Genomic DNA, 45,587 nt, shown 5'->3' on the forward strand with positions numbered 1-45,587 from the left:
GCGGTGGCTCCTCGGAGCCGCCGCCGGCGCCGTCTCCGGGGTTGCGCTCGGCATGCTGCTGGCCGCGCCGGAGCTGTCGGCGTGGATACGCGCACTGTCGCTGGGAGTGGGGTCGACCGTGCTCGGCGTCGCCGCACTCGCTGTGATGATGCGCAGCATGCCGCGCCCCGATGTGTCCACCGGCGACGTGTGGCGCGCGATCACCGTCCTCGGCGGGGTGTGGCTACTGCTCGAAACCGTTCAGCTCGTCCTCGAAGCCGCCGCGACGGTCGACGTCCCCGTGGCCCGGCTCAGCGCCGGACTCTTCGCCGAATACCTCGGCACAGCCGGGTCGGGCCGGGTCGCGGCCGCCGCGTGGGTGTGCGTCGCCGCGCTCACCGTCGCGGCAGCGCTCGCCTACCGGCGCGAGGCGTCGTGGTCGACCGTGCCGGTGCTCGTCGCGGCGGCCCTCGCTCTCGTCGCGCGACCCGTCACGGGGCACATGTCGCAGCAGGCGTTCGGGTCGCTGCTCGACGCGGCGCACGTCCTCGCGGCCGCCCTCTGGCTGGGAGTGCTCACCGCACTCGCCCTGCTGGTCCGGGGTCGAGGGGCCTGGGCTCGGCTGTTGCCGCGCTATTCGGAGCTCGCGACGAAGTGCGTCGTGGTGCTCGGGGCGACCGGTGTCGTCAACGCGGTCGTGCGCCTCGGGTCGGTGGCCGCGCTCGTCGACTCCGGTTACGGCCGCCTCGTGCTCGCGAAGATCGTGCTTCTCGTCGCACTACTCGGGCTCGCGTGGATCTGGCGACGAACATGGGTGCCCGCGGCGGGTACCCACCGGACCACCGCGGATGTCTCCCTGCGCAATGCCGTGATCGAGGTGTCCGTGATGTCGGTGGCGTTCGGGTTGGCAGCGGCACTCGCCACCACCGCGTAGAGGACGGTCAGAGCAACCCGGCCGCGCGCTGCAGATCGCGCACGAGAGACTCGAACGCCTCCTCTCGGTCCACCCGGGCCCGCAGTGCCGCCGACGGATGGATGGTGGCGAGCACCGCCGGATCGACCCTGCCGAGCAGGTCGCTGCCGCGCAGCTCGTCATCGAGTTGCATCACCTCACCGCGATGCTCGGTGAGCTTGAAATTCTTCCCGATCAGCGCCTGCGCCGCCGTCGCACCGAGACACACCACGATGTCGGGGCGCACCACGTCGAGTTCGGCGACGAGCCACGGCCGGCACGCGGTGATCTGTCCGCCCGACGGCTTCTTGTGGATGCGCCTCTTCCCGCCCGCCGCCCGATCGAATCGGAAATGCTTGACGGCATTGGTGACGTACACAGTTTCCCGGTCGATGCCCGCGTCTTCGAGCGCCTTGTCCAGCAACCGCCCTGCAGGGCCGACGAACGGCTCCCCCGACAGATCCTCCTCGTTCCCGGGTTGTTCGCCGACCAACATCATGCGCGCGTCGTCGGGTCCGGCACCGAAGACGGTGCGCGCGGCGGCTTTGAACAGATCGCAGCCGCGGCATCCCCGGGATGCGGTCGCGAGCGAGAGAAGGTCGAGAGTGTCAGGGAGATATTCCTGAGCCCCGGGATAGGTGACCATACGAAACGAATACCCCTATCGCAGCCGTGAAATCCACGTTCGCGTGTCGGCGGGGTCGATGACGTCGTCGAGTTCGAAGATCGTCGCCGCCTGCAGTGCCTTGCCCCGCTGGTATGCCGCCGCGACCAGCTCGTCGAACAGTTCCTCACGGGCCTCGGGGGTCGGCGAGGCATCGAGTTCCTTGCGGAAGCCGAGCCGCACCGCACCTTCGAGTCCCATGCCGCCGATCTCGCCGGTGGGCCACGCAATCGTGAACTGCGGTGTGTGGAACGACCCCCCGGCCATCGCCATGGCGCCGAGACCGTATCCCTTGCGGAGGATGATCGTGCCGAACGGCACCGTCATTCGCGCACCCGCGATGAAGAAACGGCCGAATCGTCGCACCGTCGCCTGCTTCTCCGATTCCGGTCCGACCATGAAACCCGGTGTGTCGCACAGGCTCACAACGGGAAGGCGGTGTTCTTCGCACAGTTCGAGGAAGTCTGCGGCCTTGTCGGCGGCTTCCGCATCGATCGCACCTCCGAGGTGGTGGCTGCTGTTGGCCAGCATGCCGTAGGCCCGGCCCTCGACCCGCACGAGGGCGGTGACGATACCGATTCCGTAGTCCGGGCGTAATTCGAGCACCGAATCGACATCGGCGACCGCAGTGAGCGCAGCACGAACGTCGTAGGAGCGAAGCCGATTCTCGGGAACCACGTGTCGCGGGAGACGCGGGTCCGGGGCCTCGAAATCGGTTCCCGGGGTGGTGAAGTACGACAGGTATTTCCGGGCCAGCGCGACTGCGTGCTCTTCGTCGCGCGCGGCGAGGTGAACCACACCGTTGCGGCGTTGTACGTCGATCGGACCGATGTCCTCGGGCCGGTGAACTCCGAGTCCGCCGCCCTCGATCATCGCGGGCCCGCCCATCCCGATGTTGGCGTCGGGTGTCGCGATGAGCACATCGCAGACGCCGGCGAGTGCAGCGTTGCCCGCGAAACACCGACCCGATACCACCGCTACGGTGGGCACGCGACCGCGCAGGGCCGCCATCGACCGGAACGTCGACAGATCCAAGCCCGCGCCGTGCGCCGCATCGACATCACCCGGGCGTCCGCCACCGCCCTCCGCGAACAGCACCAGCGGCACTTCGCGGCGCGCAGCGAGTTCGAGGAGCCGATCGGTCTTGCTGTGGTTGTACCGGCCTTGGGTTCCCGCGAGCACGGTGTAGTCGTAGGACATCACCACCGCGTCGGCACCGCCGATACGTGCCGCACCCCCGACGAGACCGTCGGCCGGGGTGTTCTCGATCAGATCCTCTTCGCTGCGACGGCCACGTTGCGCGGCGAGGACGAGCCCGCCGTATTCGACGAAGCTGTCGGTGTCGACGAGGTCCGTGATGTTCTCGCGCGCGGTGCGGCGCCCGCGGCCGTGCCGTCGAGACACCGTGTCGGGACGGGCGTCGTCGAGGGTGACGGCGTGCCGCGCGCGGATCTCGTCGAGATCGGCCCGTTCGGCATCGAGGTCGAATGCGGCTGCGGCGTGATCGGTTCCGGCATCGCGTTCGGTTTGGATCACGGCGACCACCGTTCCGGGCTGCACGGTCTGCCCGGGTCGCACGAGCATCCGGATCACGGTGGCCGAGCCCGACGCGGTGATCGCATGCTGCATCTTCATCGCATCGAGGATCACGATGGGCGCACCGACCGGCACGGTGTCACCCTCTGCGGCCGACTCGACGACGGTGCCGACCATGTCGGCGCGCAACGCATGCTCACCGGCGTGCAGCTCAGGGGCTTCCGCCGGAACCGAGGTCGCCGCGTGCGGGTCGACGAAGTCCGCGAGGCGCTCATCGAACCACGACGTAGTGACCGGGCCCGACCGGAACTCTTTGTCGGTCAGAATTTTCCGGAGGACGTCGCGGTTGGTGGCGACACCGTCGACGACGAACTCACCGAGCGCGGCATCGAGTTTCCGGAACGCGACTCCCATATCGGAAACCCGCACGTGCGCGATGACCTTCGCGAGCAGCGAATCGTAGCGGGCACCCACCTCGAGTCCCGGACGGCCGTGCGTGTCGACCCGGATCCCGGGACCGGATGGTGGGGTGAAGACAGACAGGGGTCCCGTCGAGGGGACGGTCCGGCCGTCGTGACGCAGCGTTTCGGTGTTGACGCGTGCCTGCACGGCCACACCGCGTACACGGGTGGGCACTCCGGCAACACCGTGCGAGTCCGCCGTGATGCCGTCGGGTAGGTCGAGTTCGTCGAACAGGGCACCTCGCGCCACCGCGATCTGCACGGCCACGAGGTCGATCCCGGTGACCTCCTCGGTGACGGTGTGTTCCACCTGGATCCGCGGGTTCACCTCGAGGAACACCATCCCGGCGTCGGTCACGAGGAACTCGACCGTCGCCACCCCACGCAAGTGCGTACCGACACCGAGGCGAGCAGCCGCGACATGCAGGTCGCGTCGCAGTTGTTTGCTCAGTGCGGGGGCGGGGGCGATCTCGACGAGCTTCTGATGGCGTCGCTGCACGCTGCAGTCACGGTCGCCGAGTGCACGCACCACGGTGCCGCCCACGCCGTCGGATGCGGCGACGATCTGCACCTCGATGTGTCGGGCCTGCACGACGAGCGCTTCGGCGTAGAGACGGTCGTCGCCGAATGCACCGAGCGCTTCGGCGGCGGCGGATCGGTACGCGTCGTCGAGGTCGTCGGCACTGCGCACGATCCGCATGCCGCGCCCGCCGCCCCCGGCGAGAGCCTTGATGACGATGCCGCCGGGATTCTGTGCGAGGAAGTCCTCCAGAGCCACGGAGTCCAGAGTCACGGAGTCCTGAGTCACGGAGTCCGAGTCATCGCCCGTGCCGGACGCCGGCACCACGGGAATACCCAGGCGTGCCGCGGCAGCGCGGGCGGACTGCTTGTCGCCGAAGGTCCGCAGCGCGTCGGGATCGGGACCGACGAACGTCACCCCCGCCTCGGCGCAGCGGTCCGCGAACGCGGCGTTCTCGCTGAGGAAGCCGTACCCGGGATGCACGAGAGTGCAGTCCGTGTCGCGGGCGATGCGGAGGATCGCGTCCTGGGCGAGATACGCGGCCGGACCGGAGCCTACGAGGGGAACGGATCTGGAGGCGGCCGCAACGTGCGGGCTTCCTGCGTCGTCCTCGGCGTACACGGCGACGGTGTCGAGGCCGAGTTCGGTCGCCGTGCGGATGATCCGCAGGGCGATCTCACCGCGGTTGGCTACGAGCAGCATTCCCATGCCTCCATCGAAGTCGACGTCGACCTCAATTCATACCGCAGCTCACTCCTCGGGCCTCGGACGCACCCGCAGACGTCCGAGGCCGATCGCGAGCACCACCGCGGTGATGGATCCGGCCGCCATGATCGCCGCGAGTACCACCACCTGGAAACGACCGGCCTCGAGAGGAGACAGCCCGCCGAAGATCGCGCCGACGAAGGCCCCCGGCAGCGTCACCAGTCCGGTGGTCTTCGTCTGGTCGAGGGACGGGATCAGCGCCGCCCGCACCGCGAGCCGGGCGTGGTCGAGCGTCGCCTGCCGCATGGTCGCGCCGAGCGCGAGCCACCCTTCGACCTCCGTCCACCGGTCGTCGACGATCTCGGTGAACCGGCGACCCGTCAGGCTCGCGACCGTCATCGCACCACCGATCACGATTCCGCCGAGTGCCAGTGCATATCGAGGTGTGAGCTCGATGGCTCCGCTGACGAACACGATCGCGAGTGCGGTGCCGATTCCGAGGGCCATGGCGACACCGACCATCACCGTCGTCGCACGTCCTCGCCCGACCCGGCGCGACGCGGTCCACACCGCCACACCGAACATGACCGCGAGCACCAGCGCGACCCACCGGGCGTCGGCGATGACTCCCGTGAGCACGAGGGCAACGAATGCGAGTTGCACTGTGCCGCGCGCGATTGCGTACACCGGCGCGAATCGGTGCGGAACACCGAACGCCCACAGGACAGCGGTGGCCACGGCGGCGAGCGCGGTGACTCCCACCAGTGTCCGGACGAGTTCGAGCGGGTCGTCGATCATCGCCGAGCAGCGTATCCCGCAGATCGCCTCGCCAGGACGGCGCAGGATACGGCCGCGTCGTGTTCATGCGCGATACGGTCGATGTATGTCTGCCCGCAAGATCGCCGCACCCCGGCCCACCCTCGAATCCGACGATTACCTGTACGAACCCTGCGAGCGCCGGATCCGGGGGAAGTGGTTCGGGCGGACGGTCGTGGACAGCACCCGCGCGGTGCTGGTGTGGGCGCCGGGCAAACCCGTGCCGTTCTATGCGTTCCCGCGCGACGACGTGCGTTTCGATCTGCTGTCCGCATCGCTGTCGCCGAGCCGCAGCCGCCCGGACGTGTGGCAGTGGTACGACATCGTCGTCGATGACCGGCGTGCGTACTCACCGGTGTTCCAGCTGGACATCGACGGTCTCGACGACCGGTTGGCGTTCGCGTGGTTCCGGCAGGGTGAACCCGAGCCGGGCGACACGGTCCACGTCGATGAGGACGAGCACTGGTTCGAGGAGGAGGCCGAGGTGTTCACCCATCCGCGCGACCCACACCACCGTGTCGACGCACTCCCGAGTTCCCGCCACGTCCGCGTCACGGTGGGAGATTCGGTCGTCGCCGAAACCCGCACACCTGTGTTGGTGTTCGAGACCGGACTGCCGACGCGCTACTACATTCCCCCCGCCGATGTGGACTTCTCCCAGCTCGAGGAGTCGGTGTTGCGTACGGGATGTCCGTACAAAGGCACGGCCCGGTACTGGTCGTTCACGGGGCAGCAGCCGGCCGAGAACGTCGCGTGGTCGTACGAGAAGCCGCTCGCCGGGATGGAGCCGATCGCCGGGCACGTGTGTTTCTACGACGACGCGGCGGATGTGTCCGTATCGGAGTGAGCACGCCACTTCACAGAAAACATTCAGCACTGAGATAGTTGGCGAACCGCGACTCGACCCCAGGAGCGATCACCGATGTCACTCACCTCCGTCAGCGCCCACCATCCGTACAGCCCGGCGTACGTCGCAGGAGGTCTCGTCTTCGTCTCCGGTGCGCTGTCCATCGATCCCGACGGTGTCGCCGTCGAGGGCCGCACCGAAGCCCTCGACGCCGCCATCGACCGCATGACCGACCGGCTCGCCGTGGTCGGAGGAAAGCTCTCCGACGTCGTCAAGCTCACCTACTTCGTCACCGACCTGTCGCTGAGAGAGGAAGCCAACCGCCAGTTCGAGCGTCTCTTCGCCGAACCGCGCCCGGCCCGGACCTTCGTCGAGGTGAGTGCGCTTCCGTACGGCGCGACCGTCGAGATCGACGCAATCGCCACAGCACCACGCTGATCCCTGGCATCCCCGCGCGGGCCGCGCAGGCCGTATCGTGAACAATTCTTCGGCGCTCAACAGAGGAGGCCTGCGTGGGGCGCGACACTGTTCCCGACCATGATGCCGTCGACGACATCGTGAGCCAGTGGACCCGCGAATGGCCCGGCCTGGACGTCACACCCCTCGAGGTACTCGGCTGGCCGCGCTGCGCCGCTCGGGCACGCCCTACCGGATGACCCCCGGGTAACTCGCCGAGAGTTCACTGGTGACCACCGGCGGCGTCACACTCCGCATCGACCGTCTCGAGAAGGCGGGTTTGGTGCGACGTGAGCGCGACGCCGACGATCGGCGCATCGTGCACGCCGAGCTCACCGAGACAGGCAAGAAGCTCATCGACGAGGTCGCGGTCGCTCATTTCGAGAACGAAACCCGCATGCTCTCCGGCATGTCGGCAGACGACCAGGCCGAGCTTGTTCAGTTGTTGCGCAAACTCGAGCACTCCGTCGTCCGACACCAGGGCGGCTGAAGGCCGTCGGCAGAGATACCCACGCCAGCTCACCGGCACAAGCTCGGTAGAGACCGAAAGCAAGAATCCGATTTGCATCCCTCGGTAGTTGCCATAATGTAAATATTCATGACTGCAACCGACCAGGTGTCGCACCGCGAACGTAAGCGTGCCCGCACGTGGACGGCCATCCACCTCGCCGCCGCGAACGCAGCCGCGACGCACGACCACCTGTCGGACATCACCATCGAAGCGATCGCCGACGCCGCCTACGTCTCGCCACGCACGTTCTTCAACTACTTCAAGTCGAAGGAAGACGCTGTACTCGGCCTGCGCGCCGCCGTCATCAGCGACACCGTCGTCGACGAGTTCAGAATCGAACCCGGCGACGACCTCGTCGAGAAGGTCGCGATTCTCCTTCTCACCGTCTTCCGCACCACCAACCACAAACAGATCACGCAAGCCGAATACTCCGACCTGATGGAACGTCACCCCGAGCTCTCCCGCCGACGCTTCCGGTACATCGACGACGTGCAGGCGCTCGTCGCCGAGTTCGTCACCGAACGACTCGTCGCATCCGAGGGATGGACCTCGGCCCATCCCGACGAATCCGCCGAAGAAGCAGCGCAGATGGTCGTCACCGTCGCGGGCGCCGTGATGCGGGCGGCGATGCGCCCGATTCTCGCGCGCGCAGACCTCGAGGAAACCGATGCCGATGCGCTCCTGCGACGGAAATGTGCGCAGTTCAGGAACGTGACAAGACCATGACGGCGGATACCTCGACAAGCGAACAAGGCACGTCGACGCCTCCCGTCCGCATCGGATTCATCTTCGCGGGGCTGCTTCTGGCGATGCTCTCTGCATCACTGAGCCAGACCGTTCTCAACCCGGCACTGCCCACCATCGTCGGCGAACTGCACGGCGCCGACCTGATGCTGTGGGTCATCACCGCCTACATCCTCGCGTCGACGATCATGATGCCGATCTACGGCAAACTCGGCGACCTCCTCGGCCGCAAACCGATTCTGATGGTTGCCATTTCGATCTTCGTCGCCGGATCGGTGGTCAGCGCCGTTGCTCCGGACATCATCTGGCTCATCGCCGGCCGCGCCATCCAGGGGCTCGGCGGCGGCGGGCTGATGATCCTCTCTCAGGCGACGATCGCCGACGTCATCCCCGCCCGCGAGCGCGGCAAGTACATGGGCATCATGAGCAGCGTCTTCGCGCTGTCGTCGGTGAGCGGCCCGCTGCTGGGCGGATTCTTCACCGAGGGCCCCGGCTGGCGCTGGGTGTTCTGGCTCAACATCCCGATCGGGCTGCTCGCGCTCCTGGCCGCGGCATTCTTCCTGCGTCTACCCGAGCGACGACGGGCGCGTCCCCGGATCGACGTCGCCGGAATGGCCGTCCTGTCCGTCGCGACAACACTTCTCGTGTTGGTCGCCACCTTGGGCGGTGCACAGTTCGCGTGGTCGTCGCCGACCGTTCTCGCGATGATCGCCGCGACCGTCGTGGCGGCGGGACTGTTCCTGTTCATCGAATCGCGCACCGCGGAACCCGTCATCCCGCTGCACCTGTTCCGCGACCGCAACTTCAATCTGTGCACCCTGGCAGCACTTCTCATCAGCGTCTCACTGTTCGGCGTGGCGTCCTACATGCCCACCTATCTGCAGATGGTGGCAGGCATGGGAGCTACCGCTGCAGGACTGATGATGCTCCCGATGATGGGCACACTGTTCGTCACCTCCACGCTCATCGGCCGATACGTGACCCGCACCGGGCGCTACAAGAATTGGCCGATCGTCGGCGCGATTCTCGTTGCGGCGGCCATGGTCGCGCTGTCGACGCTCACCGTCGACAGCCCGCTGTGGCTGCTCGGCTGCTTCGTCGCGCTCCTCGGGCTGGGCCTGGGCACCTCGATGCAGTTGCTGGTCCTCGTCGTGCAGAACTCCTTCCCCATCGAGGAGGTCGGCACCGCCACGGCCAGCAACAACTACTTCCGGCAGATCGGCGCGACACTCGGCGTCGGTGTGGTCGGCAGCGTGTTCACCACCCGCGTGGCCACGCTGATCACCGAGCGGATCCCCGACGCAGCAGACGCCGGGATCCACGCCGACTCCCTCACCCCCTCGATCGTTCAAGGTCTGCCCGACTCGCTGCACCTGGCGGTCGTCGAGTCGTACAACGAGGCACTCACCCCGATCTACCTCGCGATCGCTCCGCTCGCGCTCGTCGCAGCGGTGTGCCTGTTCTTCGTGATCGAAAAACCGCTCGCGACGAGCATCGAGCGGAAGACGACGGTCGAGAAATCCTGAAGCCGACCGCACCTCGCGCTCAGCGGCTGGCAACACTGCGCGCTCAGCGCCCGGGCAGCCACTTCATCGCAGCGACGAACGGCGCCAGCATCTTCGCCCACGCCTTCTTCGGCAGGCCGCGGGGCCCGTCGAGGTTGAGCAGGCGCGTGGTCGCGATGGTCTGCGCTTCGGTGTACTTGAGCAGACCGTCAGCGCCGTGTCGCCGGCCCACACCGGAGATGCCCATGCCGCCCATCGGCGCATCGGTGCTGCCCCACGCCGGTGCATAGCCTTCGTCGACGTTCACGGTGCCCGCGTGGATACGTGCGGCGATCGCCTCACCCTGAGCCTTGGTGGCCGCCCACACCGACGCATTGAGTCCGTACTCGGTGTCGTTGGCACGACGGATCGCCTCGTCGACGTCGTCCACTGGATACACCGACACGAGCGGCCCGAACGTCTCGTCGGCGTAGCACTCGGCATTCTCGGGAACGTCGGTCAGGACGGTCGGTTCGTAGAACAACGGGCCCAGATCGGGGCGCGCTCTACCACCGGCGACGACGGTCGCACCCTTGGCAACCGCGTCGTCCACATGCCCGGACACTGTCTTGACCTGGGTTTCGTTGACGAGCGACCCCATTTCGGCGCCGAAGTCGTAACTCGCACCGAGCGCGACCTTGCGCACCCGATCGCCGAACATGCGCAGGAACTCGGGCGCGATCGACTTCTCGACGTAGATCCGCTCGATCGAGATGCACAGCTGACCGGAGTTCGAGAAGCACGCGCGCATCGCGGCCTCGGTGACCTCACGCAGGTTCGCGCCTTCGGTGACGATCATGGGATTCTTGCCACCGAGTTCGGCGGAGAAGCCGATGAGACGTCGCCCGGCCTGTTCGGCGAGCAGACGCCCGGTCTGCGAGGAACCCGTGAACATCAGGTAGTCGGTGTTCTCGACGAGGGCGGTGCCCACCACCGAACCCGGCCCGGGGACGACGGCGAATACGTCGCGCGGCAGTCCCGCCTCGTACAGCAGATCGGCGACTGCGAGGGCGCAGTACGGGGTCTGACTGTCGGGCTTGAGCACCACGGTGTTGCCCGCGAGCAGTGCCGGGATCGCGTCGGAGACCGCGAGGGTCATCGGGTAGTTCCAGGGTGCGATCACCCCGACGACGCCTTTGGGATGGTGCCTGACCGTGGTTTTCGTCAGGACCGGAAGCATGCCCGTGGCACGGCGTGGGCGCAGCAGTTTCGCGGCGGTGCGCGCGTAGTACCGCGCGGTCATCGCGATATCGAGCACTTCTTCCTGCGCCGACGCTCTGGACTTACCGGTTTCGGCCTGTGCCATGTCCATCAGCTGGTCGCGTTTCGAGATCAGCAGGTCTCGATAGCGATGGAAGATCTCGGCGCGTTCTGCAACGGGCGTCTGCGCCCACGCGACCTGGGCCTTGCGTGCGCGGTCGACCGCGGCCTTCGCGTCGTCGGCTGTGCCGACGGGCACCGTCGCGATCTCGCGGCCGGTGAAGGCCTCGACGACGGGACGCGTGGGCCTCTCGGAGGCGTCGTCGATCGCGATGAGGTCCGCGAGCCGCGCGAAGGTCGCAGCGTTCGGAGCAGGCATGTTGCACCCCTACCGGTGAGTAGAAATTGGAGTTACACCAAACTACCGCGCCGGCATGGCACCTGTCACAGGCCGCTCACTCCCCGGAGTAGAAGGCGATCGTGCGATCGGCCCGCTCGCGAGCCGTCTCCGGGTCGGTTCCTGCAGCCATGTCGGCGTCGCACCAGCCGTTTCCGGCTTCCCGAACATAGCTCAGCCCCTGGGGCGAGAGAGACCATTTCTCGAACTCGGCGGGATCGACCGCAGCACCCGAATCGAGGTGCAGCCCGAGACCGAGGAGCGCCTGATCCCAGCCGATGCCGACGGCACCGGGGCCGTACGTCTCCCAGTGGTCGCCCTCGGCGTGAGCGATGTGCGAAAGCTCGAAACGGGCGCAGTCCCCGGGTTCAGGGATGATCGACACCTCGATCCAGCTCATGCCGCCACCGAATTCCCAGGTCGCCGAAAATGACTTCGGAGGGGTGCAGGTGAGAACCTCGCCTCCGGCGTTGCCTTCGAACTGGTACCGGCCGCCGACGCGCAGTTCGCCGCTGATCGGCAGGAACCAGCGCGGGATGCGCTCGGGGTTGGTGCAGGCATCCCAGAGGTCGTCGGCGTCGGTCGGATAGCTCTGCGACACCGTCACGACAGCGGCGTCCTTGCCGTCGACGACGCGGTGCCCGATGATGCGCCGCAGAGTCTCGGTCCTGGTCTTCACGTCCTTCATGATGTTTGCCTTTGCTCGTCGGAATAACTGAAACTTTCCTCCACTTGTAGGGGTTTCCGTTGCCTCACGACCCACGGGAACCCGTGCAGGCGGAGGAAAGCCGTCTCTTCCGGTGTCCGGAGAAGCGCTGCTCAGGACCGGCCTGCCTTCTAGACTGGGGCAATGACCATAATGCGCGCGTCCGAGGAGAAGGTCGATCACGCCAAGATCGAGAAACGGGCGCCGTCGGTCGCTCGGCTGTTCATCGATCGCGTCACCGCGTCACCGGAGGCAGAGGCCTTCCGCTACCCCGACGGTGAGGGTGACTGGACGAGCACCACCTGGGAAGAGACCGGAGACAAGGTGCGGCTGCTCGCGGCCGGGCTGCTGTCGCTGGGCCTCGGACTCGAGGACCGCGTGGCGCTGGCCTCGTCGACCCGCTTCGAGTGGGTGCTCGCCGACCTCGCGGTGATGTGCGCCGGTGGGGCAACCACGACGGTGTATCCCACCACCCACGCACCGGATGTCGCGTTCATCGTGGCGAACTCGGGAAGCCGCGTCGTCATCGCAGAGGATCAGGAGCAGGTCGACAAGCTTCTTCAGCATCGCAGTGAGCTACCGGATGTCGCCAAAGTGGTCGTGATCGACGGTTCGGGCGACGGCGACTGGGTGATCGGGTTCGACGATCTCGTGGAACTCGGCCGGGCCCACCTGGCCGAGGATTCGGGGGTGGTGATCGACAGGATCCACAGCATCGAGCCACATCACCTTGCGACCGTCATCTACACCTCCGGCACCACCGGCAAACCGAAAGGCGTCCGGCTGCCGCACTCGGCATGGACGTACGAGGCGGCGGCCGTCGATTCCGTCGGCCTGCTCGGCTCCGACGATCTGCAGTACCTCTGGCTCCCGCTGTCGCACGTGTTCGGCAAGGTGCTGCTGACGCTGCCCCTGCAGATGGGCTTCCCCACCGCCGTCGACGGGCGGGTCGACAAGATCGTCGAGAACCTCGCCGTCGTCCGCCCGACCTTCATGGGTGCCGCGCCCCGCATCTTCGAGAAGGCGCACGCACGCGTCGAAGGGATGATGTCGGAAGAAGGCGGCATCAAGAAGGTGCTCTTCGACTGGGCCATGGGCGTGGGCACCGGTGTGTCGAAGGCGCGCCAGGACGGCCGCTCGCCCGGCCTGCTCGACAAAGCGCAGCACACCGTCGCCGACAAGCTGGTGCTCTCGACCATCCGCGAACGCTTCGGTGGCCGTTTGCGCTTCTTCATCTCCGGCTCGGCGGCACTGAACCCCGACGTGGCGCAGTGGTTCGATGCCGTCGGCATTCCCGTGCTCGAGGGCTACGGACTTACGGAGACCTCGGCCGCGTCCTGCGTCAACCGCCCCCAGGCAAACCGGCTCGGCACGGTGGGCTGGCCCCTCCCCGGAACAGAAGTGAAGATCGCCGATGACGGCGAGGTGCTCATCAAAGGTCCGGGTGTGATGACCGGCTACCACGACCGCCCCGACGCCACCGCCGAAGCGCTCGATGCCGACGGCTGGTTCCACACGGGCGATATCGGCAGCCTCGACGACGACGGTTACGTGAAGATCACCGACCGTAAGAAGGACATGTTCAAGACGTCGCAGGGCAAGTACGTCGCCCCGTCGGCGATCGCCGCGACGTTCAAGGGCATCTCGCCCTACGCGGCGGAGATCATCGTCCACGGTGAAAGCAAGCCGTACTGTGTCGCGCTGGTGGCGCTGGATGCCGAAGCCGTCACCGCGTGGGCAGACAAGAACGGCCTCGGCGGTCTGTCGTTTGCCGACATCGCGCAGCACGACAAGACGCACGAGCTGATCTCGAAGGACATCGACCAGCTCAACCTGCAGCTCAACCGGTGGGAGCAGATCAAGAAGTTCACGATCATCGAGCGCGAACTCTCCGTGGAAGAGGGCGATCTCACGCCGAGTATGAAGCTGCGCAGGAAAGTGGTCGTGGATACATTCGCGGACAGCCTGACGCGGCTCTACGACTGAGGCACTACCCTGGACAATATGAGTAGCGCGCGACCTAATTTGTCTCAGCGGATCGGTTACATGTTCGGTCGAACGCTGCCCGCCGAACAGCGTGAGTGGGTCCGGGAGGACATCCTCGGGCCGGGAGGATCCCGGCGTTACCTCCTGCGGTGGAATCTGCCCCTCATCCCGCTCTTGATGCTCTTCCTGCTGATTCCGGGCCCGGTCTGGATTCCGTTCGCGATGATGCTGCTCCTCCTGCTTCCGTGGCTCTACTTCGCGATCGCGCTGATGCCGATCTGGCAGCGGCACCGTCTGCAGCAGCACGGCTTCGATCCCGGGCTCCTGGGTTCGAAGGACCGCGCCCGCGCCGACCGTGAGCGTGCCGACTACGAGCGCCGGTTCGGCCGCTGAACCCGACGCGCACTTGTGCTGTGCATGTTGAATGGCTCACGGCAGGGCTGACCGTCATCGGCGGCGGTTGATCAGGACAGCACCTCGACGAGAGTGGTCTCCGAATCGCCGGTCATGTAATGCTCGACGCTGTCGAGGTGACGACGCCAGAATTCTTCCGCTGCACCAGGTTCCCCAGATCGCAGCAGTTCGACGAGCTTGTGGTTCGCACGCAGCGCCACGGCCACGCCGGGGCTGTCCCGCCCCGTTCGGGTCGACAGGTACAGCGCATTGTGGGCGTCCATGATGTCGAGCAGCATGTTCGCGAGCGTCGACATCGTCTGATTGCCACCGAGTTCCATGATCGCGCGGTTCACGTCGCTGACGTATTTGACGAACGCGTGCGGATCGTCGATCACCTGCCCACCGCGTTCGACGACCGCGGCGAGCGTGTCGATGCGGTCGCCGGGGTTCGCGGCGATCAAGCCGACCGCCGCGACCTCGAGTTCGGTACGCGCGCGGTACACGTCAGCGAGCGGGACTCCGCGGTACTGCAGCAGCAGACCGGCGTAGCGCGCCGCCGTCGACCCGTCGGGCGCCTGCACGCGTGCACCTCCACGCGCACCGCGGAGCACGGTGATGATGCCTTCCGATTCGAGGATGCGGAACGCTTCACGCAGGGTCGGCCGCGACACTCCGAATCGCTCCATGAGTGCGGCCTCGTTGGGCAAGGGTTCACCCGCCTCGAGTTCACCGATGATGATCTGACGGCGCAGGCTCGCGGCAATCAGTTCTCCGGCCTTGGGCACGCGAACGACCGCCTGGCGGGCGTCGAGAGGCATTGCACCGTCCTGTATCAGTCATGGGCGAAGCTGGCCCGTAAGAATACAAGGATCTACCCGATTGCGGTGGGGCTCGCCCGTGGTGGCCGTCACCTTCGGTTTGCCCACCACGCGAAGGGCTTATCCTCTGGCTCATGAGCGAAGCCATCGAATTCACCGCGACCGCCGATCTCGCCGACGAGATCGGCCGCGACATCCGCAGCTGCGACACCCAGTTCATCCAGTACGGTGGGCGCGCCGAGTTCGCAGGCCCGATTACGACGATCCGCTGCTTCCAGGACAACCTGCTGGTCAAGCAGACGCTGTCCGAGGCAGGCAACGGCGGTGTCCTGGTGGTGGACGGCGACGCGAGCATCCACACCGCACTCGTCGGCGACATCATCGCCGGACGCGGCGTCGACAACGGCTGGGCAGGCGTCATCATCAACGGCGCCGTCCGCGACTCCGCGATCCTGCGCACCCTGGACATCGGTGTGAAGGCACTGGGCACCAACCCGCGCAAGAGCACCCAGACCGGGTCGGGCGAGAAGAATGTGCCGGTCGAGATCGGTGGCGTCACCTTCAACCCGGGCGAGATCGTCTACAGCGACCACGACGGTGTGGTCGTGCGCGCCGCCAACTGACCGAGGTCAGTCCCTCGCCACCCGCGCACTCGCCCCGGCGATCTCGACGACGTCCCCGGTGTGCAGCTGCCGGCCCCGCCGCACCTCGACCTCACCGTTGACCGAGACGAGACCGTCGGCGATCACCTCTTTCGCCTCCGCACCCGACTCGATCAGGCTCGCCAGTTTCAGGAACTGACCGAGCCTGATCGAGTCGTCGCGGATGGGAACATCGAACGCTTCGGTCATGTTCGCCATTGTCTCCCATCCACCACGTCACCCATCCACCACCTTGCACACTGGACGGGTGAGTACCCACGTTGTCTGGTTCCGCCGCGATCTACGCCTGCGCGACCTACCCACCCTGTCGAGCGCCTCCGATGCTGATCGTGTGGTCGCGCTGTTCGTGCTCGACGACGCACTGGCGACACCCGGTCCGCGCTATACGTATCTGCTGCGCTGTCTGCGCGCCCTCGACGACGATCTCGACGGCCGGTTGCTCGTGGTCCATGGAGACCCGGTCGACGTGGTACCGACGATCGCCCGCGAGTTCGACGCGAGCGCGGTGCACGTCAGCGCGGACCACGCCCCGTACGGGTCGCGACGCGATCGCGCCGTCGAGGACGCCCTCGACGATGTCCCGTTGGTCCGGACCGGCTCGCCCTATGCCGTCTCACCGGGGCGCGTCCTCAAGAACGACGGCACGCCATATCGGGTGTTCACGCCGTTCCGGCGCGCCTGGCTCGAGCACGGATGGCGCCCGCCGGCGAAAACCGACGCGACCACCGCGGCCTGGCTCGATCCCGACGGCACCGATCTGCGCGTCGCCATCCCGGACGACGACTCCCCGGACATCGCATTGCCACCGGCCGGCGAGAAAGCGGCACTACGCCGATGGCGGCAATTCCGCGACGACGGACTCGACCGGTACGACACCGACCGCGATCGACCCGACCTCGACGGCACGAGCCGCCTGTCCGCCGCCCTCAAATTCGGATGTCTGCACCCCCGCACCCTCCTCCACGACCTGCGCGACCGTTCGGACCCCGGTGCGACGACCCTGCGTAGCGAGCTGTGCTGGCGCGACTTCTACGCCGACGTCCTGCACCATCGCCCCGACACGGCACGCCGCAACTACAACGAGCGCTTCGACGCCCTCCGCTACGACAGCGGACCCGACGCCGACCGTGCCTTCGCCACCTGGCAACAGGGCCGCACCGGATTCCCCATCGTCGACGCGGGCATGCGGCAGTTGCTCGCCGAAGGCTGGATGCACAACCGGCTGCGGATGATCGTCGCATCGTTTCTCACCAAGGATCTGCACCTGCCGTGGTGGTGGGGCGCGCGACACTTCATGACGCATCTCGTCGATGGTGATCTCGCATCCAACCAGCACGGATGGCAGTGGACCGCCGGGTGCGGCACCGATGCAGCCCCCTACTTCCGCGTGTTCAATCCCACCTCGCAGGGAGAAAAGTTCGATCCTGCGGGTGACTACGTGCGTCGCTGGGTACCCGAACTGCGTGGCGTCACGGGAAAGCGTGTTCATCGGCTGCCGGACGGCCCACCGCCCGGATATCCGGAGCCGATCGTCGATCACGCCCACGAGCGGCAGGTCGCACTGGCACGATACGGAGAGATCTCCACCCGCCGATGACCCATCCACGGAGGTGCCTGCTCCGAATGGAGAACAGGTAGAACACGATTCACGGAGGCGTCGATGAGTATCGAGTACAGCAGTGTCGTCGAGGCGTCCCGCGAGGAAGTATTCGACTGGCATGCCCGGCCCGGCGCGATCCATCGGCTGCTCCCACCGTGGCAGCCGATGAGCGTCGTGTCCGAGGCTCGCTCCCTCGCCGACGGCCGTGCCGTACTCGGCCTGCCCGGTGGACTGCGATGGGTCGCCGATCACCAGCCCGACGCCTACGATCCCCCATCACGGTTCGTCGATGCGCTCGGGCACAATGGCCTGATGTCGAGGCCGGCCGGGCTCGTCCGGTCGTGGCGCCACGAGCACCGATTCGAGCAGGTCGACGCCCACCGCACCCGCGTCACCGACCTCGTCGACACCCCGGTTCCCGAAAAGCTGCTGCTCCAGACGTTCCGGTATCGGCACCGCCAACTCGCCGAGGACCTCGCGAGCCACCGCTGGTCGCACGAGCAGGGTGTGCGGCCGGTGACCGTCGCGATCTCGGGTGCGTCCGGGCTCATCGGCACGGCGCTGGCCGCGTTCCTGAGCACCGGAGGCTACCGTGTGATCCGCCTGGTGCGACACGCCGCGCACGGTGACGACGAGCGCCGCTGGGATCCCGACTCTCCCGCGCCCGACCTGTTCGAAGGCGTCGACGCCGTCGTGCACCTGGCCGGCGCATCGATCGCCGGGCGGTTCACCGATTCGCACATGGCCGCGATACGCGACAGCCGCCTGGAGCCGACGCGTCGGCTCGCAGAGTGCGCGGCCGCTACCGCGAACGGACCCGCTACGTTCGTGTGTGCCTCTGCGGTCGGCCTGTACGGATACGACCGCGGTGACGAACCGCTGGACGAATCGTCTTCGCGTGGAACCGGTTTCCTCGCAGACGTGGTGGCCGACTGGGAGGATGCCACCGCACCCGCAGCGAACGCCGGGATCCGCGTGGTCAACGTGCGCACCGGAGTGGTGCAGACGCCGCGCGGCGGCACACTGCAGTTGATGCGCCCCCTGTTCGCCGCCGGTCTCGGCGGCCGCCTGGGCAGCGGGCGTCAATGGTTGTCGTGGATCGATCTCGACGATCTTCTGGACGTCTATCACCGTGCGCTCTACGACCCCGAGCTGTCGGGTGCCGTCAACGCTGTTGCGCCGGAACCGGTCCGCAACAAGGAGTACACGCGCATCCTCGCCGGCATACTGCACCGGCCGGCGCTGCTGCCGGTTCCCGGTTTCGGCCCGAAGCTGCTGCTCGGTGAGCAAGGGGCTCGTGAGCTGGCCACTGCAGACCAGTACGTCGTGCCCCGACGGCTCCTCGACGCCGGGCACACGTACCGCCGCGGATCCCTCGAGGAGTCCCTGCGTCATCAGCTCGGCCACCTGGTCGCGACGTCATGACCGAGGCGCATCGCCCAGGTACTTCGGAGCGCCCGCTGCGCATCCTGGTGACCGGTGCGACCGGGTACATCGGTGGCCGGCTCGCACCTCGTCTCGTCGAAGCCGGCCATCGCGTGCGGGTCCTCGCACGGAGCCCCGACAAACTCCGCGATGTGCCGTGGGTGGACGACGTCGACGTGGTGCGTGGCGACCTCGGCGATTCAGACTCGCTCGAGCGGGCATGCCGGGACATCGACGTCGTCTACTACCTGGTGCATTCGATGGGTGGCCGCGGCGAGTTCCTCGACGCCGAACGTCGCGCGGCGGAGCACGTTGCTGCAGCAGCACGCAGCGCCGGTGTCGGGAGGATCGTCTACCTCGGTGGCCTGCACCCGAAGTCCGAGGAACTGTCGACGCACCTGAAATCGCGGGCACAGGTCGGCCGGATCCTGCTCGAATCCGGGGTGCCGACGTTGGTGTTCCAGGCCGGAGTGGTGATCGGCTCGGGTTCGGCATCCTTCGAGATGATCCGCCATCTGAGCAATCGACTGCCGGTGATGACGACACCACGCTGGGTGGACAACCGGATCCAGCCGATCGCGATCCGGGACGTGCTGCACTATCTGGTTGCAGCAGCAACCGCACCGCTGCCCCGCAGTCGCGTCTACGATATCGGCGGCCCCGATGTACTGCGGTACGGCGAGATGATGCAGGTCTACGCGCATGTCGCGGGCCTACGTCGTCGCAGGATTCTCGTGCTTCCAGTGCTCACCCCGAAACTGGCCGGGCTGTGGATCGGGCTCGTCACCCCGATTCCGCCGTCGCTGGGACGTGCCCTGATCGAATCTCTGGGAAACGACGCGGTGATGAACGATCACGACATCGACGAGGTGATCCCGCCGCCTCCGGGTGGGCTCATCGCGTACCGCGACGCCGTCCGGCTGGCGCTGGGGCGCATCGACCGCGGCGAGGTGGAAACCACGTGGGCGAACGCGTCACCCGTGGGCGCGCCCGCCGATCCTCTGCCGTCGGATCCGGCCTGGGCAGGCGAGGTGGTCTTCACGGACGAGCGCAGCCTCGACTGCGACACCGACGTCACCGCGGTGTGGGAAGTCGTGGAGGGTATCGGAGGCGAGAACGGCTGGTATTCCTTCCCTTTGGCATGGACAGTTCGTGGATGGCTCGATCGTTTCGTCGGCGGAGTGGGCCTGAACCGCGGACGACGTAACCCTCGCACCCTGCACACCGGGGATGCCCTCGACTTCTGGAGGGTCGAACGCATCGATCGTCCGGAGTTGTTGCGCTTGCGTGCCGAAATGCTCGCCCCGGGTGGCGCATGGCTCGAGTGGCGACTCGAACCGCTCACCCCGCACCGCACCCGGCTGCATCAGCGTGCGCTCTTCTTTCCGAAAGGTCTTGCAGGCCGGCTCTACTGGTACTCACTGCTCCCGTTCCACGGGATCATCTTCGCCGGGATGCTCGAGAATATTGCCGGTACGGCACGGAAAAGCCGCTGACGTCGGTTCGTCAGCGGCCCTTCCATCCTGCTCATACCGTGCAGAGCGGCTTGATCTCTTGCAGCCCTTCCGTGGTCGGCGAGGTGAGCATCAGGCACGAGTTGTATCCCTGGCTCTCCACGACCGCACGGATCTCCTGCCATCCCGCCACATCCACCACCGGTGACCGCGACAGGACGAATCCGGAAATACGACTCGGGTCGCCCACGAGCGCCCACGAGTAGTCCTCCGCAAGGTGCGCAACGATGTAGTTGCTCGGGCCGTCGAGAGAATCCTGGAACGGCACGCCCGGGAACGCCACATGCAGTTGTGCCGTGTCGTTGACACGGGCGTTGCCCACTATGCCGCGACGTTCTCCGGCGATGGTGGTGCACGAATTCTCCACGCGGACATTGCGCTCGTCGATCAGCGTGTAGTTCGCGGTGGTATCACGCACGCAATCGATGTTGTAGGGCGCCGGGTTGGCGGCCAACTGGTACCAGTCGCCCACGTAGCGATTGACATCGAGTTGCGGGACAGGCGTCAACGGGGCTGCCTGCGCGGGCGCTGCCATCAGGGTCGATCCCGCTGCGGCGAGAAGCGCCGCAGCGAGGCCGACAATCGTTTTCCTCACGGAGATGTGTCCTTTCTTCGGCTGAGGTCGGGACTACTGCAACTTCTCGACTACTGCGGCAGCAGGACACCATCGATCAGGTAGACGGTCGCGTTCTCGGTTTCGACACCGCCGCAGATCACGTTGGCGTCGTTGACCATCCAGTCGTCGCCCGAGCCGGTGACCTCGACGGTGCCGCCCTGGACAGTGGTCTGCTCACCTGCAATGTCTGCAGGTGCGATCTGACCGGCAACCACATGGTAGGTCAGAACATCGGTGAGCAGCGCGGAATCGGTCTGGAGAGTTTCGATGGTCGCGGGATCCACCGCCGCGAACGCGTCGTCCACCGGCGCGAAGACGGTGAATTCACCACCGTTGAGGGTGTCGACGAGGTTGACGTCCGGGTTCAACTGCCCCGACAAGGCGGCGGTCAGCGTAGTGAGCAGCGGGTTGTTCGCTGCCGCAGTGGTCACGTTCGCCTCGGCCATGCCCTCGACCGAACCCGGGCCGGTAGGCACCTGCTCGGCATAGGCGGCACATCCCGGGCCGACGAGAGCGGCCGGGGTGGCAGCACCGGTCTCGGTCGTCTCCATCGGCGCAGTGGTCTGCTCTGCCGGGCTGGACATGGTGGTCGTATCGGTCATGGTGTCGGTGCCTTCATCCGACGTGCAGGCAGCAATGCTCAGCATCGCTGCAGCCCCGATACCGACGAGTGCCAAACTCTTTCGTGTCCGATTTGCCATTGTTCCGTTCCCTTCAGGATGCGCGGCCTGCGAGCCGCGGCGAGGTGTGTGTCACTGGTCATTCGCCACTGCTCCGCACAGGGATGGGTGGGATCGGAAATTAATTTGTCGAAGCAGGTGACCCATCCGAAACGTCACCCGCACCGAAGATCGGGCATGGACTTCCCTTCGGCTCGAGAATGCGCTCACGCTCTCGTCGCGCCCTGCTTCGGGAGATGATCGGCATGCACACCTGGGCTCTGCAGCCCGAGATCGCACTCCACTTGCCCCGGGCCAGGTTGAGCGGCCCGATTCGTCCGGCTAATGTTTCGTGCAATGAGCGGACACGGACCATGACCGGGGTCGGCGACAAGACCGGCACGCTCGAAGCGTTGCTCGTCCGGGTCGCCGCCGCGGATTCGGCTGCCTTCGCCGAGTTCTACGACCTGACGCGGTCGCGGGCGTACGGCATGGTGCTGCGTGTCCTCCGCGATCCCGGCTACAGCGAGGAAACGCTGCAGGAGGTATACCTGCAGGTGTGGCGCACCGCATCGGGGTTCGACCGCACGCAGGGATCGGCGCTCGCGTGGCTGATCACTCTGGCACACCGCCGGGCCGTCGACCGGGTGCGCACCGAGCAGTCGGGCGCCGAACGGGAGTCCCGCTACGGCGCCCTGTCCACTGCCACGGAGTTCGACAGCGTCAGCGACGAAGCACTTCGTCGCGACGACACGCGGCAGGTTCTCGACTGCCTGGGCTCACTGACCGATCTCCAGAGGCAGTCCGTCGAGCTCGCCTATTACAGCGGACTGACCTACCGCGAGGTATCGGAGCGGTTGTCCGCGACGCTACCGACCGTCAAATCGAGGATCCGGGACGGCCTGATCCGATTGAAGAACTGTCTGGGGGTGAACAGCGATGACGCATAGCACACGATCCGGCTTCGACGACGAAGGCCATCTGCTCGACCTCACCGCTGTGTACGCCCTGGATGCGATCTCGGACGACGAGCGCCGCACCATCGACGCACGCCTGGCCGACGCCGGCTCCGACGTCGCTGCAACGTTCCAGCGCGAAATCCGCGAGATCCGCGAAGCGATGGCGGAAGTCTCCCGTGCGACCGCCGTCGAACCACCGGCCCATGTGCGTCGACGTCTTCTCGATGCCGTCGCGACGTCCGATTCGTCTGCGGGCGATGCCCCGATCTCGCTGGAGGCGCGCCGGAACCGGCGCCGCAATTTCCTGCTCACTGCGGCAGCCGCGGTGGTGATCGCGATCGGCGGCATCGGTGTCGCGACGCAATTCCGCCAGGAACTTCCCCCCACATCTGCCCAGGTCCTCGCGGCGGAGGATGTGCGCACCACGTCCGGCTCGATCGAGGGCGGTGGCACGGCAACGGTCGTGTATTCGAAGAACGTCGATGCCGGCGTGCTGGTGATGAACAACGTCGCGCCGCCGACCGACGGCACGGTCTACCAGATGTGGCTGATCGGACCGGACGGCGCCACCGCTGCGGGCACCATGGCGCCCGACGACGTCGCACCGTCGACCACCGCTGTCCTCGAAGGCATTTCGGATGCCACCGCATTGGGATTCAGCGTGGAGCCCTCCGGAGGTTCGACACAGCCGACCGCCATCTTCGCGCAGTTGCCGCTCGGCTGAGCGCCCGTCCGTGTCACGGACCGACCCCGATGACGACGGTGGCGTCGAACTCCTCCGATCGGCGGATCTCCGGCGTCAGCCCGGCCGCGGCGAGAATTCTCTTCGCGGCCGTGGCCTGTCCGGAGCCGGCTTCCACGAGGAGATGTCCACCTGGCGCGAGCCACTCCGATGCGGACACCGCCAACCGTCGATGCACGTCGAGTCCGTCGTCGCCGCCATCCAGCGCGACACGTGGCTCGTGTATCCGCGCCTCGGGCGGCATGGTCTCGATCGCCGCCGTCGGTACGTAGGGAGCATTGGCGACGACCACATCGATCCGGCCGAGCATCGAGTCGGGCAGCGCCGTGTAGAGGTCGCCGCAGTGGACGTCGCCGTCACACGGTGTGAGGTTGCGTCGTGCGCAGCGGGCCGCGTCGGGGTCGATATCGGCGGCATGCAGCCGGATGCCGGGCTCGACAGCCGCGAGTGCAGCCCCGACCGCACCGCAACCGCAGCACATATCGACGACGAGCGAGCCGGGCGCAACCATTTCGGCGGCACAATGCACAAGAAATTCCGTACGACGGCGGGGAACGAACACCCCGGGATCGACCGCGAGTTTCAGACCACAGAACTCCGCCCATCCCAGCACGTGCTCGAGGGGTCGGCCGTCGATCCGCTGCTGCGCGAGCGCTTCCAGATCCGACGGTGTGTGTGCAGCGGTAGTGAGAAGCCGGGCCTCGTCCTCGGCGAAAACGCACCCGGCGGACCTCAATCGGGCAACGAGATCGACGGGCGGACACTCGGCTCTCGTGGAATCGGGCACGCCGCACCCTAATGCCGATCCGCACCCCGGCGCCTGCGAATTATGCATGTGATGCACCGCACCCATCCGAACTGCGACATACTTCGAATCACCGGTGACGACCGCACTCAAGGCAACATGGGCCTGCACGTCCATTCGTGTCCGCCCGACCAGGAGGAGCTCTTGAGCACCACGACCACACCCACTCCACGCCGTACGCGCCTACGGTGGCTGATACCGGCGCTGCTGATTCTGGTGTGGCTCGGCGTCGCGGGCGGCGGCGGCCCGTTCGCCGGCAAACTCGGTGAGGTCGCCTCGACCGATGCGAGCTCCTTCCTCCCTGCCTCTGCGGAGTCGACCCGCGCCGACGAGATCTACGCCGAGTTCCGAGAAAGCGATGCGATTCCGGCGATCGTCGTCGCCGAGCGCGACGGCAGTATCACTCCCGACGACCTCGCGTTCCTCGCCGCCGAATCGGCCGGTCCACCGCCCATTCCGTCCGAGGACGGACAGGCCGTGCAGATGATCGTTCCGATCGACAGTGGTGTCGAGGTCAAGGACGCCGTCGCGGATCTGCGTACCGCCTTGGAAGGGGCCCCTGAAGGCCTGACGGTCCATGTCACCGGCCCTGCAGGTCAGGCCGCCGACCTGTCGGCCGCGTTCGCAGGTATCGACGGACTGCTGCTGCTCGTCGCAGGCGGCGTGGTCCTGCTCATCCTGATCGTGGTCTACCGCAGCCCGATTCTGCCGTTCGTCGTCATCATCTCCGCCGTGTTCGCGCTCGCGCTCGCCAGCCTGCTCGTCTACCTGCTCGCCGACGCAGGCACGATCGCGCTCAACGGGCAGTCCCAGGGCATCATGTTCATCCTTGTGTTCGGCGCGGCCACCGACTATGCGCTACTGCTCGTCTCCCGCTTCCGAGAAGAACTACGCATCCAGGAAGACAAGTACGCCGCGATGCGCACGGCGTGGCGCGCCTCGATCGAGCCCATCGCAGCATCGGCGGGCACGGTGATCCTCGGCGTGCTGTGCCTGCTGCTGTCCGACCTGAACTCCAACCGCGGTCTCGGCCCGGTCGCCGCCATCGGTATCGCGACGTCGTTCATCGCGTCCATGACATTCCTGCCCGCCGCACTCGTCCTGCTCGGGCGAACCGCTTTCTGGCCCACCCGGCCGAAGTACGAGCCGGATTTCGACAACGAGAACTTCGAGCAGGCACACCGCTTCTGGAGCCGGGTTGCCCAGTGGGTCGGCTCGAAGCCCCGCCCGATCTGGATCGTGTGCAGCCTCGTCCTCGTCGCATTCGCTCTGTTGCTGCCGCAGTTCAAGGCGAGCGGTGTCGCCTCATCCGATCTGTTCCTCCTGCAGACCGATTCCAAGTCCGGGCAGCAGGTCCTCGGTGAGCACTTCGACGCGGGCAGCGGTTCACCGACCGTGATCATCGCGAACGAATCGTCGCTCGACGCGGTCACCGATGCCGCACGGATCGACGGCGTCACGACCGTCGAACCCGTCACCGGCCCGGACGGTGCGCCCACGGTCGTCGATGGACAGGTCGCGCTCCAGGCCACCCTCTCCGATGCGGCCGACTCACTCGAAGCCGAGGCAACCGTCGAACGCCTCCGCGAGGCCATGGGCACGGTACCCGGATCCGACGCTCTCATCGGTGGACCGACGGCCGTCGATCTCGACACCAAGGACACCGCTACCCGCGACCGCACGCTGATCATCCCGGTGGTCGCGCTCGTGGTGCTGCTGGTGCTCATCGTGCTGCTGCGGGCGATCGTGGCGCCGATCCTGCTGATGCTCACCGTCATCGTGTCGTTCGCGGCCACACTCGGTGTGTCGTCGCTGCTGTTCAACCACGTGTTCGGCTTCCCGGGTTCGGATCCGGTGGTGCCGCTGTTCGGATTCGTGTTCCTGGTGGCGCTCGGCATCGACTACAACATCTTCCTCATGACTCGCGTGCGTGAGGAAACGAAGAAGGTGGGAACGCGGGTCGGCACGCTGCGGGCGCTCACCGTCACCGGTGGCGTCATCACGTCGGCGGGAATCGTGCTCGCCGCAACGTTCTCCGCGCTGGCGGTGATCCCGCTGCTGTTCCTCGCGCAGCTCGCGTTCATCGTGGCATTCGGCGTACTTCTCGATGCGCTGCTGGTGCGCTCTCTGGTGGTTCCGGCGCTCACCATCGACATCGGCCGCAAGATCTGGTGGCCGAGCGCGCTGTCCCGCAGCGAGCCCGACACTCGGGCGGACACCGACACCGAGGCCGACACGCGGACGGTGTCATAGCGCGCAAACGTTCGCAGACATGCCCCGACACCGCTACGGTCGGGGCATGTCTGCGGAAATCACCGCGAGGCCGGATCCACCGTCCCCGGTGACGGCTCCGTCTTCCACAGCACCCACGAGATCCTCACGTCTCGCCGCTCGCGTGACAGCCGCCGTACCTCATGTCTTCGGGGTCGCGCTCGCCGTGTACGCGGGGGTGGTAGCGCTGTGGTCGCTCTCACCTACGTTGCGAGTCTGGCTCCATACACCGCGCGAGTACCTCGACGAGTACTACTTCGACGCGCCGGACACGAGCCTGTCGTTCGCGTTCGTCGTGGCGGTGCTCGCCGCTGCGATCGCCGGACGCAAACGCATCGCCTGGTGGATCCTCACGATCTACCTCGGTGGTTTCGCGCTCACGAATCTGATGCTCGCGATCATGGAGCGTGACCCCGGCCACCTCGCGGCGCTGATCGTCCACCTGGTGCTCGTCGGTGTTCTCCTGCTCTCGTTCGGCGAGTTCGATACGCGCGTGCGACCGGGCTCGATCCCGTGGTCCCTGGCCGTCCTCGTGGGAGGTCTTCTCGCAGCGACCATGATCGGTTGGGGCCTCGTCGAACTGTTCCCCGGATCGTTGCCTCCCGAAGACCGATTGTGGTGGGCGATCAACCGCGTCACCGCCCTGACGTTCATCGACAACGACCAGTTCGCGGGTCACACGCACTGGCTCATCAGCACCGCCCTCGGTGCGCTCGGCGCGCTCGCCCTGATCGCCGCACTGCTCGTGCTGTTCCGCTCGCAGCGCTCGACGAACGCGCTCACCGGGACGGATGAATCCGCGATCCGAGGACTCCTCGACCAGCACGGCGACGACTCGCTCGGCTACTTCGCAACCCGACGTGACAAAGCCGTGGTGTTCGCACCGAGCGGTAAGGCCGCAGTCACCTATCGCGTCGAAGTCGGTGTGTGCCTGGCGTCGGGTGATCCGATCGGCGACGCCGAAGCGTGGCCGCACGCGATCGGCGAATGGCTCGGTGTTGCACGTGCGTACGGGTGGACACCGGCGGTGATGGGCGCGAGCGAGGACGGCGCGAAGGCGTATCACCGTGCCGGACTGTCGGTCTTGCAACTCGGCGACGAGGCCGTGCTGCACACACAGGGATTCTCGCTCAGCGGCCACAATATGAAGCCGGTCCGGCAGGCGGTCAACCGAGCACGTAAACACGATGTGTCCGTGCGCATTCGACGTCACTATGATCTCGGAACCGTCGAGATGGCCAACGTCATCCGCCTCGCCGATGCGTGGCGAGACACCGACACCGAGCGTGGATTCTCCATGGCACTCGGCCGCCTCGGCGATCCGCTCGACGCGAACTGTCTGCTCGTGGAGGCCGTCGTCGACGGCACACCCGTGGCGATGCTGTCGCTCGCACCCTGGGGCGAGAACGGCGTATCGCTCGATCTGATGCGCCGGGACCCGACGGCACCGAATGGTGTCGTCGAGTTCATGGTCACTGAACTCGCAACGCATGCAACACTTTTCGGAATCGAGCGCATCTCGCTGAACTTCGCGGTGTTCCGCTCGGCTTTCGAAGAAGGCTCCCGCATCGGGGCCGGGCCGATCATGCGGATGTGGCGGTCGATCCTGCTGTTCTTCTCCCGTTGGTGGCAGCTCGAGGCGCTCTACCGATCCAACGTCAAGTACCACCCGGAGTGGATTCCGCGTTTCCTCTGCTTCCGCGACCACCGCGAAATCCCTCGCGTCGCAATGGCATCCGCAGTGGCCGAGGGATTTCTCACCGTCCCCAGCTTCGGACGTCGAAACATCCGGAAGCACACCGGAACCACTTCGATGGTGCCCGACGGGCTCGTCGAGTCGGGAGCGGTGCACGACGACGGGAGCGCCGCGGAGATCGCTTCCACCGCCGATCGTTCGGAGCGCTCCCCCAACCTGCAGCGACGCCCCGAGCAGGACCGCGTGCGGAGGGACACGCTGGAACGGATCGTCGAGTACGGCGTCGACCCTTATCCGATCGCCGACCCGCCGACGCATACCGTCGCCGAAGCCCTCGCGACGACGCGCGGGGGCCCCGTTCGGGTCGCCGGGCGCATCCTGCGGATCCGCGATTTCGGTGGCGTACTCTTCGCCGTCGTGCGCGACTGGTCCGGCGATCTGCAGATCCTCATCGACCGCGAACGCGTCGCCGGCCGGCAATTCCTGTTCGACCTCGGCGATCTCGTCGAAGTGTCCGGCGAGATGGGACGCAGTCGTACCGGCGAGATCTCATTGCTGGCCGACTCGTGGCGAATCAACGGAAAATGCCTGCATCCGCTACCGGACAAATGGCGGGGCCTGGTCGATCCGGAGGCGAAAGTCCGCAGGCGGTATGTGGATCTGGCGGTCGATAGCGATGCCCGGCGACTACTCGCGGCCCGCAGCGCGGTGGTGCGGTCCCTGCGCGACCAACTGCAGGAACGCGGATACCTCGAGGTCGAGACGCCGATTCTGCAGTCCGTCCACGGCGGAGCCAACGCCGCGCCGTTCACCACGCACATCAACGCATACGACACCGACCTGTATCTGCGGATCGCACCCGAGCTGTACCTCAAGCGGCTGTGCGTGGCCGGAATGGAGAAAGTGTTCGAGATCGGACGCGTATTCCGCAACGAAGGTACAGATTTCAAGCACAACCCGGAATTCACCATTCTCGAGGCGTACGAGGCCCACAGCGACTACGAGAAGATGCTCACACTCGCACGCACCCTGATCCAGAGTGCGGCCGTCGCGGCACATGGACGCGAGATCATCGTTCGCCCCGGCGATGACGGCGCACCGGTGGAGATCGACATCTCCGGGGAGTGGCCGGTGAAGACGTTCCACGACGCACTGTCCGAGGCCCTCGGCACCTTCGTCGATGCCGAGACTCCGGTCGAGGTACTGCGCCGGATGTGCGACGAACGCACGATCGCCTACGACCCGGCATGGGACGCGGGCGCCACGGCGCAGGAACTCTACGAACACCTGGTCGAGTCCCGGACCGAGTTCCCCACGTTCTACACCGATTTCCCCACGTCGATTTCGCCTCTGACCAGGCCTCATCCTCGGAAGCGAGGTCTCGCTGCGAAGTGGGACCTGGTCGCGTGGGGTGTCGAACTCGGCACCGCCTACAGCGAATTGACCGACCCGATCGATCAGCGGGCGCGCCTCACCGAGCAATCGCGTCTCGCCGCAGGCGGCGACGAGGAAGCGATGGAGCTCGACGACGATTTCCTGTACGCACTCGAGTACGCGATGCCGCCGACAGGCGGTCTCGGCATGGGCGTCGACCGGATCGTGATGCTCATCCTCGGTGGCAGCATCCGCGAGTCGCTGGCGTTCCCGTTCGTAAAACCTCGCAATACAGCTGGACAGGACATATAGGACGGCACACAATCCGCAGTCGATTCCGAAGTCCTTTACCCAAAGTTTGGGACGGGATATATACAAGATCGGAATTTACGGGTAGAACGTATTCCTGTGCATTCTGCGATGCACAGGAATCGCCTTGTGTGGAAGGAACAATCCGAGCGTGAATCTTCGCCGCAACCGTCTCCTACGGCTCGGCAACTGGCGGCTGAGGTACAAGCTCGGCGTCATCGTTGCCGTTCCGTTGCTCGCCGCCATGTTGCTCGGCGGCCTCCGCATCACCACCCAGCTCGAGGAATCTCGCCGGTACGATGCCCTGTCCGAACAGATCGCCGTCGCACCCGCACTACTCGACTACTCCACCGCGCTCGTCAGCATGGTGACCGTGACCGGCCTCGGCATCCCTCCGACAATCACCACCTCGGAGGCGATCACGGCGACGATGCGGAACGCGGTCGACATCGCCGACGGCAGCGGACTCCAACCCACAATCCGCAAAGAACTCGACGCACTCCTCGCCGACGGCGGGATCCTCCACGACGGCGTGATGAACTCGGGTATGGCCCCGGAGGAACGCCAGCGGAGGACCATCGATTTTCTCGTCCGGTGCAAGGACATCTTCCGCGACATCTTCGACCTTCTCGAAGACAACGAAGCACTCGTCGATGCTTCCAACCTGATCACCGTGTGGGACGCGCAGCTCAACCTGCTCAGTGAGATGGAATCGCTGGCTTTGTTCGCGACCAATCCCGATGCGGCACAGACGGCTGCGTTGAAGGCCGTCAACAACGAGGATTCGACGCTGCGACTTCTCCTCGGGTCGAGGCTCGACACCGGCCAGATCGAAGGAATGCTCGACGGCATCGCGTCGCGCCGTGCGTTGATCCAGAACTACACGCCCACCGCCGCATTCGGTGAGCAATTGCGTGGCTCGATGGTCGCGGCCTCGCAGCCGTACGCCGACAGCATCGTTCACGCCAGCGAACAGATCACTGCGACGCTCGACCGCCTCACCTCCGACGCACGATCCGATGCCATCCGCGATTCGATCCTGATCGGAACGCTGCTTGTGGTCGCCCTCGCCCTCGGCCTGACCGTCGCACGGTCGCTCGGGCTCCCGCTTCGCCGTCTCCGCAAGGAAACTCTGGCCGCCGCGGATACCGAACTGCCCGCTGCCATCGCAGCGGTGAAGGAGGGCGCCTCCGTCGACAGCGTTCAGCTCGCTCCGATCGGCATCGACACCGACGAAGAGATCGGTCAGGTGTCACGGGCCGTCGATTCGATGAAGAACGAAGCACTCCGTCTCGCAGGCGAGCAGGCACACCTCCGGCAGCAGGTGAACGTCATGTTCGAGACACTCGCGCGCCGAAACAAGACCCTCGTCGAACAGCAGCTCTCACTCATCGATTCGCTCGAATACCAGGAGAAGGACCCGGTCCGCCTCCAAAGTCTGTTCTCGCTCGACCATCTCGCAGCGCGGATGCGTCGCACCGGCGAGTCGTTGCTCGTGCTCGCCGGTACTCGTCCCCGCACACGGACCTCACCGGCACCGCTCACCGACGTGTTGCGCGGCGCGGTCTCCCAGGTCGAGAACTACCAGCGGGTTCACATCGGGCGCACCCCGCACGGATATCTCCTCGGGATCGCCATCGACGACGTCGTGCACATGATCGCCGAGCTCGTCGACAACGCCCTGCGGGCGTCACCTCCGAACAGCTCCGTGCGGCTGGAGTTCACCTCTGCGGAGGGCGGCGGACTTCTCCTCGAGATCGCCGATGTCGGAATCGGTATCCCCCGTGATGCGCTCGACGAGATCAATACCCGCCTCTCCGATGGCGACGAGGCCGATGTCAACGCACCCCGGCAGATGGGTCTGTTCGTGGTGGGACGTCTCGCCGCGCGCAACGGCATGAACGTCCGACTTCGCCCCACGTTCGACTCGGACACCAATGCCGGCGTGACGGCATCGATCTACTTCCCCGCACGCTTGCTCGCCGAGATCCAGGCATCGAGCCCCACGGCGATCACCGAGCGCCCGCGACGACTCTCCCGAGACAACGACACATCGCAGTACTTGCAGGGCGGACGATGATGGTCCAGGACACAGTTCGGGGCGCACTGCACGACAGTGTTTCACGTGAAACGGGGGCGGTCCCACCTCGAGGGGCTCACCTGGCATGGTGGAGCTCGTGCAGCTTCTCCTGATCCGCCACGCCCAGCCTGAGTACGCCCGCGTGAACCTGGGGCGTGCCGATCCGTCCCTCACCGAACAGGGTCTGGTGCAGGCCGGACGTCTCGTGGAAGCACTCGCGCCCTACCGAATCGCGCGGTTGTTCTCGAGCCCGCAACTCCGGGCACTCCAGACAGCGCAGCCTCTCGCAGAGAGGCTGACACTGCCGGCCGAGCAGATCAAGGGGCTCGCGGAGTACGACTACGAACTCGATCACTACATTCCGTTCGAAACCGCCAAAGACCTCGGATCCGATGCCTACAAACGCATCCTCGCAGGTCACTTGCCCGATTTCGTCGATGCGGAACTTTTCCGCAGCCGGGTGCTGGCTTCCGTCGACCAGGTCGTGTCCTCCTGCTCACACGAGGACACCGCGGTGATCGTCGCGCACGGTGGCGTCATCAATATCGTGCTGCAGGATCTTCTCGGGCTAGAGCTGCCGCTGGCGTTCCCCATCGAGTACGCGTCGCTCACGCGCGTTCTCGTCTCCCGCAGCGGTCGGCGCAGGGTCGCGTCGATCAACGAAACAGGGCACGTGCGCGACACCCTGCGTGTGTGAATCCCTCACACCGACCGCGCGCAGGCACCTACGCTGAGAGACCATGCGCATCCTCACCCGAACACTGTCCGTCGCTGCTCTCGCCGGCGCCACTGTGCTCGCAGCGGCCGGCACTGCAGTCGCCGAGGAATGGCCCTCCGGCAACGGTGCGGTCAGTGTCGTCGAGCAACCCGACTTCCTCGTTCCGAGCGACGGCGAGTTCTGGAATCCGCTGGTTGCCGAGAACCGGCTCACCTCGCCCTACGGAGAGTCGACACGTATCGAGTGCACCCAGTTCCACGGGGTGCTCCTCGAATGCTGGCAGGCCGACGCGAACGGGAATCCGCACAAACTGACCGAGCTCCCGTTCAACTTCCCGGCGATCACCGGCTCGTCGGCGCCTGGTGGCGGGCCGTCGCACTTCGTCTTCCTCGGCTGACATCACCTGCTGCCGCTGAACGAGCGGCACGTCCGGTCCGCACCCATCCGAGTCGCGGTCGGCGCCGAACCCCTTCTCGATCTTTCAGAAGGGCGGTGGGCATGGCGACTAGTGGAGACGCTCGGCAGGAGGGCTCCGTCACCGGAGACTCTGGCGACCACCGCCCGTCCCTCCGGCTCGGCATTCCGGCACGGGCACTGGCGGGTGTGCTGTCCGCCGGAGTCGTGCTCGGAATCGGCGAGCTCGTGGCGGTGCCGTTCGGGTCGTCGGCATCCCCCTTCTTCGCCGTCGGCTCCACGACTGTCGACCGGAGTCCCGCGTGGGCACGCGAGATCGCGATCACCGCGTTCGGAACCAACGACAAGGCGGCGCTGTTCATCGGGATGAGCATCCTGATCGCGGTATTCGCCGCGGTCGCGGGTGTCGTCGAACGACCTCGCCGTCCCTACGGCAGCATCGTGCTCGTAGTTCTCGGACTGGTCGGGGTGTACGCGGCGTTGTCTCGTCCCGGTGCGACCCCGGTCGATGCCCTCCCGACGATCGTGGGTGTCGCCGCAGGCATCCTCACGCTGCGACTCCTCACGTGCCGCGCTCCCGAACGCGACGAGGCCGGACACACGCCCGCCCCCACCCTCGCGGGGGTGTCCCGTCGACGCTTCCTCACGGTCGCGAGCACCGCAGCGGCAGTGGCGGTCGCTGCGGGAGTGGCGGGACGCCATCTCGCGGGCTCGATCGCCGGTGCCGTCCGCAACCGCATGGCATTCGTCCTACCGCTCGTAGGAATGAGTGACCGGGCGCCTGCAGTCGCCTCGGGTACCGAGATCGCGGTGCCCGGGGCGACGTCCTTCGTCACCGGCAACAACGTCTTCTACCGCATCGACACCGCATTGCAGGTTCCGATGCTCACCACCGACGACTGGAGTCTGCGGATACACGGCATGGTCGACCGAGAGATCACGTTGAGCTGGCGTGATCTCATGGCCCGCACACCGATCGAGCGAACCATCACTTTGACCTGCGTGTCCAACGAGGTCGGCGGCGACCTCGCCGGTACCGCCACCTGGGTCGGTTACCCGATCAAGGATCTGCTCGACGAGGCAGGCATCTCCCCCGACGCCGACATGCTGCTGTCCACCAGTGCCGACGGGTTCACCGTGGGAACGCCGATCGACATCCTGCGCGACGGCCGGGACGCACTGCTCGCGGTGACGATGAACGGCGAGCCACTGCCGTTCGAACACGGCTACCCCGCTCGGCAGGTAGTACCCGGGCTGTACGGATTCGTCTCGGCCACAAAATGGGTCGTGGACTGGGAGGTCACCCGGTTCGATCGGGCGCAGGCGTACTGGACGCGACGGGGTTGGGCCGAGAAGGCCCCGATCAAGACCGCGTCCCGGATCGACGTCCCGGCCTCGTTCGCTCGGGTCTCTGCCGGCGAGGTCCTGGTCGCCGGTACCGCGTGGGCACAGCACCGCGGCATCTCCCGGGTCGAGGTGCGGGTCGACGACGGACCGTGGGCCGACGCGACCCTCGCCGAGGAATACTCCATCGACACCTGGCGCCAGTGGTACTGGAGATGGCAGGCCGTACCCGGCACTCACACTCTTCAGGTACGGGCCACCGACAAGGACGATGAAGTCCAGACCGAAGTACGCGTCGAGCCAATCCCCGACGGCGCAAGTGGATGGCACACCCGCTCGGTCACCGTGGTGTGATCGCAGGATCCGCCACACCTCGGTCCAGTCGTGTTTGATGGAGTGTATGCCCACTCGGTACGCGCAGATCCGTCGATGGCGAGCCGGCACAGCGATCCGCTCGCGTCTGAACGATCTGACGGGAACGCTGGTGGTGGTGACCGGCGGTGCGAGCGGTATCGGCCGTGCCTCCGCCCGCGCCTTCGCGGCCGAAGGCGCAATCGTCGTGGTGGCCGACAAAGATCTCGACGGCGCCCGCGACACCGTCGCCCTGATCGACCATCCCGACTCTGCAGGTGGCTCGACCGCCGTCTTCGGCGGCGGTGCACACGCTTACGAGCTCGATGTCGCCGACGAGGAACAGATCCGCGAGTTCGCGGCCACCGTCCGGTCGCGACACGGAGTTCCCGATGTTCTCGTGAACAACGCGGGGATCGGCGCGATCGGCGCGTTCGTCGAGACCCCGCAGAGCCTCTTCGAGAATGTGATGGAGGTGAACTTCTGGGGCACCGTCTACGGGTGCCGCGCCTTCACCACCCAGATGATCGAACGCGGCACCGGCGGACACATCGTGAATGTGGCCTCGGCAGCGGCCTTCATGACGCAGCGGAACCTCACCGCCTATTCGACGAGCAAGGCTGCGGTCTTCATGCTGTCGGAATGCCTACGCGCCGAGCTGATCGAGCACGGCATCGGCGTCACGGTGGTGTGCCCGGATCTGGTCAACACGAACCTGACCCGCAACAGCGCCTACGCGGCACCCAGCTCCGAGAAGCGCGCTGCGCGTCGGGACCGCGCGCTGTCGATCTACCGCAGACTGCACGTCGAGCCCGAACGAGTGGCCGACGCGATCGTGTCCGCGGTGCGCCACAATCGGCCCATCGTCACCGTTGCTCCAGGCGCGAAGGCGCGTAAGTGGCTGAGCCGCTTGGCTCCCCGGGTGGTGCGAGTGGGCTCGCGGTTCGACATCGACTGACGCGTGCCCCCGCGCAGCGTCACACCTTCGAGGTGAGCCAGTCGCGGAGCCAGATCGTTGCTGTCGTGTGGCGGTCGTCGACCGCATAGTTCGAGTAGTCCTGGTGGATCTGCGACCCGTAGAACTCTCGGATCTGCGTCTCCCGCTCGACGTTCGCCTCCGGGCTGATCTGCAGTTGGAGAGTGGGCACCCCACCGGCGGCAATGATGTCGTTGTAGAGGAGGGTCGCCTCGTCGCGGTAGTTCTCGAACTCGCCGGGCTGGGTGCCGGCCGAGATTGCCAGGAATCCGGCGAGGCGGGTCACGAAGTCGTCGGGCGGCGTCGAGCAGTAAAGATCGCCGACGGCGCAGATGGTACGGATATTGGGGCTGACGAGCCCGAAACCGCCGACACGGGATCCACCGGCACCGTTTCCGGGCACCGGAGGCCCGACGAGCGGATCCGCTTCGGAGCGACGAGGATCGGAGATCAGCCCGACCGCCGTGAGACGGTGCGGGGGGATCACGCCGAGCCCGGTGCCGATCTCGGCGGCGAGATCGCCCGCGGCGTCGGCGCCCTGGCTGTAGCCCACGAGCGCGAAGTCGGTACCCGGGCAGTGCGCCGCAGTACCCGCGATCAGGTTGCGTGCATTGTCGACGGCACGGTTGCGGGAGGCCGCGTACATGTCGCCCTCCCACGGGAATGCGGTGGCCGGGTACTGCACGTAGTCGACGCGGGCACCGGCAGGTAACCCGGATGTGACCTGTGCCAGCATGCCGTTACCACGCTCGGGATCCGGGGTACTCGAGGTTTCCCACGTCCCGGGGACCGCAATCACGTTCAACGTCGGGCACCCACCCGGATCTGCGTGCGCCGCAGGCGTTGCCACTATCGAACCCACCAGAGCTACTGCAGCTGCCAACATCGTCGATGCCCTACCGAAACGCATCCGAAAATCCCCCGACCTTCTCGCCGTATCACGCCACGCCACAGTCTCCATCACGAATATGACACATTCGTGAACGCCGCGTGATACTAGTCCCCGAATTTCGGGACAAAAAGATCTATCCGCGCACGACGGTGACTGCTCCGCCCCCGATGTTGGTGACGAACACGTTGCTGGTGCCGTAGTCGAGGGAGCTGACCGGATCGGGTTTCTCGACCACCTGCGACACCGTTCCCGCACGATCCACGACAGTTACTGCCGGACCGAAAAGGTTGGTGACATACACGTTGCCGGTGATCGGGTCGGTGACGACCATGCCTGGCGGAGCCGGGATCTCAGCGGGCAGTTGCCCCCTCGCGTGATCCCAGTCGACCACGTCGACCGAGCCCGTTCCGATGTTGGTGACGAACACACCGTCGTGACCCGCGTCGAGTTCCAGCTGCGGCAGCTCCTCGGTTGTGGCCGCAGCAGGTTGCGGACCAGGTTGTGGACGCGGCGCAACCGAGTGGCGGTCGACCGTGACGGCGCCCGTCCCGAGGTTCGTGACCGCGATGTTGCCCACGCCCCCGTCGACACGCATCTCGAGCGGAGCGTCGGCAACATGGTTGCGGCCCGGCTCGCGGCCCTCCGGATGCACGACGTGTACAGCTCCCGGCCCGACGTTGGTGATGCAGGAATTGCCACTGCCGCCGTCGACTCCCAGCAGTCTCAGACCGTCGAAGCCGAAAATCGGTGCCACAGGCGGTGCTCCGTCGATGGACACGACGCCACCGCCGTTGCGAACGCAGTCGCCGAGTGGATCCGCTGCGGCCGTCGGCGCCGCCAGTACGGCCATCGCGGCGGCACCGGCGCCGACCGCGAATACCGCCAGTGGCCGTGTCGTGACCTTTCGCGTCGCGCTCATGCGCAGAACCATAACTGCTCGTTCACCTGGCGGCAGCGGAACTATCGAGAGCGAGTCGGGAACGAAAGAAACCTGCGGCCGCCGAGTTACATGCCCAGGGTGTCCACCGCACGATCCGCGTCACGCCAGCCGGGGATCTGTGCTCCCGGCGCCCACGTCGAGTGCGTTCCCGAGCTGATCCGTTCCGGAAGCCGGACCCGGGCGAGCGGACCGTCGGAGAGACGCTGCGCGTCGAAGACCAGGCACTCGGAAAGGTCACGGTTCATGTCGACCGTCATCGTGACGAGATATCCGTCGTCCTCCCCCGTCGATCCGACCCGCGGAGCCATCACGGTCTCACTGCCGAAGACCCCCTCCCCCAGAGAGAAGTGCTCTTCGGCACCAGTGACGGTGTCGTGCCGGACGAGACCGTCGAACAGGAACCAACCCGGTTTCCCCGTCGCAGCGTAGGTGTAGCGGTGCGCGATGCCGGCGTGAACGGGGTTGATCATGCCGAACTCGCTGATCCGGTCGGAGAGCCGCTCCTCCGTTACCCCGCCCGTGCGCAGATTCAGACGCCAGCGATGCAGATGCGTGCCCATCCGATCGAGCGCGAGGAAGCGGAACATCCGCTCGTACATCGACCCGTTTCCGGTGTCCTCCGGCTCCGGGGTCTCCTGGTGGAATCCTTCGAGGACGATCTCGTCGCCGTTCTCGTAAGCGTTGGTCCAGTGCAGCACATAAGTCGATGCGGCCTCGAACCACACAATTTCGCTGCCGTCACCACGACGCGGGATGACACCCAGACGCATCGGCAGATCAGGCTGGAACCGCGACACGTATTTGCCCGCCGCGAGGGCTTCCGGAACCCAGAACAGCGGGCAATCGTTGAGGATCGCGTAGTTCTCGGTGAACGCCATGTCGTGGGGTAAACGCGGGCCGGGCAGCTCGATGCCGGTGTAGTGGACGAGATCATCGTGGGCGTCGACCACCCCGTAGTTCATGTACGGCGCGTCGGTGCCGTAGTTGAAGAACAACATCTCGCCGGTCCGCTGATCGGGCTTGGGATGCGCCGAAACGCCGAGGCTGGAGGGGAATCCACCACCCCACTCCGATCGCCCGAGAGTCTCGCCCGACACCGGGTCGACCCGGTACAGGTCTCCGCACTGCCAGAAACTCGTGAGCGCCACCCCGTTGTGGAAGGCGACATCGGTGCTCGATGCATCCTTCATACGGCCGCGGGCGCACCAGCCGTCACGCTCCGACTTCGCTGGATTCTCCGCGATACCCGCCCACAAGGCGCGGCCGGCCTGCTGCTCAGCGGTGAACCCTTCCGTCTTCACGAACCGATTCCGGTAGAACGCTTTCCCGTCGCGGAATCCCGCGATGTGCACCATGCCGTCGCCGTCGAAGGGGTGATAACGCCCCTGCTGGGCAGGGTGCACCGGGTTCTCGGTGTTTCTGATGTACACGCCGTCCAGGTCGGCAGGCAGATCGCCGATCACTTCGAGGTCGTCCGCCTGGTACTCCGTGTGCTGGGGCCTCCATGGCCCGGTGCGGTACGGGTGGTCGTCGTCCGCTGGCAACGTCGACAGTGCCCGACCGAGAATCTCGAGGTCCATCCATCCTCCTTGGTATCAGCCGATGATCAGGGAAACGGTTGTGGTGGTACTCCCACCGAAATTGAGCGTGGCCGCACGACGTGCGCCGTCGACCTGGTAGGCACCGGCCGTACCGGTGACCTGCCGGTGGCAGTCCAGTGCCATCCGCACTCCGGTTGCCCCCACGGGGTGACCCCCGCCGAGCAGACCCCCGCTGGGGTTCATCGGCATCCGGCCCCCGATCTCGAGATCGCCCGATTCGACGGCACGCCAACTCCCTCCGGGTTCCGTCAGTCCGAAGTGGTCGATCGCCAGATACTCACTGACACTGAAACAGTCGTGTGTCTCGATCAGATCGACGTCGTCGACACCTCGGAGTCCCGCTCGTCCGAACGCATCGTCGATGGTGTCGCGCAGGTGCGGGAACATCAGTGCATCACCGGAACTGCGTGCGAGCTTGTCGTCGAGTGACAGGCCGACGGTGCGGTGTCCCCAACCGAGGATGCGGGAGCGCGGCCGAGCGTCGAATGCCGGGTTCCGCTCGGCGTAGCGGTCGCTGACGAGGACGACACCGGCGGCACCGTCGGTGAGAGGTCCACAGTCGATCCGACGGAGACTCCCTTCCACCAGCGGGTTCTCGATGTCGTCTGCGGTGAACGACTCCGGGGAATAGTGACGGGTGCGAGTCTGAGCATTGGGGTTGCGGCGCGCGTTGCGGATGTTCAGTTCGGAGATGCTCCACAGGTGCGCGGGGTCCAAGCCGTAACGGTCACGGTATTCATCGGCGATCCTACTGAACATGTAGGGCCACATGTACTTCGCATCCTGGCCTTCCCGGCCGACCCACGCCGCGGGGCTCATGTAGTTCGTGCCGATGTCTCCTGGCACGGTCTTCTCGACCTCCACTCCGACAACGAGCGCGGTGTCGTACCGTCCGGATTCGAGGTCGGCCATCGCGGCGAGGATCGCCAGCGAGCCCGAGGCGCAGGCACCCTCGTGTCGAGTGGCGGGAACATCCCACAGCTCGGGAATCATCGAGGCCGGCATCGCACCGAGATGCCCCTGACCGGTGTAGAGCTGACCGAAGGCATTCCCCACGTGGACCACCTCGATATCGCCGGCCGCGATGCCTGCATCGTCGAGGGTGTGCGTCGCAACCTCGGCGGTGAGGTCGCCGATGTCGAGACCTTCCCTGGTGATGTTCCGAGAGAAGTCGGACTGGTGGCCGCCCGCGATCCATACCTGCGCAGAAGTCATGTCGTGTTCGCTTTCACATTCGACGAAGCGGGCGTGAGTTGTCAGAGTGATGGAGTGACGTCGCTGCCGTCCGAGCCGATTCAGTACAGTTATTGAAGCACTACGGTTCGCGTCCCGCAATGGGCCATTACCAATGGAAGAGGTGAACCGTGAAGCCCGACAGCCGCGGCGAAGCGACCGCCGTCAACCCGGTCGCCGCCACGCTCGATCTCCTCGGAGACCGGCTCAGCCTCGCATTGCTCGGTCACGCTTTCGTCAGCGGCACCACTCGGTTCAACCAGTGGCTCGACCTCACCGGCGCCCCGCCCTCCGTCCTGACCGGCCGGCTACATGCCCTCGTCGATGCGGGGGTTCTGCGCCGCTCGCCACGGCTCGGCGCATCGGATCGACACGAATACCTCCTCACCGACCTCGGCAACGACACCTGGCAGATCCTCGTCGGCATCTGGGGGTGGCAACGGGAATGGACACCCGAGGGTGCATGGCAACCCGACCTGGTGCACACCACCTGCGGCCACCGCGGACCGGCCGCAGTGATGTGCCAGGACTGCGGCGCGACCGTGACCAGTAACGACACCGACATCGAGATGGACGCTCGGACCGTCTGGACGGTGACGTCGGGTGCACGGAGACGGTCCACACGCGGGCCCGCCCTCGATGCTCCGCAGGCAGACATGCAGTTCAACGCGGTGATGGAAGCACTCGGCGACCGTTGGAGCGGAGCGATCACCGGCCTCGCCCTGTCCGGGGCACGACGCTTCGGGGAGTTCCGCTCGGCACTCGACATCTCACCCACCACCCTCACCGATCGGCTCACCCGTTTGTGCGACGCCGAGATCCTCACCCGGCCCGCCGGTGCGCATCGGGAGTACCGGCTGACCCCGCGCGGTCGCGCACTGTTCGGGGTGTTCGTCTTCCTGATCCGGTGGTCCATCCGGGCATATCCCGACGCGCCGAGCCCTCTGCGGATCATCCATCGTGCCTGCGGATCCCTCCTGACACCGGTGTTGAGATGTCGAGGCTGCGACGAACCCGTCGATCGCACCACGGCGCGAGTCGAGTCGGTGGCTGTGCGACCGGCCAACACTTGACAGCGCAGAGCGCCGCCGGTATCACTACATTACCTGTAGTGATGTGCGCCACCGATGGCGAACGCATCGCTTCGCCCTCGCCGAAGGTGTCCCTCCTGTGCCCCGAAACACCCCGCCCCGCACCGCCACCGCCCTCCGAAGGAACACCGCCCTCCGAAAGAACACCGCGTACATCTACGACGCCGTCCGCTTACCGAGGGCACGCGTCCGACGCCACGGCGGCACACTCGCCGGTATACCGCCCGTCGAGCTGATCGGCCGACTTCTCACCGCGCTGGGAGACCGCTCACCGGTATCGCAGGTCACCGACGATGTGATCCTCGGGATCAGCACCGTCACCGGCGAACACGCAGGCGACCTCGCGCGCGCCGCCGTGCAGTGGGCCCGGTGGCCCGATCACGTTCCCGGAGGAGTCGTCTCACGGCTGTGTTGTTCCGGCCTCGACGCACTCGACAGTGCCGCGGCACGCGTGTCCGCGGGCTTCGCTCGGGTGATCGTGGCCGGCGGAGTCGAGTCGATGTCACGGGTGCCGATGCTCTCGGATTCTCCCCCGATCGCGACGGACCCGGATCTCGGCGAACGTACCGGGTTCGTCACCATCGGAGTATCCGCGGACCTGACGGCCGCGCGATACGGCTTCTCCCGCGAGGTACTCGATTCCTATGCAGTGCAGTCACACCGAAGGGCCGCTGCGGCTCCGCCATCGCCCGCCGTGGTCCCCGTGAGGACCGGCGGTGCCGAGCTGACATCCGACGAAGGGATCCGCTCCGACATCACACTCGAGGATCTTGCGGTGCTGCCCGCGCTCTTCGGTGACGATCCCGCTTGGGAGCGGGTGGCCCGGCAGTTACCGGAGTCACCGCGTCCGGGCACCGGGTTGCACACCGTAGCCACCGCGCCTCAACTTGCGGATTGTGCATCCGCCGTGGTGATCGGGAATGCTGAAGCAGGCTCGGTGCTGTCGCTACCGGCGCGAGCACAGATCGCCGGAACTGCGCACACTGCCGTCCGCTCCCCACTTCTCACCGCACCGGTCGAGGCATCACGGCGGGCACTCGAGATGGCCGGACTCACACCCGCAGACCTCGACATCGTCGAAGTGAACGAATCCTTCGCTGTCACACCGCTCATGATGATCGCCGAGCTCGACATCGATCCTGCCCGAGTCAATGCATGCGGTGGCGCACTCGCTGTCGGGCACCCCCTCGGCGCAACCGGCGGAATCCTCGTCGCCCATGCCCTCGAACAGCTCGAACGCACCGACGGTGAGCATGCGCTCGTGACCATCCCCGCTGCGCTCGGGCTCGGCGCCGCAATGGTCTTGCGACGAGTCCGACCATGAACCCGGCCCGCCCCGCAGGGGCGATGACGAAAGGTACGCCGATGTCCTCCTCACTCTCGACGTCACGCCCAGACCACGTGCGTCATCCGGCAGACAAGGTGTCCGACTACCTTGCGCGTGGGTGGTGGCAAACCGAGACACTGACCGATCTGTTCGAGGCGTGGGTGGAACGTCGACCGGACCATGCCGCAACCACCGACCCCTCGAATCTGTCCGATCTCACCGGTGCTGATCCACAGTCGATGACGTGGGCCGAATTGAAGGAAAGCGTTCGCCGTATCGCGGCCGTGCTCTACGCCCACGGAATCCGCAAGAACGACACGATCGCGGTGCTCGTCCCGAACTCGATCGCGCTCACCACAACGTATCTGGCACTGTGGCAGATCGGCGCCGTGGCCACGCCGATGCCCGTGTCGTATCGACGCAACGAGTTCTCCGGCATCATCGAGGCCTGCAACGTGGTGGCAATGGTCACCACCGGCAGGTTCGGCGACCGATTGCTCGCGACCGAAGCCCTCGAACTCGTTCCGGCACACGACAGCCTCCGCACGGTGTTCGCGTTCGGCCCGGATACCCCCCTCGGCGCCGTGGAACTCGGGTCCCACGACATCCCGGACGATCTCGTCATCGCCGCCGATACCTACACGGCCGGACTGCGACGGGCCATCAGCGACCGCGTGACAGTCTGCTGGACCAGCGGAACCGAGGCAGCACCCAAGGGAGTACCGCGCTGCCACGCAGACTGGCTCGCCATCGGCCAGGGCGTTCAGGACGGCCTCGAAACCACCGAGGAATCGGTACTGGTCAACCCGTTCCCCCTGGTCAACATGGCCGGGTTTGCGGCGGCGCTGTTGCCGTGGCTGATCGGCGGAGGACACCTCGTCCATCACCACCCGCTCGACATCACCGTGTTCCTGCGCCAGATCGAGCAGCACCGCGCAACCCACACGACGATGCCGCCCGCCATCCTCACGATGCTGTTGCAGCAGAACGAACTCCGCACCGCGTTCGACCTGTCGTCGTTGCGACGTGTGGGTGCGGGCGGCGCTCCCCTGCCGCCCTCGGTCGTCGCGGCATGGCAGAACGACCACGGAATCGAGGTCATCAACTTCTTCGGCTCCAACGAAGGCGTCTGCCTGCTCGGAGCTCCATCGGACATTCCGGATCCCGAAGTCCGCGCCCAGCACCTCCCGCATTATGCGGCACCGGACCGGCAGTGGACGGTGCGTCTGAGCCGTAGCACCGAGGTGCGGTTGGTCGACCCGGTCACCGGCTCGCGGGTCGACACCGTCGGCGGTCGCGGCGAACTTCGCTTGAAGGGCCCTACCGTGTTCGCCGGGTACATCGAAGGATCTACGGCCGCAACCCCATTCGATGAGGACGGGTTCCTCTGCAGCGGCGACATATTCGAACTGTGCGGTGACGACGGCGAATATCTGCGCTTCGTCGACCGGAGCAAGGAGATCATCATTCGCGGTGGTATGAACATCGCACCCGCCGAAATCGAGGGTCTCCTGCAGGATCATCCGGCTGTCGCCGAGGTTGCGATCGTGGGCGTTCCGGACGAGACCCTGGGTGAGAAATGCTGCGCCGTCGTCGTTCCGGCCCCAGACACGGAACCGACCCTCGCCGACCTCGTCGCTCACCTACGTGCGCGTGAGGTTGCCTCGTTCAAACTGCCCGAACGTATCGCGCTCGTCGACACGCTGCACCGCAACCCGGTCGGCAAACTGTTGCGACGCCACATTCGCGCCGACCTTCTGGAGAACCGATGACCTCGTCCGCATCCGACCTGCTCTCCAGACTCCGAGTACCGGTGGTCGTCGCACCGATGTTTCTCGTCTCGGGACCCGAACTCGTCGTTGCAGCAGGCGCAGCCGGTGTGGTCGGGGCATTTCCGACTCCCAACTGCCGCACCACCGCCGAACTCGACGAATGGATGGGCACGATCACCGATTGCCTCGAGGCTGCCGGTCCGCTCGATGCTCCGTGGGCCGTCAACCTTGTGACTCACAGCTCCAATCAACGACTCGGCGACGACCTGAAACTGGTGGCCGAGCATCGGCCTCCTGTCGTCATCACTGCTCTCGGTCCTCCGGCGCCGGTAATCGACACGGTCAAGGGATACGGCGGTCTCGTACTCGCCGACGTCTCGACCGTTCGATTGGCCCGCAAGGCTGCCGGGTTCGGTGTCGACGGCCTGGCCTGCATCGCGGCCGGCGCCGGTGGCCACACCGGACACCTGTCACCATTCGCATTCGTTTCCGCCGTAAGGGAATTCTTCGACGGCCTGGTCGTCGTCGGTGGTGGGATCGCCGACGGCTGGGGTGTGGCGGGAGCCGTCGCTGCGGGAGCCGATCTGGTGTACATGGGTACTCGTTTCCTGACCGCTGCGGAGAGCATGGCACCGAGCAACTACAAACAGATGGTGGTCGAACATGCATCGGACGACCTCATCGTCAGTTCCGGAGTCACCGGCACCCCCGCTTCCTGGCTGCGGCCGAGCCTGATCGCCAACGGGCTCGATCCCGAGGCGCTCACCGCTCCCGCGGCACGTGACTACAACGCCGCGGGCGACGTTCACGGTCGGTGGAAAGACATCTGGGCAGCGGGCCAAGGGCTCGGTCTCATCGACGCAGTCGAGCCGGTCGAGGCCATAGTCGCGCGGATCGAGAAGGATTATTCGGCCGCAACATCAAGGTTCTCAGCCCGGTAGGGTCTGGAAATGGATGGGGCCGCGCACCGGAATCCGG

The 45,587-nt window shown here is 66.3% G+C and carries 38 protein-coding genes and 1 pseudogene; 25 read left to right on the forward strand and 14 right to left on the reverse strand.

Features of this window, described 5'->3' with window-relative positions; translation table 11 throughout:
- Positions 1-913: CopD family protein (locus tag ACFWB0_RS19020; RefSeq protein WP_378492019.1), on the forward strand; the 913-nt coding region annotated here is incomplete at its 5' end.
- Between the two features lie 7 nt (positions 914-920).
- Here ACFWB0_RS19020 and ACFWB0_RS19025 read toward each other — a convergent pair.
- The 3 genes from ACFWB0_RS19025 to ACFWB0_RS19035 are packed head-to-tail and all read right to left on the reverse strand — an operon-like array spanning position 921 to position 5,612.
- Positions 921-1,577: a UdgX family uracil-DNA binding protein gene (locus ACFWB0_RS19025; RefSeq protein WP_378492020.1), complete on the reverse strand. Its 657-nt coding sequence runs from the start codon at positions 1,575-1,577 to the stop codon at positions 921-923.
- Between the two features lie 15 nt (positions 1,578-1,592).
- Positions 1,593-4,814, reverse strand: a complete 3,222-nt coding sequence (locus ACFWB0_RS19030; protein ID WP_378492053.1) for a carboxyl transferase domain-containing protein — start codon at positions 4,812-4,814, stop codon at positions 1,593-1,595.
- 48 nt (positions 4,815-4,862) lie between these two features.
- Positions 4,863-5,612, reverse strand: a complete 750-nt coding sequence (locus tag ACFWB0_RS19035) for an ABC transporter permease (RefSeq protein WP_378492054.1) — start codon at positions 5,610-5,612, stop codon at positions 4,863-4,865.
- A gap of 88 nt (positions 5,613-5,700) precedes the next feature.
- Between ACFWB0_RS19035 and ACFWB0_RS19040 the strand changes: the two genes are divergently transcribed.
- From ACFWB0_RS19040 to ACFWB0_RS19060, 5 genes and pseudogenes are all read left to right on the forward strand, one after another.
- The gene (locus ACFWB0_RS19040) at positions 5,701-6,480 is read left to right on the forward strand and encodes a DUF427 domain-containing protein (RefSeq protein WP_378492021.1); all 780 of its coding nucleotides are present in this window, start codon (positions 5,701-5,703) and stop codon (positions 6,478-6,480) included.
- Between the two features lie 75 nt (positions 6,481-6,555).
- Entirely contained in the window at positions 6,556-6,918 is a 363-nt protein-coding gene (locus tag ACFWB0_RS19045) for a RidA family protein (RefSeq protein ID WP_378492022.1), read from the forward strand.
- Between the two features lie 74 nt (positions 6,919-6,992).
- Positions 6,993-7,426, forward strand: a pseudogene (locus ACFWB0_RS19050) (MarR family winged helix-turn-helix transcriptional regulator).
- Between the two features lie 108 nt (positions 7,427-7,534).
- Positions 7,535-8,173, forward strand: coding sequence for a TetR/AcrR family transcriptional regulator (locus ACFWB0_RS19055; protein WP_378492023.1), 639 nt, complete (start codon positions 7,535-7,537; stop codon positions 8,171-8,173).
- Positions 8,170-9,717, forward strand: a complete 1,548-nt coding sequence (locus ACFWB0_RS19060; protein WP_378492024.1) for an MDR family MFS transporter — start codon at positions 8,170-8,172, stop codon at positions 9,715-9,717. Before ACFWB0_RS19055 ends, ACFWB0_RS19060 begins: the two co-directional genes overlap by 4 nt.
- A 43-nt stretch (positions 9,718-9,760) precedes the next feature.
- On the opposite strand, the gene ACFWB0_RS19065 is transcribed toward ACFWB0_RS19060, so the two are convergent.
- A complete protein-coding gene (locus ACFWB0_RS19065) occupies positions 9,761-11,314 on the reverse strand; it encodes a succinic semialdehyde dehydrogenase (protein WP_378492025.1) in 1,554 nt (517 codons plus the stop codon).
- A gap of 76 nt (positions 11,315-11,390) precedes the next feature.
- Entirely contained in the window at positions 11,391-12,020 is a 630-nt protein-coding gene (locus tag ACFWB0_RS19070; RefSeq protein ID WP_378492026.1) for an SRPBCC family protein, read from the reverse strand.
- Between the two features lie 162 nt (positions 12,021-12,182).
- On the opposite strand from ACFWB0_RS19070, the gene ACFWB0_RS19075 reads away from it, so the two are divergent.
- Together ACFWB0_RS19075 and ACFWB0_RS19080 are read left to right on the forward strand one after the other, a co-directional pair.
- Entirely contained in the window at positions 12,183-14,024 is a 1,842-nt protein-coding gene (locus ACFWB0_RS19075; protein ID WP_378492027.1) for an AMP-dependent synthetase/ligase, read from the forward strand.
- A gap of 18 nt (positions 14,025-14,042) precedes the next feature.
- The gene (locus tag ACFWB0_RS19080) at positions 14,043-14,417 is read left to right on the forward strand and encodes a DUF5313 family protein (RefSeq protein WP_378492028.1); all 375 of its coding nucleotides are present in this window, start codon (positions 14,043-14,045) and stop codon (positions 14,415-14,417) included.
- 71 nt (positions 14,418-14,488) lie between these two features.
- On the opposite strand, the gene ACFWB0_RS19085 is transcribed toward ACFWB0_RS19080, so the two are convergent.
- On the reverse strand, positions 14,489-15,238 hold the full coding sequence (locus tag ACFWB0_RS19085) for a FadR/GntR family transcriptional regulator (protein WP_378492029.1): 750 nt from the start codon (positions 15,236-15,238) through the stop codon (positions 14,489-14,491).
- A gap of 134 nt (positions 15,239-15,372) precedes the next feature.
- Between ACFWB0_RS19085 and rraA the strand changes: the two genes are divergently transcribed.
- The gene (gene rraA, locus ACFWB0_RS19090) at positions 15,373-15,861 is read left to right on the forward strand and encodes a ribonuclease E activity regulator RraA (protein ID WP_378492030.1); all 489 of its coding nucleotides are present in this window, start codon (positions 15,373-15,375) and stop codon (positions 15,859-15,861) included.
- A gap of 6 nt (positions 15,862-15,867) precedes the next feature.
- On the opposite strand, the gene ACFWB0_RS19095 is transcribed toward rraA, so the two are convergent.
- Entirely contained in the window at positions 15,868-16,089 is a 222-nt protein-coding gene (locus ACFWB0_RS19095) for an RNA-binding S4 domain-containing protein (RefSeq protein ID WP_378492031.1), read from the reverse strand.
- A 58-nt stretch (positions 16,090-16,147) separates the two neighbouring features.
- Between ACFWB0_RS19095 and ACFWB0_RS19100 the strand changes: the two genes are divergently transcribed.
- From ACFWB0_RS19100 to ACFWB0_RS19110, 3 genes are all read left to right on the forward strand, one after another.
- Entirely contained in the window at positions 16,148-17,497 is a 1,350-nt protein-coding gene (locus tag ACFWB0_RS19100) for a cryptochrome/photolyase family protein (RefSeq protein ID WP_378492032.1), read from the forward strand.
- Positions 17,498-17,560: 63 nt separating this feature from the next.
- Positions 17,561-18,925 (forward strand): TIGR01777 family oxidoreductase, encoded by a 1,365-nt coding sequence (locus ACFWB0_RS19105; RefSeq protein WP_378492033.1) that lies wholly within the window; start codon positions 17,561-17,563, stop codon positions 18,923-18,925.
- On the forward strand, positions 18,922-20,421 hold the full coding sequence (locus ACFWB0_RS19110; protein ID WP_378492034.1) for an SDR family oxidoreductase: 1,500 nt from the start codon (positions 18,922-18,924) through the stop codon (positions 20,419-20,421). Before ACFWB0_RS19105 ends, ACFWB0_RS19110 begins: the two co-directional genes overlap by 4 nt.
- Before the next feature lie 31 nt (positions 20,422-20,452).
- On the opposite strand, the gene ACFWB0_RS19115 is transcribed toward ACFWB0_RS19110, so the two are convergent.
- Together ACFWB0_RS19115 and ACFWB0_RS19120 are read right to left on the reverse strand one after the other, a co-directional pair.
- Positions 20,453-21,034 carry a lipocalin family protein gene (locus ACFWB0_RS19115; RefSeq protein ID WP_378492035.1) on the reverse strand — a complete coding sequence of 194 codons (582 nt, stop codon included), beginning with the start codon at positions 21,032-21,034 and terminating at the stop codon, positions 20,453-20,455.
- Positions 21,035-21,084: 50 nt separating this feature from the next.
- Positions 21,085-21,756, reverse strand: coding sequence for a fasciclin domain-containing protein (locus ACFWB0_RS19120; RefSeq protein ID WP_378492036.1), 672 nt, complete (start codon positions 21,754-21,756; stop codon positions 21,085-21,087).
- A gap of 332 nt (positions 21,757-22,088) precedes the next feature.
- Here ACFWB0_RS19120 and sigK point away from each other — a divergent pair, with 332 nt between their 5' ends.
- Both sigK and ACFWB0_RS19130 read left to right on the forward strand, forming a co-directional pair.
- Positions 22,089-22,664 (forward strand): ECF RNA polymerase sigma factor SigK, encoded by a 576-nt coding sequence (sigK, locus tag ACFWB0_RS19125; protein WP_378492037.1) that lies wholly within the window; start codon positions 22,089-22,091, stop codon positions 22,662-22,664.
- Positions 22,654-23,397 carry an anti-sigma factor domain-containing protein gene (locus ACFWB0_RS19130; protein ID WP_378492038.1) on the forward strand — a complete coding sequence of 248 codons (744 nt, stop codon included), beginning with the start codon at positions 22,654-22,656 and terminating at the stop codon, positions 23,395-23,397. Before sigK ends, ACFWB0_RS19130 begins: the two co-directional genes overlap by 11 nt.
- Before the next feature lie 13 nt (positions 23,398-23,410).
- Here the strand turns inward: ACFWB0_RS19130 and ACFWB0_RS19135 are convergent, their stop codons facing one another.
- Entirely contained in the window at positions 23,411-24,202 is a 792-nt protein-coding gene (locus tag ACFWB0_RS19135) for a putative protein N(5)-glutamine methyltransferase (RefSeq protein WP_378492039.1), read from the reverse strand.
- A 117-nt stretch (positions 24,203-24,319) separates the two neighbouring features.
- Between ACFWB0_RS19135 and ACFWB0_RS19140 the strand changes: the two genes are divergently transcribed.
- The 7 genes from ACFWB0_RS19140 (at position 24,320) to ACFWB0_RS19170 (ending at position 35,735) form a co-directional block, all read left to right on the forward strand.
- Positions 24,320-26,473, forward strand: coding sequence for an MMPL family transporter (locus ACFWB0_RS19140; RefSeq protein WP_378492055.1), 2,154 nt, complete (start codon positions 24,320-24,322; stop codon positions 26,471-26,473).
- 46 nt (positions 26,474-26,519) lie between these two features.
- Positions 26,520-29,873: a bifunctional lysylphosphatidylglycerol synthetase/lysine--tRNA ligase LysX gene (gene lysX, locus ACFWB0_RS19145; protein WP_378492040.1), complete on the forward strand. Its 3,354-nt coding sequence runs from the start codon at positions 26,520-26,522 to the stop codon at positions 29,871-29,873.
- Positions 29,874-30,021: 148 nt separating this feature from the next.
- A complete protein-coding gene (locus ACFWB0_RS19150) occupies positions 30,022-31,950 on the forward strand; it encodes a sensor histidine kinase (RefSeq protein ID WP_378492041.1) in 1,929 nt (642 codons plus the stop codon).
- A gap of 97 nt (positions 31,951-32,047) precedes the next feature.
- On the forward strand, positions 32,048-32,647 hold the full coding sequence (locus tag ACFWB0_RS19155) for a histidine phosphatase family protein (protein ID WP_378492056.1): 600 nt from the start codon (positions 32,048-32,050) through the stop codon (positions 32,645-32,647).
- 43 nt (positions 32,648-32,690) lie between these two features.
- Positions 32,691-33,065, forward strand: a complete 375-nt coding sequence (locus tag ACFWB0_RS19160; RefSeq protein ID WP_378492042.1) for a hypothetical protein — start codon at positions 32,691-32,693, stop codon at positions 33,063-33,065.
- Between the two features lie 101 nt (positions 33,066-33,166).
- Positions 33,167-34,780, forward strand: coding sequence for a molybdopterin-dependent oxidoreductase (locus tag ACFWB0_RS19165; protein ID WP_378492043.1), 1,614 nt, complete (start codon positions 33,167-33,169; stop codon positions 34,778-34,780).
- Positions 34,781-34,826: 46 nt separating this feature from the next.
- Positions 34,827-35,735 carry an SDR family NAD(P)-dependent oxidoreductase gene (locus tag ACFWB0_RS19170; RefSeq protein ID WP_378492044.1) on the forward strand — a complete coding sequence of 303 codons (909 nt, stop codon included), beginning with the start codon at positions 34,827-34,829 and terminating at the stop codon, positions 35,733-35,735.
- Between the two features lie 19 nt (positions 35,736-35,754).
- Here the strand turns inward: ACFWB0_RS19170 and ACFWB0_RS19175 are convergent, their stop codons facing one another.
- From ACFWB0_RS19175 to ACFWB0_RS19190, 4 genes are all read right to left on the reverse strand, one after another.
- Entirely contained in the window at positions 35,755-36,663 is a 909-nt protein-coding gene (locus tag ACFWB0_RS19175; protein ID WP_378492045.1) for a cutinase family protein, read from the reverse strand.
- Positions 36,664-36,778: 115 nt separating this feature from the next.
- On the reverse strand, positions 36,779-37,564 hold the full coding sequence (locus ACFWB0_RS19180) for a YncE family protein (RefSeq protein ID WP_378492046.1): 786 nt from the start codon (positions 37,562-37,564) through the stop codon (positions 36,779-36,781).
- 86 nt (positions 37,565-37,650) lie between these two features.
- Positions 37,651-39,165, reverse strand: a complete 1,515-nt coding sequence (locus ACFWB0_RS19185; protein ID WP_378492047.1) for a carotenoid oxygenase family protein — start codon at positions 39,163-39,165, stop codon at positions 37,651-37,653.
- Positions 39,166-39,180: 15 nt separating this feature from the next.
- Positions 39,181-40,401 (reverse strand): acetyl-CoA acetyltransferase, encoded by a 1,221-nt coding sequence (locus tag ACFWB0_RS19190; RefSeq protein WP_378492048.1) that lies wholly within the window; start codon positions 40,399-40,401, stop codon positions 39,181-39,183.
- Positions 40,402-40,550: 149 nt separating this feature from the next.
- Between ACFWB0_RS19190 and ACFWB0_RS19195 the strand changes: the two genes are divergently transcribed.
- The 4 genes from ACFWB0_RS19195 to ACFWB0_RS19210 all read left to right on the forward strand — a co-directional run bounded on the left by ACFWB0_RS19195 (position 40,551) and on the right by ACFWB0_RS19210 (position 45,550).
- Complete coding sequence (locus ACFWB0_RS19195) at positions 40,551-41,492, forward strand: winged helix-turn-helix transcriptional regulator (protein ID WP_378492049.1); 942 nt, start codon at positions 40,551-40,553, stop codon at positions 41,490-41,492.
- A 97-nt stretch (positions 41,493-41,589) separates the two neighbouring features.
- On the forward strand, positions 41,590-42,834 hold the full coding sequence (locus ACFWB0_RS19200; RefSeq protein ID WP_378492050.1) for an acetyl-CoA C-acyltransferase: 1,245 nt from the start codon (positions 41,590-41,592) through the stop codon (positions 42,832-42,834).
- A gap of 41 nt (positions 42,835-42,875) precedes the next feature.
- Positions 42,876-44,609 (forward strand): class I adenylate-forming enzyme family protein, encoded by a 1,734-nt coding sequence (locus ACFWB0_RS19205; RefSeq protein WP_378492051.1) that lies wholly within the window; start codon positions 42,876-42,878, stop codon positions 44,607-44,609.
- The gene (locus ACFWB0_RS19210; protein WP_378492052.1) at positions 44,606-45,550 is read left to right on the forward strand and encodes an NAD(P)H-dependent flavin oxidoreductase; all 945 of its coding nucleotides are present in this window, start codon (positions 44,606-44,608) and stop codon (positions 45,548-45,550) included. The genes ACFWB0_RS19205 and ACFWB0_RS19210 overlap by 4 nt, the downstream gene beginning before the upstream one ends.
- Positions 45,551-45,587 lie beyond the last annotated feature (37 nt).

This window comes from Rhodococcus sp. NPDC060086, from assembly GCF_042730275.1.
In the GTDB taxonomy this organism is placed as follows: Bacteria; Actinomycetota; Actinomycetes; order Mycobacteriales; family Mycobacteriaceae; genus Rhodococcus.

Coding starts and splice junctions, on each gene's coding strand:
- ACFWB0_RS19025 (WP_378492020.1), bottom strand. CDS start 1,577: ATGGTCACCTATCCCGGGGCTCAGGAATATCTCCCTGACACTCTCGAC.
- ACFWB0_RS19030 (WP_378492053.1), bottom strand. CDS start 4,814: ATGCTGCTCGTAGCCAACCGCGGTGAGATCGCCCTGCGGATCATCCGC.
- ACFWB0_RS19040 (WP_378492021.1), top strand. CDS start 5,701: ATGTCTGCCCGCAAGATCGCCGCACCCCGGCCCACCCTCGAATCCGAC.
- ACFWB0_RS19045 (WP_378492022.1), top strand. CDS start 6,556: ATGTCACTCACCTCCGTCAGCGCCCACCATCCGTACAGCCCGGCGTAC.
- ACFWB0_RS19055 (WP_378492023.1), top strand. CDS start 7,535: ATGACTGCAACCGACCAGGTGTCGCACCGCGAACGTAAGCGTGCCCGC.
- ACFWB0_RS19060 (WP_378492024.1), top strand. CDS start 8,170: ATGACGGCGGATACCTCGACAAGCGAACAAGGCACGTCGACGCCTCCC.
- ACFWB0_RS19065 (WP_378492025.1), bottom strand. CDS start 11,314: ATGCCTGCTCCGAACGCTGCGACCTTCGCGCGGCTCGCGGACCTCATC.
- ACFWB0_RS19070 (WP_378492026.1), bottom strand. CDS start 12,020: ATGAAGGACGTGAAGACCAGGACCGAGACTCTGCGGCGCATCATCGGG.
- ACFWB0_RS19075 (WP_378492027.1), top strand. CDS start 12,183: ATGACCATAATGCGCGCGTCCGAGGAGAAGGTCGATCACGCCAAGATC.
- ACFWB0_RS19080 (WP_378492028.1), top strand. CDS start 14,043: ATGAGTAGCGCGCGACCTAATTTGTCTCAGCGGATCGGTTACATGTTC.
- ACFWB0_RS19085 (WP_378492029.1), bottom strand. CDS start 15,238: ATGCCTCTCGACGCCCGCCAGGCGGTCGTTCGCGTGCCCAAGGCCGGA.
- rraA (WP_378492030.1), top strand. CDS start 15,373: ATGAGCGAAGCCATCGAATTCACCGCGACCGCCGATCTCGCCGACGAG.
- ACFWB0_RS19095 (WP_378492031.1), bottom strand. CDS start 16,089: ATGACCGAAGCGTTCGATGTTCCCATCCGCGACGACTCGATCAGGCTC.
- ACFWB0_RS19105 (WP_378492033.1), top strand. CDS start 17,561: ATGAGTATCGAGTACAGCAGTGTCGTCGAGGCGTCCCGCGAGGAAGTA.
- ACFWB0_RS19110 (WP_378492034.1), top strand. CDS start 18,922: ATGACCGAGGCGCATCGCCCAGGTACTTCGGAGCGCCCGCTGCGCATC.
- ACFWB0_RS19120 (WP_378492036.1), bottom strand. CDS start 21,756: ATGGCAAATCGGACACGAAAGAGTTTGGCACTCGTCGGTATCGGGGCT.
- sigK (WP_378492037.1), top strand. CDS start 22,089: ATGACCGGGGTCGGCGACAAGACCGGCACGCTCGAAGCGTTGCTCGTC.
- ACFWB0_RS19130 (WP_378492038.1), top strand. CDS start 22,654: ATGACGCATAGCACACGATCCGGCTTCGACGACGAAGGCCATCTGCTC.
- ACFWB0_RS19140 (WP_378492055.1), top strand. CDS start 24,320: ATGGGCCTGCACGTCCATTCGTGTCCGCCCGACCAGGAGGAGCTCTTG.
- lysX (WP_378492040.1), top strand. CDS start 26,520: ATGTCTGCGGAAATCACCGCGAGGCCGGATCCACCGTCCCCGGTGACG.
- ACFWB0_RS19160 (WP_378492042.1), top strand. CDS start 32,691: ATGCGCATCCTCACCCGAACACTGTCCGTCGCTGCTCTCGCCGGCGCC.
- ACFWB0_RS19165 (WP_378492043.1), top strand. CDS start 33,167: ATGGCGACTAGTGGAGACGCTCGGCAGGAGGGCTCCGTCACCGGAGAC.
- ACFWB0_RS19170 (WP_378492044.1), top strand. CDS start 34,827: ATGCCCACTCGGTACGCGCAGATCCGTCGATGGCGAGCCGGCACAGCG.
- ACFWB0_RS19175 (WP_378492045.1), bottom strand. CDS start 36,663: ATGCGTTTCGGTAGGGCATCGACGATGTTGGCAGCTGCAGTAGCTCTG.
- ACFWB0_RS19180 (WP_378492046.1), bottom strand. CDS start 37,564: ATGAGCGCGACGCGAAAGGTCACGACACGGCCACTGGCGGTATTCGCG.
- ACFWB0_RS19185 (WP_378492047.1), bottom strand. CDS start 39,165: ATGGACCTCGAGATTCTCGGTCGGGCACTGTCGACGTTGCCAGCGGAC.
- ACFWB0_RS19190 (WP_378492048.1), bottom strand. CDS start 40,401: ATGACTTCTGCGCAGGTATGGATCGCGGGCGGCCACCAGTCCGACTTC.
- ACFWB0_RS19205 (WP_378492051.1), top strand. CDS start 42,876: ATGTCCTCCTCACTCTCGACGTCACGCCCAGACCACGTGCGTCATCCG.
- ACFWB0_RS19210 (WP_378492052.1), top strand. CDS start 44,606: ATGACCTCGTCCGCATCCGACCTGCTCTCCAGACTCCGAGTACCGGTG.